This is a genomic window from Haemophilus sp. 27098_8_127 (genome assembly GCF_041433495.1).
GTDB lineage: Bacteria > Pseudomonadota > Gammaproteobacteria > Enterobacterales > Pasteurellaceae > Haemophilus_D.
On the sequence record NZ_JAPWBP010000009.1, the window covers coordinates 1 to 57,524 of the forward strand.

The window sequence follows — 57,524 nt, forward strand, 5'->3', positions numbered from 1 at the left end:
AATATTAATATTGAAGGCTCGGATATTTCTGGTAAAGAAGGCACGACTTTGATGGCAGATAATCAAGTAAACATCAAAGCAGTAGAACAAAACCATCAAGAACGAAGCACTAATAAATCGAGTGGTTTTAATGCAGGGGTAGCCATTAAAGTGAGTAATGGTGCGGCTGCTGGGGTTACTTTAGGCGGTAATTACGGAAAAGGCTATGGCAATGGTGATGAAACTACTTATGTTGCTAGCCATGTAGGTGATAGTCAAAGTAAAACCGTGATTAATGCAGGTGGTGATGTCACTCTTGCAGGCAGTCAAGTGAAGGGTAAACGTGTTGAATTGGATGCGGAAAACCTGAATATCGAGAGCTTGCAAGATAAATCTCGCTACCATGGTAAACAAATGAATGCAAGTGGTAGTGTGACAGTAGGCTATGGTTTTGCCGCAGGTGGTAGTTTCAATAAATCGAAAATCAATGCTGATCATGCAAGCGTGAATGAACAGGCAGGAATTTATGCCGGAGATGAAGGTTACGATATTAATGTTAATAAGCATACCGATCTTAAAGGTGCATTGATTACGTCTACCCAAAAGGCAGAAGCTGATGGTAAAAACCATTTTAGCACTGGTAGCATTACTCATTCAGATATTGAAAATCACTCAAATTATAGTGGCAGCAGTTTTGGTGTAAGTGGCAGTGTGTCAGCTAACTTTGAAACACCATTTGGCGAAAATGGTGCAGCTCAAAGTACAAAACAAGCCACGGATAAAGATGGTAATCTGCTTTATACCGATAAAAATGGCAACACAACTGTTAATTCTAAAGGAGTAGATGGACAAGAGAACACCAAGAAATTGGCTGAAGGCAAGGAGTCTCTCCAATTCTCTTATGGCATGGGCTATGGTAAAGATTCTGATAGTCAATCTAGCACAACAAAAAGTGGTATTAATACACAAAATATCATAATTAAAGATGAAGCAGAGCAATTAAAACGTACAGGCAAAACGGTACAAGAAGAAATTGCTGCGATAAAAACAGATATCACTACAGAGAGTGCACAAAGCCAAAGTGGCAAATTAGAGAACCGTTTTAATAAAGATGATGTTCAAAAAGAGCTCGATTTCCAACGTGAGGTGATAGAGAAATTTGGACCAAATGTCGTGGAAGCTGGAAGTTTGCTTGCTAATAAATTTGGTGAAGAAGCGAAAGCGAAGCGTAATGAAGCCGCAATTGCGTTAGAAGAAGCAGAAAAAGCCAAGGCAGAAAACAACAACGAAACTAACCGCGCTTTAGTAAAACAAGCACGAGATAATTTTGAGACAGCGAGTCGCGAAGCCAAAGAATGGGAAACGGGTGGAAGTCAACGTCTTATCATTGATTCAGCATTAAATGTTATTAGTACTGCTTTAGCCGGCAGACCGGCAGCGGAAGTGGTGGCTTCAGGATTATCGCCTGCGGTGAATAATCAAATTAAGAAAGCGACAACAGATGCAAAAGGTAATGTAAACACCGCTCTCAATTTGACTGCTCATGCACTTTGGGGCGCGGTAGAGGCTTATGCGGGCAATCGTAATGTTGCTGCGGGTGCGGCAGGTGCGGCAGGTGGTGAGGCTGCGGCTCATTTCCTCGCCTCGATACTTTATGATAAATCACCTGAAAAGCTCAGCGAAGAAGAAAAACGTACGGTATCTTCTTTAAGCCAAGTAGCAGCAGGTATTGCTGGTGGTAGTTTATCGGATAGCTCTGATGGGGCGATTATTGCGGCTAAGACGGCGAAAGATTCAGTGGAGAATAACAGCATGGCTGATAACGTTCATCCTAGTGATGAGCGTAAGCAAAACATTGAAATGTATGCCAAGGTTTTATTCAATGGAGATGAGGATAAAGCTAAAGAATATCAAGAAGGCCTAGAGATTGCAGAAGCTCAAGGGCAGATTGATAGTGTTAAGGAAACAGCGGATGCGGTTGTTAATTTAGATGATACCGTAGTGTCTTTATGGGAAGCAATCTCAAACCCAGGGAAGACCTATAATAATGTTGTGGTCTCGTTGAAAGATTGGGATGAGGCTTATGCGCTTGCCCTTCAAGAGAATCCAAAACTTGCGGGTGAAATGCAAGGTTACCGCCAAGGTAAAATGAAAGGCATTTCAACTGGAGGAGTGGTTCTAAGTGGTACGGGATTGGCGTTAGTTAAGCCAATGGGAGCACTGAAAAACGGTGTGGTTGATTTTACTAAAAATCAAGTAAATAGAGTAGTTAATCACACTGTTTTGAATCGAGTAATTAATGAAGTGGATAATATCGCTGTATCAACTGATAAAGGATTTATCAATGGCACTAAAGTTTGTGGAGCAAGTTGTGAAATAAAAGCGACTAGTAAAGCTGAGCAAGCTTTAATCGATGATATTGTCAAAAATGGTGATATTAAAGGTGGAAAAACAGAGTCGTTAATTCATGGTTTAGCAAAACGTTCAGGTTATGAACCATTACAAGGCGGAAAATATGGCTCAAATAATGGCTTTGATCATGTGTTAGTAGGCAAAGATGGTTCAGTAGTCATTATTGATAGTAAACAAATAAAAACTAATGGGGCAATTCAGGTGAGTTCTAAAGGGGCAGGGGATACTAATCAATTGTCTAGTAAATGGATAAATGTTGTTAGCGGAAAATTATCAAAAAATGATCCTGTGAGAATTGCGATAGAAAATGCAGAACTGCAAGAAAAGCCTATAAAAACTATTATAGCTGGAGTAGATAAATCAAATGGTAAAGTTGTGTTGTTGCCAGTAAAAGTTCCTAATAAACATTAATCGGAGAATATTAATATGGAAAAATATAATATCTTTTTAGGAAGTGATATTGCGAATACTTACGATGATGCAAAGAGATTTACTTTGGATAGGGTTGAAGAATATGTAGAATTTGACAATAAAAAATTGAAACTAGTATTGAGTCATATAGAAGAATTCAATGGAAATGTATTTTCATTGATATTTTGGCTGAAAGATTATCATGTAGCATTAGCCTCTAAGCATTTATTAGAAAATGATATTTCAGGATTTAAAGAAAATGCTTCTATTGCAGGTTTCTTAAGTATTTTATCTGAATATGATTTTCAATGGGCGTACAACGGAATTAATACAAATTTCTTTTTTATGAGTTTGCTTTCAGATAATCAAAAGTTAATTGATTATTTAATTAAACATCGTGATGAAATTGTGGATATTTCAGTCCCCTATAAACGTACTGATACCAGACCTTTTTTTAATGCGAACACTTTATTGGCGTTAAGTGGAGATTGGCAATTATTAAAAGAGCGCGCACTCACGTTCTTAAATGATGAGAAAAAAGCCCGTAGCGATTTAAAGCGTATTCCTGATCATGAATTTTATGTGGCGTTAGCAGATAAAAATATAAAAGGAATGCAAGAGGCTTTAGATAAATTACTCGAACTAAAGCTTGCTAAACGAGCAGCAAAAGACACACTTTTACATTTTGATTTTTACTTGCAACCACAAGTTTTAATGTATGCCAAAATCGCAGCAATCCACGGTTTTGATTTGGGTATTGATAGTCCTATAGCGCCAAAAGAATTGATTGATATAAATCCATTAGCAGAATATAAAATTCCTTATGATTTTATGAAATCATTTGATTTTGATGCACCCCATCAAGTTTGGGTAAATTATATCAAACAAAGAATGGAAGAAGCGAAGCAAAAGAAAGTTGAAAATAAAAAAGGATTTTGGGCTTCGCTGTTTGGTAGATAAGTCGGGAATAAGCATTAAAGTGCGGTCAAAAACATAAGCAATTTTGACCGCACTTTTGTATTTTCAGAACTACTTATATTTAAGCCAATCTTATAATTTCACATCCAACTTAGTGTAAGCAAGCTCTACTTTTTCTAATGCTTTTTCTACGGAAATATCACGGGCGAGTAAGACACCTAAACGGCGATGGCCATTGACTTCGCCTTTGCCGAAAATGCGAATATTGGTGTGGGGTTCTGCCAACACTTCAGCGATATTGCCAAATTGCACGTTTTTCGATTGACCTTCCACCACAATGGCTTTGGAAGCCGATGGGCTAATTAAGGTGATTTCTGGAATCGGTAGGCCTAAAATCGCACGGGCGTGTAAGGCGAACTCAGATAATTCTTGAGAAATTAGTGTGACCATTCCGGTATCATGTGGGCGAGGGGAGACTTCATTGAAGATCACCTCATCACCACACACAAACATTTCCACACCGAAAATACCACGACCACCTAATGCAGTGGTAATTTTCTCGGCAACATCTTGGGCTTTTTTCAACGCTACATCAGACATGGCTTGTGGCTGCCAAGATTCACGATAGTCGCCATCTTCTTGACGATGACCAATTGGCGCTAAGAAGCTGGTGCCATTAATGTGGCGAACGGTGAGCAAGGTGATTTCATAATCGAATTTAACAAACCCTTCTACAATCACGCGTCCCGCACCTGCTCGACCACCTTGTTGAGCGTAATCCCACGCTTTTTGTAAGTCGTCTTTGGATTTTAAAATACTTTGACCGTGGCCAGAAGAGGACATAATCGGTTTCACTACGCAAGGAATACCGATTTTTTCAACCGCACTTTGGAAGTCAGCAAAGTTATCGACAAATTGATAAGGTGAGGTTGGTAGGCCAAGCTCTTCAGCAGCTAAACGGCGAATACCTTCGCGATTCATCGTAAGCTTGGTGGCTTTGGCGGTAGGAACAACATTAAAACCCGCTTGTTCTAATTCAATCAGCGTATCAGTCGCGATGGCTTCTACTTCCGGCACGATGTAATCTGGGCGCTCTTTTTCCACTAAGGCTTTGAGTGCTGCACCATCTAGCATGGAAATCGTATAAGCACGATGTGCCACTTGTTGTGCTGGGGCGTTTTCATAACGATCGACGGCAATTACTTCCACGCCTAAACGTTGTAATTCAATCACCACCTCTTTGCCCAGTTCACCAGAGCCAAGCATCATCACTTTGATAGCGTTCGGGGTTAATGCTGTACCTAGGGTTGTCATGTTGTGTCCTTATTTTAAGAAAGATTCATCAAGCGCTAAATCGTCATTTTTATTAATCCCCACACCGCGAGCAATCACATTTTTAGCAATATCATGTGCTTCTTCTAAAGAATGCTCGGTGTAAGTCCCACATTGGTATTCGTTCAATTCTGGAATTTGGTTTTGATCTTGCACGGTTAAAATATCTTTCATGGAAGCTAACCATGCATCAGCCACATGCTGCTCGTTTGGTGTACCAATTAATGACATGTAAAAACCTGTACGGCAACCCATTGGGGAAATATCGATGATTTCTACATTGTCATTGTTTAAATGGTCGCGCATGAAGCCTGCAAATAAATGCTCAAGGGTGTGAATCCCTTTTGGTGGGAGAATTTCTTTGTTTGGAATGCAAAAACGAAGATCAAAAACAGTGATGTCATCGCCCTTTGGGGTGCGCATCGTTTTGGCTACACGCACGGCAGGTGCGTTCATACGGGTGTGATCCACTTTAAAACTGTCGAGTAATGGCATATTTATTTCCTTGAAAATCAGTGATTTGTAAATTGATTGCAAGTTTTTGTAAATTTTTTTACATTTTTTTACAATTTCTTTGAACTTTTCTTTTTAGTGTCGGTCTTATAGAACAAGCAACTTGCAGTTGTTTTAATAAAATTGGTTCCTTAGGTTATTTGCCCCTTATTCGATAAGGGGCGTTTTTTTATCTGTTGAATATTAATTCGTCTTTATTCTAGCCCACAACCACATTATGCACAAAGGCTATTCATGGTTATGACAGGAAAGGTAAACTGAAAAAGAGCAAGGCAATATAACGCAGTCCTTTTCCAATCGTCATAAAAATCAAACAACTTAGCCAATTCAATCGAAGCCAACCGGCTACCGCACAAAACACATCCCCGATAATAGGCAACCAGCTCAATAATAGAGTGATGGCGCCATAGCGTTGTATTTTGTTTATTGCCCATAAAGTGCGGTCATTTTTGCTGTCAATTTTCGGAAACCATCGCCCAATCCAATAAGTGGTGAGACTACCGAGCGTATTACCTGAGGTTGCCAGAAAAACAAGCCAGAAAATATCCGCACTTAATAAAGACCCGACCAATACTTTTGGCGCAGCCAGGGAGACAAACACAATTTCTGAATTGCCCGGCAAGATGGTGGCACTTAAGAAAGCGCTGAAAAACATTAGCCACAAGCCATGGGTTTGCCAGAAATCAGCCCAAAAGCTGAAAGAGAAAATGTCCCACATTAGGTTCTAATAATCTCGTGCGTTCTGACATCAAACACATCCATCCCTGCATTTAATCCCGCTTTTACGCCGAGATCGGCATCTTCAAACACGATACAACGAGATGGTTCGGCTTTTGCCAGTTCTGCACAGCGTAAAAAGGTTTCAGGATGCGGTTTATGTTCTTTTACATCATCAGCGCTGACAATAGCGTTAAAGTAATGTTTGATGTCTAATTTTTGCATCAACATATCAATAATTTGGCGGTTCGAACCTGAACCGAGCGCAATAGGTTTTTGTTGATAGTAATGACGCACCACTTCAAAGGTTGGGAGTAATTTTGATTCTGTTGGAATCAATTCATAAGAAAGTTTGCGTTTTGCTTGTATCACTTCATTTAAACGTTCTTGTGGCATACCGGCATCTTGCATAATGGCTGAGGCGATAGTGCTCACGGTTGCGCCACCTAAATCATACATAATTTGGCTGTTAAAACGATAACCAAATTGTTCTCCCACCATGTTCCACGCGCGGGCGTGTACTGGCATGGTGTCGATTAAGGTGCCATCCATATCAAAAATCAGGCCATCATATTTTTCAAAAAGTCTGTTATCTATCATTTATTGCTTTCCTAGTTAGTAAATTTTTTCACTTTGTTTCAATTTTGTGATCTGTGCACTGGTAATTTTGTGAAATAGCGGTAAAGTTATCCTATCTTAAAAAGGAATGTTATGTCGTTACTCAAACAATTAACCCGTTGGAAAATTCGCGGTCAGATTGATCAGGACGTTATTGATATTATTCTGACCTTGCAAAGTCGCCTAGAGCATCATTGGCGCATTGATGTGTCTATTCCGACAGTCATCACACTCTTATTGCATATTGCCAACAGCCTTGCCCGTTTAAAAAGAGGCGGTTGCGTTTCTCCGCTTCATCAAGCCTTTTATGATGAAATGCAAAGTGCGGCCATTTTCCCTGATGTTTTGGAAATTCACCACGATTTGCTTTCTTTTATTCCGCAAGATATTCCAGAAGCCGAGCAGAGCTATTATCTCGCCAATATTTATAGCTTGCTGTTGGAGCAAGATAAAAAATAAGGGCACGAAAGCCCCTATTTTATCAGTTAAAAATCAAACTGAGTTCTAAATCTTTGAGTAAATTGCTTTCTAAGCGCAAATCATTCCATACTAACGGATTATTATCCAAGTAATGTTTCTCAAAAGTCAGTTCCCAAGTTTGCAAAGAGCGGTCAACTCTGAGATTGATTTTATCGGTGCTATCTGTCGCCTGGCGAGATTTATTTAAAATCACTGCAATGCGTAAAAGAATAAGTAAAACAAGGACATCTTCATCCGCATAACGAGCAAAAATCGGTAAATCATTCTTTTTAAATGCACTCGTATGATAACGAACCAAATTCACCAATAAGCGTTGTTGCTCACGATCAAAACCCGGTAATTCCATATTTTGCAGAATGTAAGCAGAATGTTTTTGTACATTGCGATGATTGATCACAATGCCGACTTCCAATAAACGCGCTGCCCAAATCAACAGATTTTTCATTTCATCAGCAAGATGAGGTTTTTGCCAATGGGTGTATTGGTCAATTAAGGTTTTCGCACTATTTGCCACGCAATCGGCTTGCGCCAAATCTAAGTTAAATTGTTCGGCAAGTCCTAATGCAGTACGAGTACGGATGTCTGAAACCTGGAAGTTTTGTTCCAGGCTGTAAATCACCCCTTCACGCAAAGCACCGTCAGAATAGCGCATATTTTCTAAGCCAAAAACGTCAAAAACAGCACTTAAAATGGCTAAGCCTGGCACAAATACATCCACGCGATCAGGGTTTAGTCCTACGATATTAAGCTCTTCAAAATGAGAAGCTTGTAAGGTGCGTTCAATTAAATTTTGTAAGCGTTCAGCCGTGATGATGCCGTTCGGGTCAAGGGTTGCGGTAATCACTTGATAGACGGTTTTGATCGTGCCCGATGAACCGAGTACTGATTGCCAACCGAGCTTGCGATATTCCCAGCTTAAATCTTCAATTTTATTGACCGCACTTTGGCGAGCTTGCTCGAAGTTTTCTTTTGAAATTTCGCCATTCGGGAAGAATTTTTTGGCAAAGCTCACACAACCCATATGACGACTTTCTGCCACTAAGGGGGTGAAATCATCACCGATGATCATTTCGGTCGAGCCACCACCAATATCGATGACCAGTTTACGTCCGCTTTCAGGTTGAGTGTGGCAAACACCCGCATAAATGGTTTTGGCTTCTGTTTGACCGCTGATGATATTAATTGGATAAGGAAAGACAGCGGCAGCCTGACGTAAAAATTCGTCATTATTGACCGCTCTTCGTAAGGTATAAGTACCCACCACATTCACATCTTCTGGCGCAAAGCCTTGTAAGCGTTCAGCAAAAAGTGCAAGGCAATTTACACCGCGCTCAATGGCTTCTTGGCTTAATACATTGTGCTCGTCTAAGCCGTCGGCGAGCCTCACTTTTTGTTTTAAACGAGACAGCACCTGAATCGAGCCATTGATAATACGCGCCACAATCATGTGGAAGCTGTTTGAGCCTAAATCAATGGCGGCAATCTCCCGGGCCTCACCTCGGTGATGAGGTTCTGCGAGTTGAGTCAGTTGCTTGTCGTTATGCATGTCCTTTCCTAAAATTCAAATTGATACAATAAATCAAAAACTTGGTTTGTACTGGAAACCGATTGGAAATAAAGCTGTGGCATTAAGCGGTAACGCAAGGTCACTTCGGCTAAGCCATCAAACAATCCTACACCGTATTTCACTTGTAAGCGTTTACCAATGTTACCACTAACTTGTACTTTGGAGCTATCCCCAACACCGGCAGTGCCTAAGTTTAAATCTTGAATACCAAAGGCTTCGCCAATACCGCCGACCACTTTACCACTTTTCGCTAAACCTAAGCCAAGTAATGCCGCACCCACAGAACCACTAGAGCCTGCTTCACCGCTGTTTTCTAATGAGCGACCGGTTAATAAATAAGAAAGTGCCTGGTCTTGAGATTTGGCTGGATCAGAGAAAATCGTGACTTGTGGGCTAGACGCCATACCAATCACTTTTACCCCCGCGGTCACTTTACTGTCTTCCATAGCCTCAGGGTTACGAATCGCTTCAATATTCAACATCGGCTGTGAAGGTAAACCAGAGAAGCTGATTTGTCCTTTACGAATTAATAAATCCTGTCCAAAAGAGGCATAACGACCATTTTTTAGGTTAATTTGACCAAATAATCCTAGCTTACCTTTATCCTGTTTCACCGAAAGTAAACCATCCAAATTCGTTTTTAAACCATAGGCATCTAAATGCACATCATCACCGATTTTAATTTTTAAATCAGATTGAATTTGCATCCCAGATTTCGTTTCTGAAGCAAATTGGCGATTAATGAGTTCTTCTTTACTTTTTCTCGGGCCATTTAAAATGACTTCATCTTCACTCACTGGTTCAGCATTGTCCGGTAAGCTTTCAATAGCAATTCTTGCCCAAGGGATATCCACATTACCACTCAAATCTAAGAGTTTTGGCGAGGCTTTGACAACCACATTCGGGCTGACTTTTAATTTCGCCATGGATGGAATATCGACTTTGAAATTATCTGCTTGCGCTCTGACTTCTGCCGTCCAGTTATTCATGTTAGCCCAGTTAGCTTGTCCGTTTATGTTGAGTTTGCTATCTGGTGTTTGAACATGGCCATTTAAGGTTGAAGATGTACCATTAAAGCGGATTGCCACTTGACCATCAGTTACATCAAAAGGCAGGCTTTTCAGTTTTGTTTTCACATTGCGGATATCAAAATTACCGTTTAATAATGGTTTTTCTAAATTACCACCGAAACTTAAGCGTGAGACCACTTCACCATCTATGCTTTCACCGCTAGAGAAAAGTTGATTGGCTAAGGATAAGCGTAAACCTTCAATGGTAAAGGTACCGCCTAATTGACGACCTTTACTTAAATCATGAATTTTTAAGTCTGTGCCGATTCGACCTTGATTTTGAACGTTAATGTCAGATTTCAAGGTTAAATTGTTATTTTGAATATCGGCATTCACACTTAATTTAGGAATATCCAGCTTAAAGGTGCGGTAGTCTAATTTTTGTGCCACACCAATGTTATTACCTTCTACTGCTACATTTAGTTGTAACGGTTTATCACTGAACCATGCCACTTTTCCTCGGCTTTGTAATTGGCCTTTGAGCGTGTTTTGACCCATCAATCTATTCACTAAATCTAAATTAATGCGTTTAAGCTCAAAAGGAACTTCGCCGTTTTTCCCTGCCGTAAATTGTTGTGGAAAACACAAATCTAAATCTTGGTTAACCCAGCAGTGTGACCCAATGGTGGCTTGGATTTTTTTATTGTCATAAGTCACAGGAACGGTTTGATTAACTTTAAAATCACCGATGGGTGAGTTTAGGCTCACTTGGCTTAAATTACCCTTCCATTGCTGAGAAGTGCGGTCAAAATTGCCAGTGATTTGTAAATTAGCTGCAACAGGTTCACCTTTGGATTTTAAGTTGAGCGTATGATGTTTTTCATCACCCGATGCATTCAAATCAATATTATGCAATTTGATGCTATCGCCATAGCGGAAGTTTTCCGCTTTGACGGTAAGTTCACCTTTCACTTGCGGTTCACTCACAACATTACCTTTAATTAAGGCTTTGGATAAGTCTAATCCTTGGAAGTGCAAGCCTTGTGCCGTTAAATCGGTATTAATGCTTGGCGCAGTAAGCTTCCCTAAAATCTGTGCTTTACCAACGACTGAGCCCGCTAAATCTTGCCACAGACCACGTAAGCTTGGTGCGTTGATATCTAAATCTAGGTTTGATTTATCACCTAATGTACCTTTTGCTGCAATGCGGTTATCGCCATAGTTCAGCAATAGATCAGGAATGTTTAATAAGGTTTCATTACTTAAAAAGACACTACCTTTTAAGCTTAATGTGCGAGAGGAAAGACTACCGGTTAAATCCACGGTAGGCACATCCACTTTCCAATGATTGGAATCAGCGGAACCTTGTGAGCTCACTTTGCCTGATAATACGGCTGGCATGGCTGGCACATAAGGGCGAATGTTCATTTTGTTTAAATCAGCGGTCACATCCCATTGCGCGCCATCTTTCCAGTTTGATGAACCCGTTAAACGTGCCGTACCATCTAGGGCAGCAAGTTTTAATTCGTTGATGGTGACTTCGTAGAGTTTACCGTCTGCATTCAAATCAACATGGGTGTGAGGGATATGATCCATACCTTCCACGCCCCCAACAACCTCTGCGTGATAATTCAATAAATCGCCCGTGAGCTTAATATCAACATCATTAATTTTGAGTGGTGCAAGGCTATCTGCAAAAGCGTATTGACCTTTTTTCGCTTTTAACTGCAGATTTAATGGCATTTTATCTTCAGCCAGTTTCACATCACCGGTTAAGGTCGCATCAAGTACGCCTTGTGTGGTTAACGAAAGTGCAGTCGTTTTTTTCAATGAACCCGATAAATTGAGATCAACTTTGCTGGCAGGCAGAATGGTTTTGTCTTTTGATTTAAATGCTTGGAGATCCGATTTTAATGTGAGAGCCACCGGAAAATCTTCATTGAGCTGGAGTTGTCCTTGGCTAGAAAGTGTACCAAGAGAGCTGTCAATGTCGAGTTTTTGTAATTTCACTAAATGATCGGTGGCATCCGCTTGCAATTCCACTTTAGGCACAGTGATTTTTTGAGTTTCTTCGCCTTTTTCATTGAGCGATTGATATTGCCAGTTTGTACCCAAAATACTTGGAATGTGCATATCAAAAGGCAAGTTCACCGTATTTAAATTACCTAAAAAAGCGGGGGTGAGTGTTTGCTCAATTTGCGCCCAATCAACGGGTTTAGCAGGTTCTTTTTTCTCAGGCTGAGGGGGATTCGGTTGAGTTTGGGAGACCGTTGAGAAAAGTACATCTGAAAGCGTGGTGTGCTCAAGGGTAAGGCCTGATTCATTGTTTAAACTGACCGCACTTTGAAATGACGAAAAGGTAATATTGCTTTGATCGAGTTTCATATCAAAGTCAGTAATCGCCACATTTTTCACTTGTACAGAAACCGGTAAATGGATTTTTTCCATTGGACCACTTTCTATTTGTTTCTCTTCCGAAGGTGCCATAACACTGGTATCAATGGCAATTTTCGGCTGCGTTAAGCTGAGATCATCAACAATAATCTCACCTGAAAGTAAACGAGCTAAATTCAGTTGCAAGCGCGTTTTAGGAAGAGCTACATCTACGCCGGTTGTTTGAAAACGTAAATTTTCTAAGACTAAACCATCTTGTAAGCCACCGCTGACTTGCTCAATAGATAAGCTATCGAGCATTTTATCGGCGAGTTGAATAAGTGCACGTTGCCCACTATCAAAAGAAAGTGCTGTGACCAAGCCTAAAACAGGGACAAAAATGACCGCACTTCCGACACATAAAATTTTACGGCAGGTCTTTTTCTTTTTAACGGGTTGTGTCGTTTGGTTATCTGGTTGTTTTTCTTGTTCAGACATAGTCATACCCTAAATTTCAGCCCCTAAGCCAATGTAAAATTGAATGTTTTTGCTGTTATCTTTATCTCGAATTGGCGTTGCAATATCAAATTTGATAGCGCCAACTGGCGATGCCCAACGCACACCAAAACCTGCGCCGTAGCGTAACTCATTTGCTTTGTAAGCATCAGCGGCTAAACCTGTATCCGCAAATACAGCGCCCCACCAATTCGGATAAACTTGATATTGATATTCAAGGCTACCTGTTACTAAGCGAGAACCGCCGACTAATTTTCCATTTTTATTTTTCGGCGAAATTTTCTTATAACCATAACCTCGCACGCTACGATCACCCCCTGCAAAGAAACGTAATGCTGGTGGAATTTTACGAATATCTGCGGTATTTAAATAACCAATTTCTGCACGGGTAATAAAACGGTGATTTTCTGCATAAGTACGAATCCATGCGGTGGAAGCTTGAACTTTAAAGAAATTGGCTTCTGACATCCAAAGCTTATTCCCTAAATCGACCGTGATTTTTTGGGTATCTCCCCATGTCGGGAATTGTCCACCTTTTAAACGAGTACGACTAAAACCACCAGTAGGGTACACGAGAAGGGTTTTATCAGTGAAATCTGCTTGTGTGAAGCTGTCGTAACGGACACGAAGACCCGCAAAATATTGCCAACCTTCTTTATTATTCCAATAACGTAATGCTGCAAAAGTGAGCGCTTTGATGTCCGTGTCATTTTTATTTTCTTTTTCATAACCGGTTGAAAATTCATAATAATAATTTAATGGATTTTTCAACAATGGTATTTTATAAGTGGCTTCAAAGTTTTGCTTTGGTGCAGAGATGTAAAGATTTGTACGGAAACTATGGCCTCGGCTATTGATCCAAGGTTTTGTCCAACCAATTTGGACATGAGGGCCCGTATCGGTTGCAAAACCGACCCCAAGCTCCATTGAGTTTTTCTTACGTGGATAAAGTAACAGTTCGATATCCACTAATTTTTCTTCTTCGCGGACATGAGGCTGTAAAAGCACTGAGCTAAACCAGTTGGTAGAAGAAAAATCGTTAGTTAATTCAGATAAATCGCTGACTAAATAAGGATCGCCAGATTTAATGTTGAGCATATTTTGCAAATAGTCTTCGCGAATTTGGGAATGGTTGAATGTGATGTTGCCGTAATGATAACGCACGCCACTATCAAATAGCATACGCCACCATGCTTCATGAGTTTCAGGGCTGATTTCTAAGCGAGAAATTTGGAATTTTCCATCAAGATAACCGCGAGCAAGGGCAAGGTTTGAAATACTGGTTTTATAATCATCGTATTTTTGATGCTCAACTAACTCACCTTGTTTTGGCAAGTTTTTACGGAGTGCCGTGAAGTTTTCGTCTTCTGCCGCTTCGCCTGTAATTTCAACGTCTGTTCCTGCAATTTTACTTGGCTCACCCGGGGTGACATTCGCAATAAGTAAATCTCGTTGACCTTTACGTTTTTTCAATTCAAAGGTCACGGAAGAACCATAATAACCAAAGACTCGAAGGCCTTTATCGACAGCATCTGAAACTAATTGTTTATAACGATCTGAGCCGTCCATCTCACTTTTATCAATGAGTTTGACATTCATATCAGTATTGCGAATGGCACGTTCACCCTTGATCCCACGGATCTCAATATCCACGGTTTGTTCTGCAAGGGCTGAAAAACTCATCCATCCAAGCAAAAGAGCGGTTGTTTTTAACGAAATTTTTTTCATTTTATTACAAGCTAAACTTTAAGAAGATCCACATCAAACCGCCTTAGTTTACCTATAAAATAAGGGGATTACCAATGCAATTATGGATGGGATTTGAAATTGTTATATGCGTTTGAGCGTTAATACGACAATGCGATCAAAGAAAGAGTTTCCTTTGCTTTGAAAAAAATAGCGATTGTTCTCTTTATTCAGACATTTAACCAAAATGTAACCGGGCCATCATTGGTCAGCGTTACTTGCATATCTGCTGCAAATTTTCCGTTGGCAACAGTGACTTTTTCTGCACATTTTTGTGAAAAATACTCATACAATTCGTTAGCCAATGCTGGTGCGGCACCTTTTGAGAAACTTGGTCGTAAGCCTTTTTGCGTGTCTGCGGCTAGGGTGAATTGTGATACTACAAGCACTTCACCACCGATTTGTTGCACATTTAAATTCATTTTGTCATTTTCATCGCTGAAAATACGGTAATTTAAGACTTTCTCGGCAAGTTTATCCGCCTTGGATAGGTCATCTTCTTTTTCTACGCCTAATAAAACCAATAATCCCTTGCCGATTTGCCCCACAATTTGGCCTTCAACTTCTACTTTTGCTTGTGTCACACGCTGAATTAACGCAATCATTTTACTTCCTCTAAATTTGTTTGATTCGTTGACCGCACTTCTGCAAGCACTGCGGCTAATTGCGCACCCAATAACACTACTGTCCAGCTGATTTGAATCCACAATAACATGATTGGCAGCGTCGCCATGGCACCATAAATTAATTGATAAGATGGGAAGGTGGCGATGTACCAAGTAAAGGCTTGTTTTCCTAAGGTAAAGAAAATTGCCGCAATTAATGCGCCTGCTGCAGAGTGTTTGATGCTCACTTTCTTATTTGGCACGACCATATAAATGAGCGTGAAGATAAACCAAGTAGAAAGAAATGGCACAAAACTGAGGAGTTTTAAGCCAAAAGAGAGCGTTTCCGATTGCTCGAACATAGCTTTGACGTAGGAACTCGCCGCAATGCTAGTACCGATTAAAAGCGGACCGAGCGTTAAAATGAGCCAATAAATAGCAAATGACGTAAAAATTGGGCGATTACTGGTGTCTTTCCAAATGCCATTGAGTGTACGGTCAATGGAGTTAATCAGCATTAATGCCACTAAAATCAAACTCACAATCCCCACGGCGCTCATTTTCTTTGAATTATGGACGAATTCATCAATATATTGTCCTACAACATCACTCGCGGAAGGAGCGAAATTGGTGAAGATGAATTCTTTCAATGCACCGGTGACTTCGTTAAAAACGGGAAAGGCGGAGAAAATTGAAAACACCACCATAATTAATGGCACGATAGCGAGCATGGTGCTGTAAGTGAGTGAACCGGCGGCTTGCGTTAATTTATTTTCTTGAGAACGCTGCCAGAATAATGCGAGAAAAGACGTTAAGGTCATTAGAGCAAGCCTCCGCAACAATGTTTAAATTTCTTCCCAGAGCCACAAACACAAGGCTGTTTATTGCTTGGGAGCGGTACAGTGGGATCAACAAAATACCAATGGCCATCAATTTTTACAAAAAGAGAATATTCGTGATGCACTTGCGGCTGTTCTCCGCCTTGAAAATGTGCTTTAAATTCAACCGCACTTTGTGTTTTGGTTAAGGTTTCTGCTTTGACAATCTCTAAACCGAGCCATTGCGTTTCATTAGCCCAATCTTGCAGGGCTTTTTCATCTAATAAGGTTTGTTGGCTTGGCACAGTGGTTTGCACAATATAAGGAATATTTTTGAGCACAAACGCGGAATAGCGGGAACGCATAAGTTGTTCCGCTGTTTCTGGAAACAGATTACCTGAATGAAAACGTCCGCAACAATCTTCGTAAGAAAGCGAAGATTGGCACGGACAAAGTGCGGTCGTTTTAGCCGACATTTTAGCCCGCCTGCTGTAAATTACGTAATTGTGAGTTAACAGAACGTTTAAACGCTGGTGCTAATTCTTCAATGACTAAGGCTTCTTCTAATTCTGCGATACTTGAAGGAGCAGAAAGTAGCGTGTTTAAACGACGAATAGTCCATTCAGGATAAGGACGGTGTTGCAAGATGAGTTCATCGCCTTGATGAATTTCACCTTCTTCGATCACGCGAACATACCAACCTGTCCAGCCTGACTGACGAATTACCTCTCTTGTATTCTCATTCTTGGTATTATGAGATAAACGCTCGCAAGGTTTACGTGGTTGAGACACTTCTAAAAGCGTGGTGCCAATTTTGTAACGATCGCCTATGCAGACATTATCTTCATGTAAGCCGGATACCACAAAGTTTTCACCATAAATCGCGCTACCGTGAAAATCAAACTTTTCACCAAGTAGTGCGTTTAAAGCAGGGAAAGACACATCAGACATAAAAAACAAGGCTTTATCAACACCACCGTGATGGGCTTTTAAGCCTACATCGTTACCTTCTGCACCTAGCGTGTGCACTTTTACCATGGGTACCGGTTTTTTACGGATGGCACTTTCATATGAGCTGCCATCAGGGAATGTTAAGGTTTCGATCAATCCTGTTTTAATAATAAGAATTTTTGCGTTTGACATCTATTTTTCCTGCTTTGAGTTAGTTTTGAGAAATTATACCGTAAAATCACTTAAATTTTGACCGCACTTCGTTTTTTCCTTATTATTCGTTTAAATAAAACCAACAAAACAAAGGAATCTTTATGCAATATTCTCTCGCGCGTACCGAACAAGGTCAAACCCTTGGTATTACCGCAAAAATGGCAAACCGTCACGGTCTGATCGCCGGGGCGACAGGGACGGGTAAAACTGTCACACTACGTAAAATGGCAGAAGCATTCAGTGATGATGGCGTGCCGGTCTTTTTAGTGGATGTAAAAGGCGATTTGTCCGGTTTAGTCAAAGCGGGCACATTCAGTGGCAAAGTAGCGGAACGCATTGAGCAATTTGATTTAGGTGGCGAGAGTTATTTAAATGGCTATCCTGTGTCATTTTGGGATGTATTCGGTGAAACCGGTATTCCGCTTCGTACCACGATTTCTGAAATGGGACCATTATTACTTTCCCGTTTATTAAATTTAAACGCAACTCAAGAAGGCTTATTAAACCTCGTATTCCGTGTGGCAGATGACAAAGGCTTGTTACTCATCGACTTAAAAGATTTACGTGCCATGCTTAAATTTGTGGCAGAAAACGCCAAATTGTTCCAAGTAGAATACGGCAACGTATCAGCTGCGAGTGTGGGCGCGATTCAACGTGCCTTACTGACACTTGAAAATGAAGGAGCGACCAATCTTTTTGGTGAACCTGCATTAAATCTTGAAGATTGGTTACAAACCCGTGATGGTCGTGGTGTGATCAATGTTTTAAACTCTGAAAAATTAATTAATTCTCCAAGAATGTATAGTGCATTCTTGCTTTGGTTGATGTCTGAATTATTTGAGCAATTGCCGGAAGTAGGCGATCCAGATAAACCAAAATTTGTGATGTTCTTTGATGAAGCTCACTTACTCTTTGATGGCGCACCGAGTGTGTTGGTGGACAAAGTGGAACAAGTGGTTCGCTTGATTCGTTCTAAAGGTGTGGGGATTTATTTTGTAACCCAAAATCCATTAGATTTACCGGATACCGTGTTAGGGCAATTGGGTAACCGTGTCCAACATGCGTTACGTGCTTTTACGCCACGTGATCAAAAAGCAGTGAAATCTGCGGCGGAAACGTTCCGTTCAAATCCTGCTGTCAATGTGGTGGAAACCATTTCAACGTTAGGTGTGGGGCAAGCGTTAATTTCATTCTTAGATGAAAAAGGTATGCCAACACCAGTTGAAGTGGCTTATGTTTATCCGCCGAAAAGCCAACTTGCCCCGATTACTGAAGAAGAGCGAGCTGCTTGGGTGAAAGACGATGATCTTTATGCATTCTATAAAGATTACGTGGATAATGAATCCGCTTTCGAAGTGTTAAATGCGCAAGCAGATTTAGCAGCTGTACAACAAAAACAAGCCGAACAAGCGCAACAAGAGGAAGAAAACGGTTTATTTGGTAGCTTAAGCCGTATGATTTTTGGAACACAAAAACGTGGGGATAAACTTTCTCCGACAGAACAAATTGTGAATAGCGTGGCAAAATCAGTGGGTCGCAATATTCGTAATGAAGTGACCAAACAAATCATGCGTGGTATTTTAGGCGCATTGAAAAAATAATGAAAATTTGACCGCACTTTGCGGCAAGAATGATAAAAAGGAGATTGTTATGTCTGATGTATTTCACTTAAACCTGACTAAAGCACAACTGAAAGGTGCTACACTCGCTATCGTACCAGGGGATCCTGCACGTAGCGAACGTATTGCTAAAAAACTTGATAACCCTGAGTTTCTTGCAAGTACACGTGAGTTCACTTCTTGGTTAGGCTATTTAAATGATCAACCGGTGGTGGTGTGTTCAACTGGTATTGGTGGTCCTTCTACATCTATCTGTGTGGAAGAGCTGGCTCAGCTTGGCGTGCGTACATTCTTACGTATTGGTACAACAGGCGCAATTCAACCACACATTAATGTGGGTGATGTTCTTGTTACAACGGGTGCGGTTCGTCTTGATGGTGCAAGCCGTCATTTTGCCCCAATTGAATATCCCGCAGTGGCAAATTTTGAATGTACCACGGCACTTTTCAATGCAGCTAAAGAAAAAGGCATTGAGCCATTTGTAGGAATTACAGCGTCTTCAGATACCTTCTATCCAGGTCAAGAACGTTACGATACCTACAGTGGTAAAGTATATCGTGATTACCAAGGCTTGTTAAAACAATGGCAAGATCTCAATGTGATGAACTATGAGATGGAATCCGCGACGTTATTCACCATGTGTAACGCCCTTGGCTTACGAGCAGGTATGGTGGCAGGTGTGATTGTGAACCGTACGCAACAAGAAATTCCAAATGAAGCCACCATGAAAGATACAGAAGACAAAGCAGTATCAGTCGTAGTGGAAGCAGCAAGAAAATTGTTAGCGTAAAACTCAGATAAAAAGAACCGCACTTTTTAGAAGTGCGGTTTATTTTTTAACTGTTTTTTCGAGCAAAGGCAGCCGCTTCAGCGATTAATTGCTCATCAGGTCGAATGCCTGTGTAGAGCTCAAATTGTTCAACGGCTTGTAGCACAATCACTTCTGCACCAGAAATCGTTTGTTTACCTTGCAGTTGAGCAAATTGGATAAACGGTGTTTCAGCAGGAATCGCCACCACATCAAAAGCGGTTTGAACTTGTTGAATAAGATTTTCAGGAAAGGCGAGATCAAATTCTTCTTTTCCACCTTTCATCCCAATTGGCGTAACGTTGACTAAAATGTCTGCCGATTGATTATCCAAAGATGGGATATATTCATAGCCATAAAGTGCGGCTAAATTTTTACCTGTTTTTTCATTTCGAGCAAAAACTTTAAGATGCTCAAATCCACTGTTTTTGAAGGCTGCGACGACGGCTTTTGCCATGCCACCACTGCCTTGTACAATCACGCAACTCTTTTTATCTAATTGATATTCTTCGATAAGTTTAACAATGGCAATATAGTCGGTGTTGTAAGCACGAAGAAAACCTTGATCATTCACAATGGTATTCACAGACTGAATGGCTTGCGCAGAAGGTGAGATTTCATCTAAAAATGGCATGCAGCTTTCTTTAAAAGGCATCGAAACGGCACAACCTCGAATACCAAGTGCACGAATGCCTTTGACTGCACTTTCAATATCCGTAGTAGCAAAGGCTTTATAGATAAAATTAAGCCCGAGTTTTTGATACAGATAGTTATGGAATGTTGTGCCAAAATTGCCTGGTCTGCCAGAAAGGGACATGCAAAGTTGGGTGTCTTTGTTAATCATATCGATTCCTTAAATATTTAGATTTATATCATCATCGATAAAATATTGGTTCATTTCAAAGGCTGGTTTTGCCGCTTTGTCTTTGCCAACAATACGAGCAGGTACACCTGCTGCAGTGGCATATTCAGGCACAGCTTGAAGTACAACTGAGTTAGCCCCGATTTTGGCATATTTGCCCACTTCGATATTGCCGAGAATTTTTGCACCCGCTCCAATCATTACGCCTTCTCGTACTTTTGGATGGCGATCGCCGGATTCTTTACCTGTACCACCAAGGGTGACGCCTTGCAAGATAGACACATCATTTTCAATTACCGAAGTTTCGCCCACGACAATACCGGTAGCATGGTCAAACATAATGCCGTGCCCAATTTTGGCGGCAGGGTGAATATCCACATCGAAAGCCACTGAAATTTGATTTTGTAAATAAAGTGCGAGTGCTTTTCGGTTTTGGTTCCACAAATAATGGGTAATACGATAGCTTTGAATGGCGTGAAAACCTTTTAAATAAAGCAATGGTGTAGACCACAATTCCACAGCAGGATCGCGGTGGCGCACGGCTTTAATATCACAAGCGGCACAATCAATGATATTAGGCTCAGCTTGATAGGCTTCTTCAATAATTTCACGCAGCGAAATTGCGGGCATGATAGGGTTAGCCAGTTTATTCGCAAGCAAATAACTCAAGGCACTGCCAAGATTTTGATGTTTTAAAATAGTGGAATGGAAAAAGCTTGCGAGCATTGGTTCGCATTCTGCTAATTCTTTTGCTTCTTGGCGAATGTGTTGCCATACTTCTAACGTCATTTTTTCTCCTTATTCGCCTTTTCGTTCACGACCCAATAAGCTCAGTGCCACTTCTTGTGCACTTTTACCACAAAAGAGCATTTGGTAAATTTGTTCTGTAATCGGCATTTCCACGCCTTGTCGTTGTGCTAATAAATAAGTTTCTTTGGTGTTATAAAACCCTTCCACCACTTGACCAATTTCATTCATGGCTTGTTGGCTATCAGTGCCTTTACCAAGCATTAAACCAAATCGGCGGTTACGGGATTGGTTATCGGTACAAGTGAGCACTAAATCACCTAAACCAGACATGCCCATAAAGGTTTGCGTATTGGCGCCCATGGCTACGCCTAAGCGAGTAATTTCCGCAATCCCACGGGTAATCAATGCGGTTCTCGCATTGGCACCAAATCCCATACCATCCGAAATACCCGCACCAATCGCTATCACGTTTTTAATGGCACCACCTAATTGAACGCCAATCATATCTTGGTTTACATATACTCGGAAATGCTGACTGCAATGAATGCGAGCTTGAAATTCTAAGGCAAACTTTTCATTACGAGAGGCAAGGGTAATCGCCGTTGGCAAACCTTGAGCCAATTCTTTCGCAAAAGTAGGACCTGAAAGCACCGCCGTTGGGATTGCTTTACCTAAGGTTTCTTCTACCACTTCTTGCAATAATCGGCCGGTGTTACGTTCTAATCCTTTGGTTGCCCAAATTAAACGATGATCAGGTTTTAAGTGCGGTCGAATTTTTAATAGAATTTCACCAAAAGCATGGCTTGGCACCACAATTAAAATGTCTTTAGCTTGATCAAGCGCAGTTTTCAAATCTAATTCTAAATGCAAACTTTCTGGAAATTCAATATCAGGTAGAAAACGGCGATTTTGACGTTCTTGTTGCATTTGATTAATGTGATCGGGATTGTGCCCCCAAAGATAGGTTGGAGAGCCATTGCGAGAAAATGAGATAGCGAGTGCTGTTCCATAAGAACCGCAACCAAGAATGGTAATTGGAGATTGGGATGGGGTCATTTCAATCACCTTTAAAATAAAAGGGCAGACGGTATCGCCTGCCCTCATCACAATTAATGTTGGGTTTCCTGATTTTCTTCCGCTTCAGCTGCTGCTTGCTGCTTGTTCATGTAATCAATGAACAACGCATCGAAGTTTACCGGAGAAAGGTTTAATGCCGGGAATGTACCACGATTCACTAAGTTAGAAATCAATTCACGTGCATAAGGGAAAAGCATATTGGGGCATTGAGATGTTAAGCAGTGTGCCATTTGAACATCTTCTAAACCGCTGATTGTAAATACGCCAGCTTGTTTCACTTCACAAATAAATGCCACATCACCAGAATCTTCCATGGTGGTTTCTACGTTGATGTTTAAAGTGACTTCGTATAAATCTTCACCTACTTGAACCGCTTCAGTGCTTAAGTCGAAGCCGAGTTTTGGTTTCCATTCTTGGTGGAAAATATGAGGAAGATTTGGTGCTTCAAAAGAAACATCTTTTACATAAATACGTTGAATTTGAAGTACCGCTTCTTGTTGCTCTTCAGCTGCTACTTCAGGTTGTTGATTTTGTTCAGACATAGAGGATCCTTACTTATGTTTTTTTACTAATGGTAAATTTGCACCCGCCCAAGCCGCTAAACCGTCTTTTAACACATAAACTTTTTCAAAGCCTTGTTTGGTTAAAAGTTCTGCGGACGTAGCAGAAGAAACACCGTTAACATCCACAATGATAAGCGGTTTTTCTTTGTGATGTTCAATTTTGCCTACATTTTGATTTTTAATTTCAGTTGGAAGCAAGTTTACGCTACCAATGATATGGCCGCGTTGGAATTCATCAATAGGGCGTAAATCAATCACCACTGCTTCTTCGTCGTTCATTAAGCGAACCGCTTCAGGGTTGGTGATCACGCGATATTTTTGTGTCGCACTTTTAAAAAAGGTGAAAAGTGTCATAAAAAGGACAGCAAACCATGCGATCGTTAAAAAAGTGTGTTTTTGAGCAAATTCAATTGCTTGAGGCATAAATTCTTGCATGTTGTTCTCAACTTAATTTTGATAATGAATAAGAGATTATCTTCAGATGAAATAAGGCTTTAAGTATAACCGCACTTTAGTTATCTTTCAAAAAAATTATCAAGGAAACGCAATGTTGGCGAAAGCTTATACAATCGGATCGATAAAAATGTGATCGGGATCATAAATATACTATCTTTGTGTTTATTCTACGCCTAATTAAGTAGAGAATAGCCAAACTTAGATGATTAAACGTGAAAGGAGACGCGCATGAAATTAAAAAAATTAACGGCACTTATGATGCTCGGATTCGGTTTTTCGGTCGCACAAGCTGCGGAACTACCGAATATTACAATTTTAGCAACGGGCGGCACGATTGCCGGAAGCGGTGAAACCGCAGTTTCTTCTGCTTATAAAGCTGGGCAACTCAATGTTGACGCATTAATTGATGCAGTGCCTGAAATTAAGCAACTGGCAAATGTAAAAGGTGAGCAAATTGTGAAAATTGGTTCACAGGACATGAGCGATGATGTGTGGTTAAAATTAGCGAAAGCGATTAATGCACAATGTAAAGATACTGATGGTTTCGTGATTACTCATGGTACCGATACCATGGAAGAAACCGCTTATTTCTTAGATCTTACCGCGAAATGTGAAAAACCAATTGTATTAGTCGGTGCGATGCGCCCTGCAACAGAAAAAAGTGCGGATGGTCCGTTAAACCTTTATAACGCTGTCGTCGTGGCAACCGATAAAAAATCATCTGGTCGCGGTGTATTAGTGGCGATGAATGATGAAGTATTAGGTGCTCGTGATGTGACCAAAATGAGTACCACTGCGGTGCAAACGTTCCATTCTCCAAACTATGGTACCTTGGGTTATATCCATAACAGTAAAGTGGATTACGAACGCTCACCTGAAAGCAAACATACTGTAAACACACCATTTAACGTAGATAAATTAGACAGTTTACCGAAAGTAGGCATTGTTTATGCTTATTCTAATGCACCAATTGAGCCGTTAAATTCATTATTGGATGCGGGTTATCAAGGTATTGTTTCTGCAGGTGTGGGTAATGGTAACGTGAATGCAGCCCATTTAGAACGTTTAGAAAAAGCGGCGAAAGATGGTGTTGTGGTGGTACGTTCATCTCGTGTGCCAACCGGTTACACAACGCGTGATGCTGAAGTAGATGATTCTAAATATGGTTTTGTGGCTTCAGGTACATTGAATCCGCAAAAAGCACGTGTGTTATTGCAATTAGCCTTAACACAAACAAAAGATCCAAAAGTGATTCAACAATACTTTGAGGATTTCTAGGAAAGTCATTGAAAGTGCGGTCAGAATTTGAATCAAATTTCAACCGCACTTTCGGATAAAATAGACTAATTCAAGTAATAAATATAGATAATGCACTAGTTTGTTGTTAATATATGTTCCGGAATTATTTTTAAAATTAATATGGAGAAAATATTATGATTTGGGCTCAACTTTTAGTCGTCCTACTCTTTATTTACCTAGGGGCTAGATTAGGCGGTATTGGTATCGGTTTCATGGGTGGTATGGGTGTTGTGGCACTTTCACTGCTTGGCTTAAAACCGGGTGCCATTCCGTTTGATGTAATTTCAGTTATCATGTCTGTAATCATGGCAATTGCTGCAATGCAAGTTGCGGGTGGTATGGATTTCTTAGTAAAAGTAGCTGAAAAAATTCTACGTAAAAATCCAAAATACATTACCTTCCTTGCACCAACTGTAACTTACTTTATGACTGTACTTGCAGGTACTGGTCACACAGCATTCTCAACACTTCCAGTGATTGCTGAAGTAGCAAAAGAACAAGGTATCCGTCCTTCACGTCCACTTTCTATTGCGGTTATCGCTTCACAAATTGCGATTACAGCGTCTCCAATTTCTGCTGCGGTGGTATTCCTTTCTGCTGAATTAGAGAAAAACTTTGGTTTAAGTTACTTACAATTATTAGGTATTTGGATCCCAACTACTTACGCAGCATGTATGATTACTGCGGTGATTTGTAACTTCCTTGGTAAAGATTTGAAAGATGATGAAGTTTACCAAGATCGTCTAGCAAAAGGTTTAATTACTATGCGTGGTGAAATGCAAATTGAGATCAAACCTTATGCAAAACGTTCTGTTGCAATTTTCCTTATCGCGATTTTAGTGGTCATGCTTTATGCAACTGCAATCAGTAAAACAGTTGGTTTAATTCAAAACCCAATTCTTTCTCGTGATAACGCCATTATCTCTTTTATGCTTTCAACTGCAGCTATTATCACTATGGCATGTAAAGTGGATACCGCAAAAATTACCAATGCAGCAACCTTTAAATCAGGTATGTCAGCAGTAATTTGTGTGCTTGGCGTAGCATGGTTAGGTAATACTTTCGTTGAAGGTCATATCGATCAAATCAAAGCGGTATCAGCTGAGTTTTTACAACAATATCCTTGGAGTTTAGCGGTAATCTTGTTCTTTGCGAGTACCTTACTTTACTCACAAGCTGCAACTGCAAAAGCATTATATCCAACTGCAATTTTATTAGGTGTTTCTCCGGAAGCCGCGATTGCAGCATTTGCCGCAGTATCAGCATTATTTATCCTTCCTACTTACCCAACCTTAATTGCGGCAGTAGAAATGGATGACACTGGTTCAACTCGTATCGGTAAATATGTATTCAACCACCCATTCTTAGTGCCGGGTGTGATTGCAATCAGTTTATCTGTATTATTCGGTTTCTTAATGGCGGGTGCAGTTTTATAATCTCCCATTAAGCTAACATAAATGAAAACCATCTTGTCTGCGGATAAGATGGTTTTTTAATGGGGAACTTCTTCTCGCTGTGATACTCTAAAGGGCAACCTATTTTTATATATAAGGAAAACCAATGAAGTTATTTAAAATCCTTTTTGCTGCATTAATTGCTTATGTGCCAACAGCATAGTCTGCGGTGGATTATAATATTAAATACAGTTCCAATTATTTAATGCCGGCGTATGTGCATTTTAAAGCTGATGGTTCACAGTATTCAGTCAATGCGAAAATTAATATTCCGTTGTACAACATTGTGTTTACTTCTCGTGGTTCGCAAACTGCGAGCCAATTTAAAATGGTGAATTATCAAGATGTGCGTAATGGTAAGCCTTATGCTATTTCTAAAATTTCGCCAACAACAATTGAATACGGTAAAGTGAAAAATGGGTTAGAAACCGAACCGTTAACATTACCGACTTTTGACTTATTCACCATGGCATTTCAGTTGAGCTATTACGATAAATTGCCAACCAGTTTCCAAATTACAAACGGTAAAAAACTTTACCCAATGGAAAATGTGAATGTGAAGAAAGTGGAAAAACAGATCCAATATAACAAGCAAACTGTCACTGAAATCACTTATTCATTTAAAACAGGTAATAAGGATATTATGGTGAAGAAATTCTCAGGTGAACAATTTCCACGTTATATCAAATACACCAGAGATGGTGATGATTATGAGTTAGAGTTTGATGAGTTTGTCAAATAACATCAGATGATAAAAAGAAGCCACGCAAGATTGCGTGGCTTTTTATTTTAGTGTGCATACATAAATACTTGAACGAGAAGAAGTATCGATGAGATAACAAATTGACAGCCCACGATTGGCATGACAAATTTCAGCCATTTATTGAATGGAATACCAAGCATTTGTAGCGTGACAAGGACTAATCCTGTTGGCGCAAGGAATAACATAATATATTGTCCCCAGTTGTAAGCTGATACGACGATATCTCTTGGAATGCCAACAGTATCAGCCAGTGGTGCCATAATTGGCATAGCGAGTACGGCAAGGCCTGAAGACGAGGGTACAACTAACCCTAAGAAAATGAAGACCAAGAGCTGACCAATAATAAAGACGCCACCATTCATTCCACCGACAAGATGAGTCATATAATCGAGAATAGTGTCAGAAATCATTCCTTGCTCTAGAATGATATTAACTGCTCGAGCGAGTCCGATAATCAATGCGACGCCGACTAATTCAGAAGCACCATGAGTAAAGCCATTTACGACATCTTTTTCAGGCAATCCACTGATAAACATAATAATGATGGTAATGGCTAGGAAGGAAGCCGCCATTTGAGGGAACCACCAACCACCAAACATCACCCCCCATACCATGAGAGGAAAGGCGCCACTAAATAGAATCAGAATCAGTTTTCTTCTAAAGGTAAATTCAACGGTTGCATTCGGATCAATATCTTTCATATAGAGATCATAGAAGGCTTGGCGATCGTCATAGGTATAAGAAAATTCAGGATTGGTACGCAGTTTTTTACAGTACCAATACATATAGGCTATTACACAGGTTCCACCAAGAATAAGTCCCAGTGTGCGAAATCCCATCCCTTCAGTGAATGGAATCCCTGCAGCGTTTGAAGCAATAACAACAGAGAATGGATTGATTGTTGAGAAGGCTGTGCCCATTGATGCGGCAAGGAATATGGCACCAACACAGACAATAGAATCATAACCTAAGGCTAAAAAGACAGGAACAAGAATTGGGTAGAAGGCTACCGCTTCTTCTTCAATACCACAAGCCGTACCGCCTAACAGCATCAACACGCAGACAGCAAAGACAACAGAGAATTCATTTCCTTTTGTTTTTTTGGTGAGAGACATTAATCCGGCATTGAATGCTCCTGTTTTGTTTATCACCCCAATCATTCCACCGAGTATGAAGATAAAAATCATAATATCCGCGACTTCAATGGTGCCGTCCACCATGGCGTGAATCATATCAGTAATGCTTTTTTCGTGTTGTTCAATGCGTTGATAGGTATCGGGGATAGCAATCGGCTTTTTGATAATGCCGTTGGTGAAATTAGAAAGTTGAATTTTGATATTGAGTTGATTAAGGGTTTGTTCTGTTGCTGGATAGCTTTGATCGGGAATTCCGTGGGTTTTGACAATAAAATGATTTTCGGTGGTGTCGTAGGAAAGTTTAGAGTAGGACCCTGAGGGAATAAGCCAAGTAAGACCAATAGCAATAAGAAGAATAATAAAGAGAATGCTAAATGCGGAAGGGAATTTCATCTTTTTCTTTGATGCTTCCATTATGGAGAACTCCTTGTGTTCGGATTAATCAATAAGCCGAGCGCGTATTCTACACAAAATGAGCAAAAAAGCAAAGCGAGATTTTTGAAAGAATGCAATAATATCTGGGTGAGCAATCGTTTACCTAGGCCAGGCTTTATTTTGAGTAAGCCTGGCTTAAGTCTATTTTATTTAGGAAAATTGAGTAATTTTTTCACTCAAATCATCTAACATTTCATAACGTTTTCGGTACATGGAACGTTTTTTGCTAGCGATTTCTTCCAGCGGTTTGCGGGCGCTTTCAAGTGGTAATTGCCAATATTGACCTTTTAATTGCCCTTGATTTTCCTGCCAAAACTCATCGTAGTTGAATAGGATTTTACTGCGCGCAGATAAACGGTATTTACCTTGTGATGTGTGAGGGATACCGATTAATTCACATTGCCATTTTTCAGCTAACAAGCGGAAAACATTCATCAACATAAACATTGGACGAACACCGTGTAATTCTTTTGTGGCTTGTTTCACAGCTTCTTGAGCCTCTTCATAAGAAGGGCCTTGAATTGAGGCGATAAGTAATTTATTTGGTTTTAAGAAGGTGAAAGAAGCATCATAAATGCTACGCCCATCATTGTCTTTTAAGTTAATAGAAAAATAACCTTCAAAAGGGTCAATCTGGTTGATGTTGAAATAGATACCAAGCTGATCCGTTAATTGTGCTAATAAAAGGGATTTTTCTTGGAGTAGTTTTTTACAAAATTCTACGCCCATTTTTTCTTCAAGCATTAGCAGATTATTGGTAATGGCATTGAGTCGATCGGTTGCAGAAAAACGTTTGTCACAATAGGTCGCAAGCAATGCATTAAAACGATATGGATTTTGTTGAAAAAGCGGAATCCAGGTTTGATGAGTATTTAAGAAATCAACCAGAGCATCACATTGTTTTTTAAATAAAAATTTGCGTCCGTAATAACGGGCTTTATCCCTTAATTGTTTTTTTAATGGATGATTGCAAGAATCAGGCAGTAATTCTTGAAAGGTCGCGAAAGTAATAGTTTGTTTGGCTGTCATAATGGATAAAGTGCGGTTATTTTTTCAAACGTTTTTATTAGGTAAAATCATACTGATTTTTGACCGCATTTATTGTACCTGTATTCCATGGTTTTTCCAATTAACCATCAATAAAGGTGGTTCTTTACTTGCCTATTTTTCGATTTCTCCTTAATATGCCAAATCCTACCTTGAATTTATGCAACTCATCCCCATATTCAATGAAATTATAGAATTGATGTAAGAGAGATAACTATGAACGCCAAAAGAACTCAACAACGTACACTTCCTGTATTGCCATTACGGGATGTTGTCGTTTTCCCTTATATGGTGATGCCACTTTTTGTTGGGCGCGCAAAATCCATTAGTGCCCTTGATGAGGCCATGAATGAGGGCAAACAATTATTATTGGTGTCACAAAAGCAAGCGGATTTAGAAGAACCTACCGTTGATGATGTATTCGATGTCGGGACGATTGCGAATATTATTCAATTATTAAAATTGCCAGACGGCACGGTGAAAGTGTTGGTGGAAGGGCAGCAACGCGCGAAAATTAATCAATTAAATGATGGTGAAGACCATTTTTCTGCGGAAGTCACACCAATTGAAACCACATTTGGTGATGAAAAAGAATTAGATGTGGTGAAGGCTGCCGTTTTAAATGAATTTGAAAGCTATCTGCAACTTAATAAAAAAATCCCTGCTGATGTTTTAGGTGCACTTCAACGCATTGATGATGCCGATCGTTTAGCGGATACCATGGCTGCGCATATTCCAGTGACCGTTCGTCATAAACAAAGCGTATTAGAGCTTGCAGATGTGCAAGAGCGTTTAGAATACTTGCTCGGCATGATGGAATCTGAAGCGGATATTCTTCAAGTTGAAAAACGTATTCGTGGCCGTGTAAAAAAACAAATGGAGAAAAGCCAACGTAACTATTATCTTAGCGAACAAATTAAAGCAATTCGCAAAGAAATGGACGAAGGCGAAAGCGAAGATACCATTGATGAAGTTGAGCAACTTCGTCAAAAGGTTGAAGCGGCAGGTATGCCGGCAGATGTGCGCGAAAAAGTAGAGAGTGAGTTACAAAAACTCAAAATGATGTCAGCGATGTCTGCGGAAGCAACGGTGGTGCGTAGCTATGTTGAGTGGATGCTTCAAGTACCATGGCATAAACGTACTAAAGTGAAGAAAGATATCGCAAAAGCACAACAAGTCTTAGATGCGGATCACTACGGTTTAGAACGTGTGAAAGAACGCATTTTAGAATACCTTGCGGTACAAGCTCGCTTAAACAAAATCAAAGGCCCAATCCTTTGCTTAGTCGGGCCACCAGGGGTAGGTAAAACCTCACTAGGTCAATCTATTGCGAATGCAACAGGTCGTAAATATGTGCGTATGGCATTAGGTGGGGTACGCGATGAAGCAGAAATCCGTGGTCACCGTAAAACTTATATTGGTGCATTGCCGGGTAAATTGATTCAAAAAATGGCAAAAGTTGGCGTGAAAAACCCACTCTTCTTGCTTGATGAGATCGATAAAATGTCTTCGGATATGCGAGGTGATCCTGCGTCAGCCTTGTTAGAGGTGCTTGATCCAGAACAAAATACCACCTTCAACGATCATTATCTTGAAGTGGATTACGATTTGTCTGATGTGATGTTCGTGGCAACCTCAAACTCCATGAATATTCCAGGTCCATTGTTAGATCGTATGGAGGTGATTCGTCTTTCTGGTTATACCGAAGATGAAAAACTCAATATTGCGATGCGTCATTTGTTACAAAAACAAATTGAACGTAATGGATTGAAAAAAGGTGAATTAACCATCGAAGAAAACGCCATTTTAGATATTATCCGTTATTACACCCGTGAAGCCGGTGTGCGTGGGTTAGAGCGCGAAATCTCTAAAATCTGTCGTAAAGCGGTGAAGAATTTATTGGTCAATCCAAAAGTGAAATCCATTACCGTTAATTCAGATAACTTGCATGATTATCTTGGTGTGAAACGTTTTGAATTTGGCAAAGCGGATACGCAAAACCGTGTAGGCGAAGTAACAGGCCTTGCGTGGACAGAAGTGGGCGGTGACTTACTGACTATTGAAACTGCGTCAGTGGTGGGCAAAGGTAAATTAACCTTCACTGGTTCATTAGGCGATGTGATGAAAGAATCGATCCAAGCAGCGATGACCGTAGTCCGTGCACGTGCTGAAAAATTGGGTATCAATTCTGAATTCCATGAAAAACGTGATATTCACATTCACGTGCCAGATGGTGCCACACCAAAAGATGGTCCAAGTGCAGGTATCGCAATGTGTACTGCATTGGTTTCTTGCTTAACGGGTAACCCAGTGCGTGCTGATGTCGCGATGACGGGTGAAATCAGCCTACGCGGTAAAGTATTACCAATTGGCGGATTGAAAGAAAAATTACTTGCGGCACATCGTGGTGGTATTAAAACTGTATTGATTCCAAAAGATAACGTGAAAGATTTGGAAGAAATTCCAGATAACGTAAAAGAAAATCTTGCGATTCATGCGGTAGAAACCATTGATGAAGTGTTAGGCTTAGCGTTAGAAAATCCACCCGAAGGCATTGAGTTCGTAAAAGTGGAAACGAAAGCGAAAGCACCACGCCGTAAAGCTGCGACTAAAACAGCAAGAGCGGTCAATTAATGACTCATTTTTAGGGCTTGTGAAAACAAGCCCTTTTGACTTTTAATTATGCAAAAATTTCCCCCTCTTTCCCTTTATGTGCATATTCCATGGTGTGTGCAGAAATGCCCTTATTGTGATTTCAATTCGCATGCACAGAAAGGCGCAATTCCTGAACAAGAATATGTGCAACATCTGATCGCCGATCTTGAGGCAGACTTAGAGAAATATCAGGCTAGTATTCAAAATCGTCCACTCCATTCAATTTTTATTGGTGGGGGCACGCCAAGTTTATTTTCAGCGGAAAGTATCAAGTTGTTATTGGCAGAAATTCAACGTCGTATTCCTTTTTCAGAGAATATAGAAATTACCATGGAAGCCAATCCTGGCACCGTGGAAGCAGAGCGTTTTAAAGGTTATGTGGATGCTGGCGTAACACGTATTTCCATGGGCATTCAAAGTTTTAATGACGATAAATTACAACGTTTAGGGCGTATTCATAATGCGGCGGAAGCTAGAAGTGCGGTCAGTTTGGCGAAAGTTTCGGGCTTGAAAAGTTTCAATCTAGATTTAATGCACGGCTTGCCAAACCAAACATTTGAGGAAGCTCTAGATGATTTGCGACAAGCCATTGAGCTTGCTCCGCCGCACCTTTCTTGGTATCAACTCACCATTGAACCCAATACCATGTTTGCTTATCGTCCACCTAAGTTGCCGGATGATGATGAACTTTGGGATATTTTTGAGCAAGGCCACCAACTTTTAACCGAAGCCGGTTATCAACAATATGAAACATCTGCTTATGCAAAACCGGGTTTTCAATGTCAGCATAATTTGAATTATTGGCGATTCGGGGACTATTTGGCGATAGGTTGCGGTGCTCATGGAAAACTCACTTTCCCAGATGGAAAAATTTTACGTTTTTCTAAAATAAAGCATCCGAAAGGGTATTTACGTGGTGAATACCTTTATGAAGAAAAAAACGTGGAAAAAAATGACCGCGCTTTTGAGTTTTTCATGAATCGCTTTCGTTTATTGGAAGCCGTGCCAAAACAAGAGTTTGAAAATTACACGGGGCTTTCGCAAAGTGCGGTCAAAAATCAAATTGATTTTGCGATCCAGCAGAATTATATTGTGGAAACACCTGATTTTTGGCAAATCACCGAACATGGAAAATTGTTTTTAAACGAGCTATTAGCGATTTTCTTGGATGAATAAAATTTTTTTCATCATCACGAATAAATTTTTACACTTGTTTATTTAATAGGGTCGTATTAAAGTAAAGCAAACGTTTACGTTATTATTCAAAATTTAAAAGGGACAGAGAAATGGATCAACTAGAAATGAAAAAATTAGCTGCGCGCGCAGCGTTAAAATACGTTAAACCCGATACTATTGTTGGTGTAGGAAGTGGCTCAACAGTGAATTGTTTTATTGAAGCCTTAGGAGAATTAAAAGATCAAATTCAAGGCGCGGTAGCTGCATCTAAAGCCTCAGAAGAATTATTATGTAAACAGGGCATTGAAGTGTTTAGTGCTAACGATGTATCCAGTTTAGATATTTATGTGGATGGCGCAGATGAAATCAATCCACAAAAAATGATGATCAAAGGCGGCGGTGCGGCACTGACTCGCGAAAAAATTGTGGCTGCTTTAGCGAAAAAATTTATTTGTATTGTAGATACCAGTAAACAAGTGGATGTTTTAGGTACGACTTTCCCATTACCAGTAGAAGTCATTCCAATGGCTCGCTCACAAGTTGGTCGTAAATTAGTTTCTCTTGGTGGTGCGCCAGAATATCGTGAAGGCGTGGTGACTGATAATGGCAACGTGATTTTAGATGTACATAACTTCGCTATTTTAAATCCAGTGGAAATGGAAAAAGAATTGAATAATGTCGCGGGTGTAGTAACAAATGGTATTTTTGCCTTACGTGGGGCGGATATTGTGATTGTCGGTACACCAGACGGCGCAAAAATTATTGATTAATAAAAATAAGGAAGCAAACATGACAAACAAAGTCTCACTCGACAAATCAAAAATTAAATTTGTGTTATTAGAGGGCGTGCACCAAAGTGCATTAGATACCTTACATGCGGCGGGCTACACCAACATTGACTTTTACAAAAAAGCTTTAGATGGTGATGAGCTAAAAGAAGCCATTAAAGATGCGCATTTTATCGGCTTACGTTCGCGTACCCAATTAACTGCTGAAATGATTGAAGCTGCACCGAAGCTTATTGCTATTGGCTGTTTCTGTATCGGAACCAACCAAGTGGATCTTAATGCAGCCAAAATGCGTGGGATTCCAGTATTTAATGCACCGTTCTCTAATACCCGTTCTGTGGCTGAATTAGTGTTGGGTGAGATTTTGCTCTTAATGCGCAATATTCCTCAAGCGAATGCCGATGTGCATCGCGGTTTATGGAATAAATCGGCAGTGGGTTCTCATGAAGTGCGCGGCAAAAAACTCGGTATCGTGGGTTACGGCCATATCGGTTCGCAATTAAGTATTATTGCGGAATCTCTAGGGATGGAAGTATATTTCTACGATATTGAAAATAAATTACCATTAGGTAATGCAAAACAATTACACACACTTGAAGAGTTATTGGGTTCTTGTGATGTGATTTCGCTTCATGTACCAGATTTACCTTCAACCCGTAATTTAATGAGTGCTGAACGTATTGCACAGTTAAAACAAGATTCTATTTTAATCAATGCAGCACGTGGCACGGTGGTGGATATTGATGCTTTAGCAGCAGCGCTTGAACAAGGTAAAGTTCGTGGTGCGGCAGTTGACGTATTCCCTGTTGAACCAGCGTCAATCAATGAAGAGTTTGTTTCTCCACTACGTAAATTTGATAATGTGATTTTAACCCCGCATATCGGTGGTTCAACTGCAGAAGCCCAAGAAAACATTGGTTTTGAAGTCGCGGGTAAATTTGTGAAATATTCTGATAACGGTTCAACCCTTTCTTCCGTGAATTTCCCAGAAGTATCTTTACCAGAACACGTTGGTACAAAACGTTTACTTCATATTCACGAAAACCGTCCGGGTGTATTAAACAAATTGAACCAAATTTTCGTTGAAGCTAATCTCAATATTGCGGCGCAATTTTTACAAACCGATCCAAAAATTGGTTATGTCGTCGTTGATATCGAAACAGATGATGCGTCCCCGTTATTGGCTAAACTTCGTGAAATTGAAGGCACAATTAAAGCACGTATGTTGTATTAATTTGAAAAATTAAGTGAAAACTGACCGCACTTTGTGTGGGATAGGACACAAAATGGGCAAAGTAGGTTATCTTACTTTGCCCATTTTTATTAACTGTTTGCGGCCTACATTTATTTTATCATGGCTTTAAATAGATTGCGGCGATCAGAATTAAATGTCGGCTGTGCGGTTGGTATGGATAAAACCATACGCAAACAATCTTGTGTGAGTTGAATCGCTTGCTCGTTAGTCAGATTCGGGTCGAGTGGTGAATGTAAGGAGCAACTTAAATATTGCAGTACATTTTCAAGACTACTAACGGTGAAGGTTAGCGCTTTGTACGGCAGTTGAACGGTGAGTTTATCACCTAATTCACGCGGTTCCCATTGTTGTTGAGGACCTGGCAGAATCACCACACTCATCATCCACGGGGTTAATACTGTGCCGATCCATTGGTCTTCGAATAAAACAAATTTAGGGCAGAAACACTCGATGCCTTTATGAAAGAAAGGGAGATCTTGCATTTCTGGCACAATGTTTTGCATTTCGGTAAGGAAAATCTCCGTCGGATTTTCTTCAAAGCCAGTGACAGAGGTTAAAAGTGCGGTAGAATTTTCAGGTGTTTTTTCGTGTCGATACATGGTTTATTTTTCGCAGAAGACTTTATCAAATTAAAGCACGCATCAGAAAATGCGTGCTATGAGTGGTTGGCTATTAAATTCCTTGCGATTCTGTTCTAAATAGCAGGAGTTAAGCCGTATTCTTTAATGACTTGATTTAACGTTTCAAAAACCTTTGGCAATACGTTTTGTATTGTTTCCGTCAAGCCAATTCCAGATTCTAGCGATTCTGGTTGGATGCCGATGAGACAAAGGTGTTTTGGGAATTCGTCCGTTAATTTCATTGCAGAAAGTACATCACAAATACCGAGTTGGTGTGGTGAAATTTTGCGAGAGAAAAAGGTGGGCACCTGCTCGTCATGTAACACAATAATCTCGCCTGGCTGTTTGTTAGCAAGCACGGCATCGACAATAATCAAATGCTCGCGATTTGCCATCGCATCCAGTAATTCCATGCCACAAGTACCACCATCGATGACGTCAAAGTGCGGTTGAATTTCAGGGCGTTTTTCAAGCTCCTGCACAACGCGCACACCGACACCTTCATCGCTTAACAAAATATTGCCAACGCCAAGAATTAACGGCTTCATTACAACACCTTCACTTCAGTCACTTCGCCGTTTTCGGTATTAACTACGTGTACGGCACAGGACATACAAGGGTCGAAAGAGTGAATGGTTCTGACCACTTCTAATGGTTTAGTTGGATCTGCCACCGGTGTACCAATAATAGAAAGCTCATAAGGACCCATTTGGTCTTGTTCGTTACGCGGGCCAGCATTCCATGTAGATGGTACAACGGCTTGATAGTTTTCAATGCGGCCATCTTTGATGACAACCCAATGAGAAAGCATACCACGTGGTACTTCACCAAAGCCAACACCACGGAACTCACCGCTTGCAGGGATATCTGTTTTGATATACGCCGTCATATCACCTTTAGCGATATTATCAATGAGCATTTGCCATTGAGCGCTTAGAATGTCGTTGATCGCACAGCAATGCACGGTACGACCGATAATACGTCCAAGGGTAGAATGTAATTGATCGGTGGTTAACGTGTTACCAGTCAATTTTTCATAAATGCCTTTTAATTCATTGAAGTGGTTAACAGTTGGCGTGTCATTTGAAGCTAAACCACACATTAAATAGGCGAGAGGACCCACTTCGACAACTTTACCGTAGAAGGTTGGTGCTTTTACCCAAGAGTATTTACCATCATCTTGCCAGCCGGTATATTTCGGACGAGTTAAGCCCGCCCAAGGTTCTAATGGTTCATCATCTTCGTACCAAGCGTGTTTACCACTTTCTTTAATGCCTTTTACAACGAACTCATCTTTTTGTTGGTCTATTGCACGGAAAGTCGATAAATCGCCGTTTTCGATATAACCACCTTTCAACATGAATTTAGAGTTATCTGCATCAATTGGGTATTCTGGTACAGATAAGTAGTTGCCTGATGTTTTACCTAAGCTTAACCATTCAGGATAGTAAGCGGCAAATACTGCCGCATCTACTTTATACACTTGGTTAATGAAATCAGTTAAGCGGTCGATACAAGCTTTCACGAACATGAGACGTTCTTGGTTTAGTACTGCTTGAGAATCTAAGTTAATTGGGTTTGCTACGCCACCAATCGCCAAGTTTTGAATATGTGGTGTTTTACTACCAAGTAATGCCACCACGCGGTTAGCATCACGTTGACATTCAAGGGCTTGCAAATAGTGCGCGACTGCGATGAGGTTTACTTCTGGTGGAAGTTTCATTGCTGCATGACCGAAGTAACCGTTAGCGAAAATACCAAGTTGTCCGCTATCCACTAATGCTTGGATTTTTTTCTGTACGTTGCGGAATTCGTTAGCACTGTTTAATGACCATGTAGATACACCTTTTAGCATATCTGCCGCTTTTTCAGGATCTGCTTTTAGTGCAGCGGTGATATCCACCCAGTCCATCGCAGAGAGTTGATAGAAATGCACGATATGGTCATGAATACTGTGGGCAGCAAGAATCATGTTACGAATATACTGTGCATTGACTGGTACTTTAGCGCCGATAGCATCTTCTACAGCACGTACGCTGATAATCGCGTGTACAGTGGTACATACGCCACAAATACGTTGCATAATCATCCATGCATCACGTGGGTCGGCACCTTTTACGATATTTTCCATACCGCGCCACATGGTACCAGAAGACCATGCATTGGTGACGACACCGTTTTCAATTTCGCAATCAATACGTAAATGACCCTCAATACGGGTAATTGGGTCAATTGAGATACGTTTTTTTTCTGACATTATTCTGCTCCGCTAACTTTTTTGCTGAATGCCGCTTTTTCGGCAATAATTTTTTCTGAGTCTTCGGTATGTTTTTCTTTAAATACCGGTAATACAGGGAATAAACGAATGATTAAAATATAGGCACATACTTCAATAGATACGAAACCGATTGAAATAAGCAATTCTTCCGCAGATGGGAAATATTGATAGCCGTTGCCCGGATTATACATGATAAGCGAGTAGTTCATACGCCATAATGCTGCACCGAGTAACATGCTTAATGCCGAAATAAATAACCAACGGGAATCTGATTTTTTCTCCCCAAGGAAGAGGGTTAGTAATGGTAATACCATCAACCAGACTTCCATCCAGAACATCCATGCTTCAAATTTAGTTAATTTATCGAAACCTACAACCATTTTCAGTTTGTCGTGATAAATCAACTCACCAAAACGCACCGCTAAGAAACAGAAAATTAATCCTGCGGTAACACGTGCCAATTGAGTAAATAAATGACGTTCATCTGGTGTTTTTCCTGCAAGACCCGCTTTAACTAAAGAACCCTCAAAAATTACAATAGAGAAGCCCATAATGAAAGCTGTCAGCAAGGAGAGAATTGGTAGTGCTTCATAGCTTTGCCATACCGGATGGACTTTGTGACCAGCTACAATCATCAAGGAACCCATTGAAGATTGGTGCATCATTGGTAACAAGGCACCTAAGGCAATAATGAAAAACATGATTTTATTCAGTTTATTAAACCATTTTTTTAAGCCGAAGAAACCAAGCCATACAGGGGCGAATTCTAGGGTCACTACGATGATATACACCGTCATACAAAATGCTGTTTCAAATAGAACAGAGTTCGTGTTGAACTGCCCTGGAATGTAGAAATACGGTAAATGCCAATAACGTCCCATATCAATGGTGATAGATAAACCACCAAGGGAATAGCCGAATAAACTTGCAAGCAATGCTGGGCGAACAAGAGCGTGATATTTCCCTTTATTGAAAATATACACGGTCCAAGCGAGTGCCCAACCTCCACAGGCAAATCCTGTACCGACAAGTAAGTCAAAGGCAATCCATAAACCCCAAGGATAACCGCCATTAAGTGCGGTCACAGAACCAATACCGAAAACCAAACGTTTTAAAATTAATAAAACGCAAAGCACAGCAAGTGGTGCAAAAAAGAGAATTGCGGCAGAAACAAGGCGACCGCCTACCGGACGTGGATTACTCATGATGCTCATCCTCCGCTTCTTCGATTTCCTTGCGTGCCTGACGCATGGCTTCTTTTTGTGCTGCAATACGCTCAGCGATTTTATCGCCATGCATATTTTTGTAAGTCATAAAGGTTAAACCGGCAAGTGCGACTAATGGCAATGCTAAACCGCGATACAAGAAGTGTTGTAAATGCGCCGCACGAGAACCTGTCGCGACTTCATCTAAGTCTGGTAAACCAAGGTTAGTAAAAGGCACACCACTTAAGGCAAGTACCTGGGTACCACCACCTTCTTTTTCACCGTAGATATGATATTGATATGCCGGCACGGTAGCACGGTATTTATCTGTACTATTAACGTGTTGACGTGGGTAATCATATTCGGTACCACGTAATAAGCTTAAACGACGTTTAGCCTCAGCCAATAATTCTTCACGTGTACCAAAAATAATGGCACCAGTCGGACAAACATGACAGCAACCAGGTAATTCACCTTTGTCTAAGCGTTCAACGCCTTTTTGGTTACAGAGTTCACATTTGCTGATTTCACCGAATGGATTGTCGTAGTCATATTTTGGTACATCAAAAGGACAACCCACCATACAATAACGGCAACCGGTACAAATATCTGGATCGTATTTCACGATACCCGTTTTTGGATCTTTGGTGAGTGCTTGAACAGGACAAACGGCAACGCAGTTAGGGTCAACGCAATGCATACATTGTTTTTTCACATAAGCATAACCGTTTTCTGTTTTGTCTTTATTTGTGCCGTCGCCATCGCTCCATACTTGAATCACGTTACGAGTAAATGGCGTGAGTTTGTCGTTATTTGACCAAGTTTGATCACCTTTTGGATTCACGGGTGTGTGGTTCACGTTTTGACATTCAGCCACGCATGCTTGACAACCTACACAAAGGGTAGAGTCGTAAAGCATTCCTAGTGCGCCGGGAATAGGCTCAACCGCTTCCGATGCCTGCACATTTGACACAGGCAAAGTAGATGCGATTCCGCCAAGCATACCCGCTTTTAGAAATTTTCGTCTATCCATTGTTATTTACCTGTATGTTCTTCTTTCTCTGCAGCTTTAGCTTCAGAACGGGCTTTATGTTGAGCGCTTAATTCGCGTAAGGTCACAACACTCACACCGGCTAGGATTGCAGCTGCGCCACCTAATAAGCCAATGGCGGTCATGGTCGCACCTGAACCTTCTGTGTTATTAACATCAGGTTTTTCAACGCGTGGTGTAGGGTTTTCTACGCCCGCTAATTGGAAAATACCTTTGGTAAAGCCGACGCCTTTTTCGTTACAACCATAACAAGGGTGCCCGATACCAACCGGCCAGTTATTACCGCCGACATCGCAGAATTCTAAGGTAGAGCAGTTGCCGTAAGTTTCTGGCCCTTTACAACCAAGATGATATAAACACCAACCGTGGCGGTGACCATAATCACCGTATTCTTTAGCGAAGCGACCTGCATCGAAGTGCGGACGACGATAGCAGTTTTCGTGAATTAAGCGATCGTAAGCGAATAATGGACGATTTAATTTGTCCATTGCAGGTAGTTTCTTATAAGTCAGAATATAAGCGACAGTTGCAAGGAAGTTGTGTGGATTTGGTGGACAGCCAGGAATATTGATTACTGGCGTGCCTTTTGGTAAGACTTCAGATAAGCTGCTTGCGCCAGTTGGGTTACCACCGCTAGAAGGTACGCCCCCCCATGCCGCACAAGAACCGATCGCAATAATCGCGGCAGCCCCTTTAGCGGCCTCTTGGATGTGTTCTACAATCGGTTTGCCTGCTACCATACAATAGACGCCGCCGTCTTTTACCGGAATAGATCCATCTACGACTAAAACATATTTTCCATAATACTGTTTAATTGCATTGTGTTTATTATCTTCAGCTTGTTCCCCGAAGGCTGCAGAAAGGGTTTCGTGGTATTCTAAGGAAATCATTTCCAATACCAAGTTTTCTACTGTTGGGTGGGTCGCGCGTAGTAAGGATTCAGTACAACCCGTACATTCTTGCGCACCAATCCATAATACTGGTGGACGTTTAGGTTCGGTTAAAGCAGCGGTCATTTCTGCGCCTGCTTTTGAACTTAACCCCATAGTCGCCGCAAGTGCGGTACATAACTTCATAAAATCCCGACGGGAAACTTCTGCTAAAGCAGAAAATAATCCATCACTTCGTTGCATATAATCACTCCAATTGGCACGTTACTTGTATGGTTAATTTGACTATGATATGCCTTGATGCGGGAAATTTATTTGATCGTAATCAAAAATACCCTTATTTTCCTTACAAAATAAGTGGGTAAGTGATTGTTTTTACTTGGTTATTGAGAATGATTGTTATTTGTTGGAGAGGTATTCACTTGGAGTCCATTTTTTGTACACTAAATCATAATAATAAAGTAAGGATTTGGTCTCTGAAAAACTTCGTGAATATTGACCGCACTTCTGGGTGATATGAATGGGGGAAGTGGATAAAACTAAATTCTTGGTTTTATTGATTTTTATCAACAAAATATTGTCTAAGTGAATAGATTTTATTGTGCTTTTCCCTATACTGAGTAGGGAAAATTTTCTATGGAGAAATAATGATGAATATAGTTGTAGGTATTGTCCTTCTCGGTTTAGCTTTCACTATTTCAATGTATAACAAATTGATTAGAAAACGTAATCAGGTGAGTAGTGTTGAAGCCAGTGTGGATGTTCAGTTAAAGCGTCGTTATGATTTGTTGCCAAACCTTGTCGCCACCGCCAAGGAATATATGTCACATGAGAGTAGCCTGCTTGAGCGTATTGTGACGTTACGTGAAAGTGCTAAATCAGCCCATTCTACAAGTGAAAAATTCCAACTCAATAATGAGATTTCGGGTTTATTGCGTAATTTACAGGTTCGTCTAGAAAATTATCCGGATCTCAAAGCCAATCAAAATCTTTTGCAAATTCAGACCACACTTAGTGATTTGGAAGAGCAAATCTCTGCAGCAAGACGTACTTATAATTCAGCAGTTGAAGAGTATAACAATGCTGTGGAAATGTTCCCGTCAAATTTAATCGCAAACTTGTTTAATTTCCAGAAAGGAACATTTTTCGATATTCCTCAAAATGAAGCTGAAGTCCCTAATGTGGGTAATTTATTTAAACAATAAGTAGAAAAACCATGAATACACCAAAAGAGATTGAAGGGATTCGTTTTCTTGGATTGGAAAAGTTAGATGAGGAACGTTTAGCCATAAAATCGCTCATCAATAAATGGATTATTATGCTATGCGTTGGGTTATTTTTCCTCATTGGAACGATAGGGAATGGGTATCTATTAAGTACAGCATTGATCCTTGGTGTGCTCATTTATTCTTTTCGTCATTTATTTTTTAAATATAAGCGTTTTATCGCAGAATTTAAAACGCGCGTGATTAATACGATTGTCCAGGAATTTGGTTTCCACTTTAGCGCAGATAGAGGACTGAATATTAGTGATTTCCTCTCCGTTTATGATAGTGGTCCCGCAACGTTCCGTAGTGAGGATTTAATCTTTGGTGAGTTTAATCAAACTGAAGTTGAAATCTGTGATTTTTCAGCATTTAACATGTCGTTGAAAGAGAAATCCGTTAAGGCATTAGGTGCTCAGAATTTTCAAGGCATTTTATTTAAAGCCACTTTTCCTAAAGAACTGGCTCATTGGGTTTATGTTTGTGATAAGAAAGAAGCGGGTTTAAGAAAAGAAGGTGAAATTGCCTTGATGGATAATCCGTCTTTTAATCGCTATTTTGATGTGTTTACTGAAGATCAAATCTTAGCCAGATATGCCTTATCGCCTAAGTTAATGGAACGTTTTTGTGGACTGAAAGAGAAATTTAATTGCCCTGTTTCGATGGTGCTTCGTAACCGAGAAGTGATTATTGCGCTTAATTTAGGAAAGAATAGTTTTGAACCGTCCTTTGAAAAGTCATTGCTAGAAGACAATACGATTCGTGATTATATTTCGAGTATCAAAGGCTTTACAGATATGGTGAAAGAACTCGGGTTAAATAACCATATTTGGAAATAAACGTTAATGTAATAAAAGACGAGTTTAGATAAAAACTCGTCTTTTTGTTTTATATGCTATGTAATTTTATTTTTTTAACACCGAAAATTTTGACCGCACTTTTATTTCGCAAAATAGTCAGTTTTTTGCTATAATTCCGCACAATTTTCATTACAAAATAGAGAAAAACTATGTCAGAAACACCGGTTACAGAAAATGCTTATGGTGCATCAAGTATTAAAGTCTTAAAAGGGCTTGATGCGGTTCGGAAACGTCCGGGCATGTATATTGGGGATACCGATGATGGAACAGGCCTACACCATATGGTGTTTGAGGTAGTGGATAACGCGATCGATGAAGCACTTGCTGGCTATTGTTCCGATATTATCGTTACTATTCATGATGACAATTCTGTTTCCGTGCAAGATGACGGCCGTGGTATTCCAGTAGATATCCACCCAGAGGAAGGGGTTTCTGCGGCAGAAGTTATTATGACCGTGCTTCATGCGGGCGGTAAATTCGATGATAACTCTTATAAAGTATCAGGTGGCTTGCACGGAGTGGGTGTTTCGGTAGTAAATGCACTTTCTGATAAATTGCAATTAACTATTCGTCGCCAAGGTCATGTGTACGAGCAATTCTATCACTTGGGTGAGCCTCAAGGGCCTTTAACTATTATCGGTGAAACTCAAACGACGGGTACAACGGTGCGTTTCTGGCCAAGTCCAGAAATCTTTGCAATTACAACTTTCGATTACAAAATTTTAGCAAAACGCTTACGTGAGCTTTCATTCTTAAACTCTGGTGTATCAATTCGTTTAATCGATAAACGTGATGGCACAGAAGATCACTTCCATTACGAAGGTGGTATTCAAGCGTTCGTTGAATATTTAAATAAAAATAAAAATCCAATTCACCCAAAACCATTCTATTTTTCAGCTGAAAAAGACGGTATTGGTGTGGAAGTCGCATTGCAATGGAATGATGGCGTAAACGAAAACGTTTATTGCTTTACTAATAACATTCCACAACGTGATGGTGGTACTCACTTAGCCGGTTTCCGTGGCGCATTAACCCGTAGCTTAAATAACTATATGGAAAGCGAAGGGTTACTGAAAAAAGAGAAAGTGAGCACATCAGGTGACGACGCGCGTGAAGGTTTGGTAGCGATTATCTCAGTGAAAGTGCCCGATCCTAAATTCTCTTCACAAACAAAAGACAAATTAGTGTCTTCTGAAGTGAAAAGTGCGGTTGAATCTGCCATGAATGAGCGTATGCAGGAATATTTATTAGAAAATCCAGCGGATGCAAAAATCATTGTAAATCAAATTATTACAGCTGCACGTGCGCGTGAAGCGGCTCGTAAAGCCCGCGAAATGACCCGTCGTAAAGGTGCATTAGATATTGCGGGCCTTCCGGGTAAATTAGCGGACTGCCAAGAAAAAGATCCAGCACTTTCAGAACTTTACCTCGTGGAGGGGGATTCTGCGGGGGGGTCGGCAAAATCAGGTCGTGATCGTAAAACCCAAGCAATTCTGCCATTAAAAGGTAAAATTCTTAACGTTGAAAAAGCACGTTTTGACAAAATGCTTTCTTCTCAAGAAGTGGGCACATTAATTACAGCGCTAGGCTGTGGTATTGGCCGCGATGAATATAATCCAGATAAATTACGTTACCACCACATCATTATCATGACCGATGCGGACGTGGATGGTTCACACATTCGTACGTTATTGTTGACCTTCTTCTATCGTCAAATGCCGGAATTAATTGAGCGTGGTTACGTGTATATTGCTCAGCCGCCACTTTATAAAGTGAAAAAAGGTAAGCAAGAGCGTTACATCAAAGATAACGACGAAATGGTGCAATATGAATTAATGCTTGCACTTGATGGCGCAGCATTGCACATCAGTGCTAATGCGCCAGCAATGAATGATTTAGTGTTTGAGAAATTAGTGAGTGAATATAACAATGTTCAGAAATTAATTACTCGCTTAAGTCGTTATTATCCAGAGCCATTATTGCAAGGTTTGGTTTACCAACCACAATTAATCGTTGAGTTAATGCGTAGTGAAAGTGCGGTCGAAAATTGGGCGAATGCTTTTGTTGCCTACTTAACTGAAAAAGAAACAGAAGCACATTTATATTCAGCAAGAACGCAATTTAACAGCGAACGCCAAGTATATGAAGCCGTCATTACCGTTCGTAAACACGGTATTGATACCGATTACTTCATCAACTTTGATTTTGTAACGGGCAATGAGTTTGCGAAGATTACCGCCTTCGGTCAGCAAGTGAATGGCTTACTAGAAGAGGGCGCTTATGTTACTCGTGGTGAAAAAACGCAACCTGTTCAGTCATTTGAACAAGCTGTTGAATGGTTGATGAAAGAATCTCGCCGTGGTTTAGAAATCCAGCGTTACAAAGGGTTAGGTGAAATGAACGCTGAGCAACTTTGGGAAACCACTATGGATCCAAATGCTCGCCGTATGTTAAAAGTATCAATAAAAGATGCTGTCGCTGCAGATCAACTCTTCACCACATTGATGGGTGATGAAGTTGAGCCTCGTCGTGAATTCATTGAAATGAATGCGTTGAGAGCAAATCTAGACGTTTAGTCTAACACTCAAAAATATCACTAAAAATAACCGCACTTAGGGAAACCAAGTGCGGTATTTTTTTATCTGGAATATAAATAAAAATAATTTTCAATTAGATCTATTATTTGTTTATATTCTTGACTATAATTTTTACGACTTATATCGCTTAAAGACAATAATACGAAATAGACTCGTTTTTTGGTTGTTAGATTGGTAGCAAAGTACGCATAGTAATGTGCGTACTTCTTTTTTGTTTTTAGGAGCAATCATTATGATGATAGATAAACGCCTAATTAACACGGTAGCCGACAGTAAAAAATGGATTGGCATCACGGTGTTATGGAATTGGGTAGCGTTAATTGGTGGGATTATTAGTGCCGTCGTGTTCTCTTATATTTTACAGGCGGCTTATTTTAATGAATTGGGGCCAATAAGTGCGGTCATTTTGGGGATCGTTTTAATTGCTGCTTTGGCGTTGCGCGCCTTTGCAGGTAAAAAATCGGTGCAGGCCTCTTATTTTGCCAGTACGAAAGTCAAACATGAGCTGCGTAGCCTCATCTATCGCAAATTGGCTTCAATGCCGCTTAACCAAGTGAATCAACAATCTACTTCAAGCATTATTCAAGTGGCTTCAGAAGGTGTGGAGCAGCTTGAAATCTACTTTGGGCGTTATTTGCCTCAGCTTTTTTATAGCTTGCTTGCCCCGCTCACACTCTTCGCTTTTCTGATCTTTTTCAGCTTTAAAACAGCCGTAATTTTGTTGATTTGTGTTCCGCTGATCCCGATGTCGATCATTGCGGTGAATAAAATTGCGAAAAAACTCTTGGCAAAATATTGGTCCATTTATGTGGGATTAGGCAGCAGTTTCTTAGATAACCTACAAGGTTTAATCACGCTAAAAATCTATCAAGATGATGCTTATAAAGCGAAAGCAATGGATGAAGAAGCAGAACATTTCCGCAAAATCACTATGAAAGTACTTACCATGCAGCTTAACTCGGTATCACTGATGGATTTACTTGCTTACGGTGGTGCAGCAATCGGGATTTTAACGGCTTTATTGCAATTCCAAGCTAATCAATTAACCGTATTAGGTGTCATTTTATTTATTCTACTTTCTTCTGAATTCTTCATTCCGCTTCGCTTATTGGGTTCTTTCTTCCATGTGGCGATGAATGGTAAAGCGGCATCAGATAAGATTTTCACATTGTTAGATACGCCAGTGGAAACTCAAACTCAAGCGGTCGATTTTGCGGCGAAAAATGCCATTCAGGTGGATATTCAAGATCTGCATTTTTCTTATAGTGAAGAAAAACCAGCAATTACAGGCTTAGATTTAAGCATATTACCAAATCAGCTTACGGTATTTGTAGGTAAAAGTGGTTGTGGTAAATCCACTTTGGTTTCATTGCTAATGGGCTTTAATAAGGCGCAACAAGGCAAAATTCTATTCAATGGTCAAGAAATTCAATCCATTGATCGTCATTCGTTTTATGAAAAAGTCTCTTTGGTGAGCCATAGCAGTTATGTGTTTAAAGGTACGCTACGTGAAAACATGAAGATGGCGAAAGTTGATGCCACAAATGAGCAAATTTATGCGTGTTTAGAACAAGTCAATTTGGCGCAATTCGTTCGAGATAACGGTGGATTAGATATGCCGTTATTAAGCCGTGGCGCAAATTTATCTGGCGGTCAAATTCAACGTTTAGCTTTAGCGCGTGCTTTGTTACACAATGCCGAACTTTATATTTTTGACGAAGCGACCAGTAATATTGATGTAGAAAGCGAAGAAATTATTTTGCAGTTCATTCAGCAATTTAAACAACAAAAAACCATTGTGATGATTTCCCATCGCTTGGCCAATGCCGTGAATGCGGACTGCATTAATGTGCTTGAACAAGGCAAATTGATTGAGCAAGGCACGCATAAAGACCTCATGGCAAAACAAGGTGCGTATGCTGAAATGTTCCAACAACAAAAAGATTTAGAACAAATTAGAGAGGTGGTAAATGCGTAAAAATGGTTTTGTTGTAATGGGGCATTTGTTGAAATTAGTGACTCCATTGGCGCACATCATGGCGTTTACTATCACCATGGGAACGCTCGGTTTTCTGGCTGCCATCTTTATTATGGTACTTGGGGCGATGGGTTTAGTGAATTTATTAAACTTTGACACCCATTTAAGTTTTTCTGGAATTTTGACCGCACTTATCGTGTTAGCGGTGGCTCGTGGCGCATTGCGTTATTTAGAGCAAATGTCAGGACACTATATTGCTTTTAAATTATTGGCATTATTGCGTGATAAAGTGTTTTCCTCTTTGCGCCGTTTGGCTTTTGTAAAGTTGCAAGATAAACAAGCGGGGCAATTAGTGTCACTAGTAACCAATGATATCGAATTGCTCGAAGTGTTCTATGCGCATACCATCGCACCAATTATGATTGCGTTCTTTACTTCTGCGATTTTATTGTTGGTCTTCGCTCATCTTTCAGGTTGGTTTGTGCTTGTGGCATTAGCCGCTTATTTAACGGTGGGTGTGATATTACCAATTATCACCACTAAATTGGCCCGTGAAGATGGTCGACGCTATCGTGAGTTGGTTGGTGAAATGAATGATTTCTTCCTCGATAGTGTGCGTGGTATGAAAGAGATCCAACTTTTCGGCTATGCGAAACAGCGCTTAGATGAAATTCAACAACGCAGCCAAAAAATCGATACCGCTTTTGAGCGCATTAAAGACCAAGAAGCAAAAGTACGTGTTTACACTGAAGTGGCGGTATCCGTGTTTAACATCATTATGTTATTCACCGGCTTAATTTTGTTTAGTCTAGATAAGATTGATTTTTCTGCCTTTTTAATTGGCGTGATTTTATTGATGTCGAGCTATGGCCCCGTTATTGCATTAAGTAACCTTTCAAGCAACTTGTTACAAACCTTGGCTTCAGGTGAGCGTGTATTGAGCTTGCTAGCAGAAGAACCCGAATTAAAAGACGTAGAAAGTGCGGTTGATTTGAAGGATGTTTCTCGCATTGATGTTGAGAACGTAAGTTTTGCTTATGGTGAAGAACAAATTTTATCGGATGTTAGCTTGTCTGTGAAAAAGGGTGAAATCTTAGGGATTCATGGCAGAAGTGGTAGCGGTAAAAGCACCTTGTTAAAACTGCTGATGCGTTTTTACGATCCTAAATCGGGTAGCATTAAAATTAATGGCGAAAGCTTACCGAATATCAACACCTGTAGTTTGCGTAACAATATGGCGTACATTACTCAGCAAACCTATATTTTCAATGAAACGATTGAAGAAAATATTCGCCTTGCACGCCGTGATGAAACGTTAGAAGAAATTATGGAAGCTGCGAAGAAAGCGTCAATTCATGATTTCATTTTAAGCTTGCCAGAAGGTTATCAAACAAAAATGACGGAATTGGGCGGTAACCTTTCTGATGGTGAAAAACAGCGTATCGGTATTGCTCGTGCATTCTTGCATAATGCGCCGATTATTTTACTCGATGAACCGACCAGTAATCTGGATAGCTTAAACGAAGCGATGATTTTGAAATCATTGTTGAACGTGAAAGCAGAAAAATTGATTATTCTCGTGAGTCATCGCCAATCTACCATGGCGATTTGCGATCAGGTGATTGGCATTGAGAATGGAAGAATGTCGTAAGGCAGTGAGAAAAAGAGCGGTCAAATTGACCGCCTTTTTTATTTTCTTAATTTCACTAACTCAACTTCGTGATTTTCACCTTTTCTAAGAATGAGATTGGCGCGCTCACGAGTTGGCAGAATGTTTTGTTTTAAATTCAATCCATTAATGTTATCCCAAATGTTGCTAGCAGTTTCAATGGCTTCCTGCTTAGAGAGATTGGCATAATGTTTAAAATAGGAATCCGGATTAGTGAAAGCACTTTGACGGAATTTTAAGAATCGCTTGATGTACCATTCTTTAAGCAAATTCTCGTCAGCATCAACATAAATAGAAAAGTCCACAAAATCAGACACGAAGGTTTGATTGGCTTTGTTTGAACCTGTTTGGAGAACGTTTAGTCCTTCTAAAATTAAAATATCCGGTTGATCGACAATATCGAACTTATCAGGAACGATATCGTAAGTCAGATGAGAGTAAATAGGCGATTTTACCGATGGCTTGCCTGATTTGATATCAGCTAAAAAATGAATTAATTTGGGCGTATCATAAGAAATAGGGAAGCCTTTTTTCTGTAGCAAATCATCTTTTTTCAGTTTCTCTAATGGATAAAGAAAACCATCAGTAGTAATTAGATCAACTTTTCGTTCGGTAGGCCAGTGGGTTAGCAAAGATTGCAAAATACGTGCCGATGTGCTTTTCCCAACAGCAACACTACCTGCGATACTAATGATGTAAGGGACTTTAGGGCTTTGTCCGCCAAGGAAACGATTTAAAACCGCTTGGCGACGAAGGTTTTCATCAATATAGTAGTTGATGAGACGTGCAAGTGGCAGGTAAATGGTGCTCACTTCATCAAGAGAAAGCTCTTCATTAAAACCTAAAAGCGGTTTGAGATCTTGCTCCGTTAATTTTAGCGGAACAGATTTTCTTAATTCAGCCCATTGTTGACGACTAAAGTTCAGAAAGGGCGTTAGTTGTTCGGTAATTTCCACGGTGCTTTATATCTAGAGTGAAAAAAATTGGACAAAATATACCCTATAAATGAGTTGTGATCATCGTTTTTTATTAAAAGTGGTGAGTTTTAAAGCAAGAATGTGGCTTTTTGCTTGTAAATTAGACGAATAGTTAAAAAAAACGCATTTTTCATAAAAAAAACTTGTCAGGCATAAAATTTTCCATATAATACGCCTCACTTGCTTACAACACGCCGACTTAGCTCAGTAGGTAGAGCAACTGACTTGTAATCAGTAGGTCACCAGTTCGATTCCGGTAGTCGGCACCATCCTTTAGTAAACAAGTATTCATTTAGCGTGGAGGGGTTCCCGAGCGGCCAAAGGGGGCAGACTGTAAATCTGTTGGCTCAGCCTTCGAAGGTTCGAATCCTTCTCCCTCCACCATTTTCTAAATGAATTCTGATGGGACAGATGAATTTAGGACTGCGGGCATCGTATAATGGCTATTACCTTAGCCTTCCAAGCTAATGATGCGGGTTCGATTCCCGCTGCCCGCTCCAAACGCTGATATAGCTCAGTTGGTAGAGCGCACCCTTGGTAAGGGTGAGGTCGGCGGTTCAAATCCGCCTATCAGCACCAGCCTTCCAAATTCCTCTCTCCTTATTAAATAGTAATGATTTTATTGGTTAATGTGGTTTAATTTACCCATCGATAACCGTGTCTATTTAGAGGGACTCTTTAAATGTCTAAAGAAAAATTTGAACGTACAAAACCGCACGTAAACGTGGGTACAATCGGCCACGTTGACCACGGTAAAACAACTTTAACAGCAGCAATCACAACCGTATTAGCAAAACACTACGGTGGTGCAGCTCGTGCATTCGACCAAATCGATAACGCGCCAGAAGAAAAAGCGCGTGGTATCACCATCAACACCTCACACGTTGAATACGATACTCCAACTCGTCACTATGCACACGTTGACTGCCCAGGACACGCGGACTATGTTAAAAACATGATCACCGGTGCGGCACAAATGGATGGTGCAATCTTAGTAGTAGCAGCGACAGATGGTCCTATGCCACAAACTCGTGAGCACATCTTATTAGGTCGCCAAGTAGGTGTACCTTACATCATCGTATTCTTAAACAAATGCGACATGGTAGATGACGAAGAGTTATTAGAATTAGTAGAAATGGAAGTTCGTGAACTTCTTTCTCAATATGACTTCCCAGGTGACGATACTCCAATCGTACGTGGTTCTGCATTACAAGCATTAAACGGCGTTGCAGAATGGGAAGAAAAAATCCTTGAGTTAGCAAACCACTTAGATACTTACATTCCTGAACCAGAGCGTGCAATTGACCAACCGTTCCTTCTTCCAATCGAAGACGTGTTCTCAATTTCAGGTCGTGGTACAGTAGTAACAGGTCGTGTTGAGCGTGGTATCATCCGTACTGGTGATGAAGTTGAAATCGTTGGTATCAAACCAACATCGAAAACAACAGTAACTGGTGTTGAAATGTTCCGTAAATTACTTGACGAAGGTCGTGCAGGTGAGAACATTGGTGCATTATTACGTGGTACCAAACGTGAAGAAATCGAACGTGGTCAAGTATTAGCGAAACCAGGTTCAATCACTCCACACACAGACTTCGAATCAGAAGTTTACGTATTATCAAAAGATGAAGGTGGTCGTCACACTCCATTCTTCAAAGGTTACCGTCCACAATTCTATTTCCGTACAACTGACGTAACTGGTACAATTGAATTACCAGAAGGCGTGGAAATGGTAATGCCTGGTGATAACATCAAAATGACAGTAAGCTTAATCCACCCAATTGCGATGGACCAAGGTTTACGTTTCGCAATCCGTGAAGGTGGCCGTACAGTAGGTGCTGGTGTTGTTGCGAAAATCATCAAATAATTGATGTATTAACTGTAACAAGTTAGATAAAGAAGGCGTATCGAAAGATACGCCTTTTTGTTTTTTATCAATGAATGTCGTTTTTTTGATAGAAAGTGCGGTCAAAAATCGTGTTGTTTTGGTATGATACAGATTCATTTTTTATACGGGTGTTTTTATGCAACAACTTCCATTTAAAGCCGTTGTTTCTGATCTTGACGGTACATTACTCAATGCTAATCATGTAATTGGTGATTTTACAATTGAGATATTAAATAAATTAGAACAAAAAGGTGTTGATATTATTTTAGCGACAGGCCGTAATCACACGGATGTTTCTTCTATTTTAGGTAAGATAGGTGCTGAGCATGCTGTAATGATCACTTCCAATGGTGCGAGAGTACGCGACCTAAAAGGTAACCTTATTTATAGCAATAGTCTTCCAGAAGAAATCGTGCTTGAGTTATATAAAATTCCTTTTGATCGTACCAAGATTTGTATCAATACTTATCAAGATGATGGTTGGTTTATCAATATAGATGTGCCTGAATTAGCAAAATATCACAAGGATTCAGGTTTCATGTATGAGGTGGTTGATTTCACAAAACATCACGGAAGAGGAACTGAAAAAGTATTTTTTATTGCTCGTGATCCAAAAGATCTTGTGGAGCTGGAAGATTATCTTAGAACGCATTTTGGTGATAAAACGACGATTGTTTATTCTGCTGTGACTTGCTTAGAGGTCATGAACAAAAATGTATCTAAAGGTGATGCACTAGCTCATCTATTAGAAAATAGAAATTATGGATTAAAAGATTGTATTGCTTTTGGCGATGGTCAGAATGATGTTGAAATGCTTTCTTTGGCTGGTAAAGGTTATGTGATGGCAAATGCTGATCCTCGTTTAAAAGAAGCTTGCCCTGAATTGGAAGAGATTGGGTTCAATAAAGACGAAGCGGTAGCCAAACATTTGGCGGAGCTTTTTGGTATCAAATAAATGTTTCAGTCGCTTATTCTTGTTAGCACAGGCGCAGCCATCGGAGCATCCTTACGATGGGGATTGGGTCTTTGGTTGAATTCACTATTTAGCACACTTGCATTTGGTACACTTGTGGCGAACTTTATTGGCTGTTTTTTGATGGGGATTTTAGTGGCCGCCTTTTGGTTATTTCCTCAATTTAGCCCTGAATGGCGATTATTCTTAGTGACTGGATTTCTTGGTGCTCTCACCACCTTTTCTTCTTTTTCAGGCGAAGTAATAGAACTCTTTTTTAAAGAAGAGTGGGTAAATGGATTGTTCGTTTTAGTTAGCCATTTAGTTGGTTGTTTAATTTTTACAGTATTAGGGATTTATTTCTTTAGGTTCATCAGTCTTCTATTCCATTTCCGATAAAATCGCTAAATTCTTCAGAATAAAATCCATGAGAGAGCATATACTGCCAAATTTTTTGTTTGCTTTTGATTGGTTGAGGTTCTGCATAATTAGGAAACTTTTTGTGTAGAACCTTTTCTGCTATTTCAATCCAATTAATTTCACTTTCTGCGAGGACTTCATTGATTACGTCTGAAGGGACGCCTTTTAGTTGACGTAATTCTTGTTTGATACGATTTGCACCATACCCACGCTGCGAACGTGCGTGTAAATAATTTTCAGCAAATCGTTTATCATTTTGCCAGTTTTTTTTCTGACAGTAAGCAATCGTTTCATCGATCTCATCTTCTGTAAATGCTTTTTCCTGCATTTTATTGCGTAGTTCAAATTCGCTATATTCACGTCGAGCAAGTAAATTAACGACATAGCTTAAAGCAAGAGAAGACATAGAAATTCCTTTTAGGTGAAATACGGTTGAAATGAAAAGTGCGGTCAATTTTGACCGCACTTTTAGTGATTAGAAATCACTTTCTGCGTCATCGGTAGATTGTTCAATATCAGCCATTAATGCTTGTTCTGGGTTAGCGACTAATTCAGCACGAAGCTTCGCTTCAAGTTCGTCTGATTTCGCAAGGTTTTCATGTAACCATTTCATTGCATTAGCTTTACCTTGACCAATTTTTTCACCGTTATATGCATACCACGCACCAGATTTCTCAACAAGTTTGTGTTTAACACCGAGTTCAATTAATTCTCCAGCTTTGGAAATCCCTTCTCCGTAAAGAATTTGGAAATCAACTTGGCGGAAAGGTGCTGCTAATTTATTTTTTACGACTTTAACACGAGTTTCATTACCAATGACTTCATCTCCATCTTTAACTGAACCAGTGCGACGGATATCTAAACGCACAGAAGAGTAGAATTTCAGTGCGTTACCACCGGTTGTGGTTTCTGGGTTACCAAACATGACACCAATTTTCATACGAATTTGGTTAATGAAGATAACGAGACAGTTTGCATTTTTGATTTGGCCGGTTAATTTACGTAGCGCTTGAGACATTAAACGCGCTTGTAAACCCATGTGTGAATCACCCATTTCACCTTCAATTTCAGCTTTCGGGGTGAGTGCAGCGACCGAGTCTACGATGACGACATCTACAGCACCAGAACGTACTAATGCATCACAAATTTCAAGTGCTTGTTCACCGTTGTCTGGCTGGGAGACTAAGAGCTCTTTCACATCAACACCAAGTTTTGCTGCATAAATAGGATCAAGAGCATGCTCCGCATCGATAAACGCGCAGGTTTTACCGACTTTTTGTGCTTGAGCGATAACAGATAAAGTTAAAGTTGTTTTACCAGAAGATTCAGGTCCAAAAATTTCAACAATACGACCCATTGGTAAACCACCAATACCAAGGGCAACATCAAGACCTAAAGAACCAGTTGAAACAGATTCTACATCAAGGGCTTGAGTATCGCCCAATTTCATAATTGAGCCTTTACCGAATTGCTTTTCAATTTGACCAAGTGCTGCGGCGAGCGCTTTTTGCTTTTCTTCTTGAGTTGCCATATAAAACCTTCTTAAACAGAGTTATCTAAATTTGGCTAGATTATATCTGTATTGATGTACAGTATCAAGAGAAAATTTTTTCCTTGACGAAAAAATGTGAAGCAGATTCCAAACTTGATAAATAGTTTATTTAAAATCAACTTCTTAAGTATTTTTTTAGATCTTGAATTTGTGCTGAGAGAATTTTTTCACCCAGTTCATATACAGTTCTTATTTTGGTTTCATCTCGTTCTAATCGACCTATATTGAGCGGTACATTTGGACGGATCACAAAGATTTTATTTTGTTTTTCTAAACGAATGATTTCTTCTACTTGTTCATTATAAGTGCGGTAGCGATTTTCTAAGGTTTTAACTAAGTGTGGATATTTGCGATAAAAAAGCTTGAATAAAAAAGAAGAAGATTTTGTTTTACGGTAGTCGATAGGTTGGGTTAAAACAACGATGATTTTATCACAACCGAGCTCTTGTGCTTTTTTAAATGGAATACTATCAGCAATTCCACCGTCTAGATATTTTTGCCCATTGATTTCCACAAATTGTGAGACAAAAGGCATGGCCGAGGTTGCTCTGAAGTATTCCATTTCTTTGAAAACATTTTCGATTTTGAAATATTCAGCTTCACCATTCTCGATGTTTGTGGCAGCTAAATAGAAATCAATGTGAGATTTTTCAAATTCATTTTGATCAAAAGGGTCGAGATTAAAGGGGAGATCATAGAAAGCGAAGTCTTTATTGACAATGTTGCCTGTTGTAAAAAGGCTATGAAATCCCATGTACCGTTTATCTTTAAGATATTTTAGGTTATATCTCAACGCTCTTTCTTTTTGATTGGATGCATAATTTATGCCAAATAATGCCCCCGCAGAAACGCCAATAATTTTATCTATTTGAATGTTTTGTTCCATGAGTGCATCAAGAACGCCTGCTGTAAACATTCCTCTCATGCCGCCGCCTTCAAGAACGAGTCCTACTGTCATTTTTACTCCTGAATTCTAAAAAAATTCTAATGGTTAAATATTAAACTATAAGCTAGTTTTTTCTTATCTAGTTGTTTATCAATAAATAAATTTTGCATTTGCGATCTTTCTCACAAATTTGAAATTTTATATTCGTCACCTTTAACTGGTTATGATATAACCATTTTTGAGAAGTACTTCTTGGTATAGTCGTATGTGATTAACCTTAAGTAAGGAGGAGTTTTAAAATGAAAACTCTCATAATCCCAAATGATCATATCAGTAAAGTATGTGATTTGTTAAATCAACTTATCGGAGATGTAACAAGTAAAAATCTATTTACGGGATATGGCTTGTTTCATAAAGAAAAAGATATGTTTGCTGTTTGGGCCAACAATAAGGTTTACTTGCGCGCTAAGGATGAGCTTTCCATAAAGCTAAAAGGACTTGGATGTAAACCCTTTACAACAAATGAACTCAATAAGCGCTTTGTATTATCTGATTATTATGCTTTAACTGAAAGTATCTTGAAAGATAATGTCTTAATGAGAACCTTGATCATTCTTTCAATTACTCAAATAAGGAAGGAAAAACTCGATTCCGCGCTCTCTAAGATTGGACGGATTCGTGATTTACCGAATTTATCGGTTAAGTATGAACGAGCATTAAAGAAAGTTGGTATTGATAATGTCGATATTTTACGACAAATAGGTGCTGAAAATGCAATTGTTCGTTTGAAGAAAGCGGATATTGGTGCAACTGAAGCTTTTTATTGGCGACTTCGTGGCGCTTTAGAAAATCGTAATTGCGAGTTTTATACTGAAAAAGAGAAGGAAAGAGGCCTTAGTAAACTTAATGAAATACTTTCTGCAAATGGGTTTAGACGTTGTAAGCGGACCTTAAAAAAGGCTGAATAGCATTCATATAAAGGACTTAACGTTTAAAAAATCATCTATCGAAGAAATTTCTTAAAAAAGTGCTTGCGTGGATTTCAAAAATCCCTATAATGCACTCCACACAACGACGCGCTGTTGTGACTCTTAAGAAAAACCAGTGCGTCGTT

General features: G+C 40.0%; 49 protein-coding genes and 4 tRNA genes. 25 read left to right on the top strand and 28 right to left on the bottom strand.

Annotation, left to right across the window (positions count from 1 at the left end; all coding sequences use genetic code 11):
• Positions 1-2,802 (top strand): hemagglutinin repeat-containing protein (locus O3746_RS09115; RefSeq protein ID WP_371448754.1); only part of this gene is annotated, 2,802 nt, incomplete at its 5' end.
• Between the two features lie 15 nt (positions 2,803-2,817).
• On the top strand, positions 2,818-3,762 hold the full coding sequence (locus O3746_RS09120; RefSeq protein WP_371448756.1) for an Imm49 family immunity protein: 945 nt from the start codon (positions 2,818-2,820) through the stop codon (positions 3,760-3,762).
• Positions 3,763-3,852: 90 nt separating this feature from the next.
• Here the strand turns inward: O3746_RS09120 and purT are convergent, their stop codons facing one another.
• The 4 genes from purT to O3746_RS09140 all read right to left on the bottom strand — a co-directional run bounded on the left by purT (position 3,853) and on the right by O3746_RS09140 (position 6,882).
• A complete protein-coding gene (gene purT, locus O3746_RS09125) occupies positions 3,853-5,034 on the bottom strand; it encodes a formate-dependent phosphoribosylglycinamide formyltransferase (RefSeq protein WP_371448759.1) in 1,182 nt (393 codons plus the stop codon).
• Between the two features lie 9 nt (positions 5,035-5,043).
• The gene (gene luxS / locus O3746_RS09130; protein WP_371448761.1) at positions 5,044-5,547 is read right to left on the bottom strand and encodes an S-ribosylhomocysteine lyase; all 504 of its coding nucleotides are present in this window, start codon (positions 5,545-5,547) and stop codon (positions 5,044-5,046) included.
• A gap of 256 nt (positions 5,548-5,803) precedes the next feature.
• Positions 5,804-6,283, bottom strand: a complete 480-nt coding sequence (locus O3746_RS09135; protein WP_371448763.1) for a YqaA family protein — start codon at positions 6,281-6,283, stop codon at positions 5,804-5,806.
• Positions 6,283-6,882, bottom strand: coding sequence for a beta-phosphoglucomutase family hydrolase (locus O3746_RS09140; RefSeq protein ID WP_049375172.1), 600 nt, complete (start codon positions 6,880-6,882; stop codon positions 6,283-6,285). The genes O3746_RS09135 and O3746_RS09140 overlap by 1 nt, the downstream gene beginning before the upstream one ends.
• Before the next feature lie 111 nt (positions 6,883-6,993).
• Between O3746_RS09140 and O3746_RS09145 the strand changes: the two genes are divergently transcribed.
• Complete coding sequence (locus O3746_RS09145; RefSeq protein WP_371448765.1) at positions 6,994-7,359, top strand: hypothetical protein; 366 nt, start codon at positions 6,994-6,996, stop codon at positions 7,357-7,359.
• Positions 7,360-7,381: 22 nt separating this feature from the next.
• On the opposite strand, the gene ppx is transcribed toward O3746_RS09145, so the two are convergent.
• From ppx to O3746_RS09180, 7 genes are all read right to left on the bottom strand, one after another.
• Positions 7,382-8,926, bottom strand: a complete 1,545-nt coding sequence (gene ppx / locus O3746_RS09150; RefSeq protein ID WP_371448767.1) for an exopolyphosphatase — start codon at positions 8,924-8,926, stop codon at positions 7,382-7,384.
• Between the two features lie 8 nt (positions 8,927-8,934).
• Entirely contained in the window at positions 8,935-12,834 is a 3,900-nt protein-coding gene (locus tag O3746_RS09155; protein ID WP_371448770.1) for a translocation/assembly module TamB domain-containing protein, read from the bottom strand.
• A gap of 3 nt (positions 12,835-12,837) precedes the next feature.
• The gene (locus O3746_RS09160) at positions 12,838-14,574 is read right to left on the bottom strand and encodes an autotransporter assembly complex family protein (RefSeq protein ID WP_371448772.1); all 1,737 of its coding nucleotides are present in this window, start codon (positions 14,572-14,574) and stop codon (positions 12,838-12,840) included.
• Positions 14,575-14,762: 188 nt separating this feature from the next.
• Positions 14,763-15,197, bottom strand: a complete 435-nt coding sequence (dtd, locus tag O3746_RS09165; protein ID WP_070775129.1) for a D-aminoacyl-tRNA deacylase — start codon at positions 15,195-15,197, stop codon at positions 14,763-14,765.
• The gene (locus O3746_RS09170) at positions 15,194-16,018 is read right to left on the bottom strand and encodes a virulence factor BrkB family protein (protein ID WP_070589924.1); all 825 of its coding nucleotides are present in this window, start codon (positions 16,016-16,018) and stop codon (positions 15,194-15,196) included. Before O3746_RS09170 ends, dtd begins: the two co-directional genes overlap by 4 nt.
• Complete coding sequence (locus O3746_RS09175; protein ID WP_070775128.1) at positions 16,018-16,491, bottom strand: YchJ family protein; 474 nt, start codon at positions 16,489-16,491, stop codon at positions 16,018-16,020. The genes O3746_RS09170 and O3746_RS09175 overlap by 1 nt, the downstream gene beginning before the upstream one ends.
• A gap of 1 nt (position 16,492) precedes the next feature.
• Entirely contained in the window at positions 16,493-17,158 is a 666-nt protein-coding gene (locus tag O3746_RS09180; protein ID WP_070775127.1) for an MOSC domain-containing protein, read from the bottom strand.
• A gap of 122 nt (positions 17,159-17,280) precedes the next feature.
• Between O3746_RS09180 and O3746_RS09185 the strand changes: the two genes are divergently transcribed.
• The gene (locus O3746_RS09185) at positions 17,281-18,780 is read left to right on the top strand and encodes a helicase HerA-like C-terminal domain-containing protein (protein WP_371448776.1); all 1,500 of its coding nucleotides are present in this window, start codon (positions 17,281-17,283) and stop codon (positions 18,778-18,780) included.
• Between the two features lie 49 nt (positions 18,781-18,829).
• Positions 18,830-19,588 (top strand): uridine phosphorylase, encoded by a 759-nt coding sequence (gene udp / locus O3746_RS09190; protein WP_371448778.1) that lies wholly within the window; start codon positions 18,830-18,832, stop codon positions 19,586-19,588.
• A 46-nt stretch (positions 19,589-19,634) separates the two neighbouring features.
• Here udp and O3746_RS09195 read toward each other — a convergent pair whose 3' ends face one another.
• Genes O3746_RS09195 through O3746_RS09215 form a run of 5 tightly spaced genes read right to left on the bottom strand, consistent with a single transcriptional unit; the run spans position 19,635 to position 23,293 of the window.
• Positions 19,635-20,450, bottom strand: coding sequence for a shikimate 5-dehydrogenase (locus O3746_RS09195; RefSeq protein WP_371448781.1), 816 nt, complete (start codon positions 20,448-20,450; stop codon positions 19,635-19,637).
• Between the two features lie 9 nt (positions 20,451-20,459).
• Positions 20,460-21,257, bottom strand: coding sequence for a serine O-acetyltransferase (cysE, locus tag O3746_RS09200; protein ID WP_302481747.1), 798 nt, complete (start codon positions 21,255-21,257; stop codon positions 20,460-20,462).
• Between the two features lie 9 nt (positions 21,258-21,266).
• A complete protein-coding gene (gene gpsA, locus O3746_RS09205) occupies positions 21,267-22,274 on the bottom strand; it encodes an NAD(P)H-dependent glycerol-3-phosphate dehydrogenase (RefSeq protein WP_070775123.1) in 1,008 nt (335 codons plus the stop codon).
• A gap of 53 nt (positions 22,275-22,327) precedes the next feature.
• Positions 22,328-22,837 carry a protein-export chaperone SecB gene (secB, locus tag O3746_RS09210; RefSeq protein ID WP_005695013.1) on the bottom strand — a complete coding sequence of 170 codons (510 nt, stop codon included), beginning with the start codon at positions 22,835-22,837 and terminating at the stop codon, positions 22,328-22,330.
• A 9-nt stretch (positions 22,838-22,846) separates the two neighbouring features.
• Complete coding sequence (locus O3746_RS09215; protein WP_014064512.1) at positions 22,847-23,293, bottom strand: rhodanese-like domain-containing protein; 447 nt, start codon at positions 23,291-23,293, stop codon at positions 22,847-22,849.
• A gap of 249 nt (positions 23,294-23,542) precedes the next feature.
• On the opposite strand from O3746_RS09215, the gene ansB reads away from it, so the two are divergent.
• The 3 genes from ansB to O3746_RS09230 all read left to right on the top strand — a co-directional run bounded on the left by ansB (position 23,543) and on the right by O3746_RS09230 (position 26,809).
• Entirely contained in the window at positions 23,543-24,592 is a 1,050-nt protein-coding gene (gene ansB, locus O3746_RS09220) for an L-asparaginase 2 (RefSeq protein ID WP_193451873.1), read from the top strand.
• A gap of 155 nt (positions 24,593-24,747) precedes the next feature.
• Entirely contained in the window at positions 24,748-26,049 is a 1,302-nt protein-coding gene (locus tag O3746_RS09225) for an anaerobic C4-dicarboxylate transporter (protein WP_070775122.1), read from the top strand.
• Between the two features lie 187 nt (positions 26,050-26,236).
• Positions 26,237-26,809, top strand: coding sequence for a hypothetical protein (locus O3746_RS09230; RefSeq protein ID WP_371448785.1), 573 nt, complete (start codon positions 26,237-26,239; stop codon positions 26,807-26,809).
• A 47-nt stretch (positions 26,810-26,856) separates the two neighbouring features.
• Here the strand turns inward: O3746_RS09230 and O3746_RS09235 are convergent, their stop codons facing one another.
• Together O3746_RS09235 and O3746_RS09240 are read right to left on the bottom strand one after the other, a co-directional pair.
• Complete coding sequence (locus O3746_RS09235; RefSeq protein ID WP_178162359.1) at positions 26,857-28,380, bottom strand: YfcC family protein; 1,524 nt, start codon at positions 28,378-28,380, stop codon at positions 26,857-26,859.
• A 171-nt stretch (positions 28,381-28,551) separates the two neighbouring features.
• The gene (locus O3746_RS09240; protein ID WP_178162356.1) at positions 28,552-29,430 is read right to left on the bottom strand and encodes a DUF535 family protein; all 879 of its coding nucleotides are present in this window, start codon (positions 29,428-29,430) and stop codon (positions 28,552-28,554) included.
• 234 nt (positions 29,431-29,664) lie between these two features.
• Between O3746_RS09240 and lon the strand changes: the two genes are divergently transcribed.
• The 4 genes from lon (at position 29,665) to serA (ending at position 35,301) form a co-directional block, all read left to right on the top strand.
• Positions 29,665-32,082, top strand: a complete 2,418-nt coding sequence (gene lon, locus O3746_RS09245) for an endopeptidase La (protein ID WP_049369718.1) — start codon at positions 29,665-29,667, stop codon at positions 32,080-32,082.
• Between the two features lie 48 nt (positions 32,083-32,130).
• The gene (hemW, locus tag O3746_RS09250; protein ID WP_371448789.1) at positions 32,131-33,279 is read left to right on the top strand and encodes a radical SAM family heme chaperone HemW; all 1,149 of its coding nucleotides are present in this window, start codon (positions 32,131-32,133) and stop codon (positions 33,277-33,279) included.
• 110 nt (positions 33,280-33,389) lie between these two features.
• A complete protein-coding gene (gene rpiA / locus O3746_RS09255; RefSeq protein ID WP_371448791.1) occupies positions 33,390-34,049 on the top strand; it encodes a ribose-5-phosphate isomerase RpiA in 660 nt (219 codons plus the stop codon).
• Positions 34,050-34,068: 19 nt separating this feature from the next.
• Positions 34,069-35,301 carry a phosphoglycerate dehydrogenase gene (gene serA, locus O3746_RS09260; RefSeq protein WP_371448793.1) on the top strand — a complete coding sequence of 411 codons (1,233 nt, stop codon included), beginning with the start codon at positions 34,069-34,071 and terminating at the stop codon, positions 35,299-35,301.
• A gap of 110 nt (positions 35,302-35,411) precedes the next feature.
• Here serA and hybE read toward each other — a convergent pair whose 3' ends face one another.
• The 6 genes from hybE to hybO all read right to left on the bottom strand — a co-directional run bounded on the left by hybE (position 35,412) and on the right by hybO (position 41,609).
• Positions 35,412-35,921 (bottom strand): hydrogenase-2 assembly chaperone, encoded by a 510-nt coding sequence (hybE, locus tag O3746_RS09265; RefSeq protein WP_371448795.1) that lies wholly within the window; start codon positions 35,919-35,921, stop codon positions 35,412-35,414.
• Positions 35,922-36,016: 95 nt separating this feature from the next.
• Positions 36,017-36,490, bottom strand: coding sequence for a HyaD/HybD family hydrogenase maturation endopeptidase (locus O3746_RS09270; RefSeq protein WP_371448797.1), 474 nt, complete (start codon positions 36,488-36,490; stop codon positions 36,017-36,019).
• Positions 36,490-38,199, bottom strand: coding sequence for a hydrogenase 2 large subunit (gene hybC, locus O3746_RS09275; RefSeq protein WP_070582108.1), 1,710 nt, complete (start codon positions 38,197-38,199; stop codon positions 36,490-36,492). Before hybC ends, O3746_RS09270 begins: the two co-directional genes overlap by 1 nt.
• Positions 38,199-39,425, bottom strand: coding sequence for a Ni/Fe-hydrogenase cytochrome b subunit (gene hybB, locus O3746_RS09280; protein ID WP_302481753.1), 1,227 nt, complete (start codon positions 39,423-39,425; stop codon positions 38,199-38,201). The genes hybC and hybB overlap by 1 nt, the downstream gene beginning before the upstream one ends.
• Positions 39,418-40,458, bottom strand: coding sequence for a hydrogenase 2 operon protein HybA (gene hybA, locus O3746_RS09285; RefSeq protein WP_290915292.1), 1,041 nt, complete (start codon positions 40,456-40,458; stop codon positions 39,418-39,420). The genes hybB and hybA overlap by 8 nt, the downstream gene beginning before the upstream one ends.
• 2 nt (positions 40,459-40,460) lie before the next feature.
• A complete protein-coding gene (gene hybO, locus O3746_RS09290; RefSeq protein ID WP_065243663.1) occupies positions 40,461-41,609 on the bottom strand; it encodes a hydrogenase 2 small subunit in 1,149 nt (382 codons plus the stop codon).
• 404 nt (positions 41,610-42,013) lie between these two features.
• Here hybO and O3746_RS09295 point away from each other — a divergent pair, with 404 nt between their 5' ends.
• From O3746_RS09295 to cydC, 5 genes are all read left to right on the top strand, one after another.
• Positions 42,014-42,571, top strand: a complete 558-nt coding sequence (locus O3746_RS09295) for a LemA family protein (protein ID WP_371448800.1) — start codon at positions 42,014-42,016, stop codon at positions 42,569-42,571.
• Between the two features lie 11 nt (positions 42,572-42,582).
• Positions 42,583-43,470 (top strand): DUF3137 domain-containing protein, encoded by an 888-nt coding sequence (locus O3746_RS09300; protein ID WP_197563144.1) that lies wholly within the window; start codon positions 42,583-42,585, stop codon positions 43,468-43,470.
• Positions 43,471-43,640: 170 nt separating this feature from the next.
• Positions 43,641-46,067, top strand: coding sequence for a DNA topoisomerase (ATP-hydrolyzing) subunit B (gyrB, locus tag O3746_RS09305; protein WP_070775113.1), 2,427 nt, complete (start codon positions 43,641-43,643; stop codon positions 46,065-46,067).
• Positions 46,068-46,320: 253 nt separating this feature from the next.
• Positions 46,321-48,066, top strand: coding sequence for an ABC transporter ATP-binding protein/permease (locus O3746_RS09310; protein WP_371448803.1), 1,746 nt, complete (start codon positions 46,321-46,323; stop codon positions 48,064-48,066).
• Positions 48,059-49,717, top strand: a complete 1,659-nt coding sequence (gene cydC / locus O3746_RS09315; RefSeq protein ID WP_371448805.1) for a thiol reductant ABC exporter subunit CydC — start codon at positions 48,059-48,061, stop codon at positions 49,715-49,717. The genes O3746_RS09310 and cydC overlap by 8 nt, the downstream gene beginning before the upstream one ends.
• 38 nt (positions 49,718-49,755) lie before the next feature.
• Here the strand turns inward: cydC and coaA are convergent, their stop codons facing one another.
• Positions 49,756-50,691, bottom strand: coding sequence for a type I pantothenate kinase (gene coaA / locus O3746_RS09320; protein ID WP_371448807.1), 936 nt, complete (start codon positions 50,689-50,691; stop codon positions 49,756-49,758).
• A gap of 214 nt (positions 50,692-50,905) precedes the next feature.
• Between coaA and O3746_RS09325 the strand changes: the two genes are divergently transcribed.
• The 7 genes from O3746_RS09325 to crcB all read left to right on the top strand — a co-directional run bounded on the left by O3746_RS09325 (position 50,906) and on the right by crcB (position 53,951).
• Positions 50,906-50,981: transfer RNA gene (locus O3746_RS09325), tRNA-Thr, on the top strand.
• A 30-nt stretch (positions 50,982-51,011) separates the two neighbouring features.
• Positions 51,012-51,096, top strand: a tRNA-Tyr gene (locus O3746_RS09330).
• Between the two features lie 41 nt (positions 51,097-51,137).
• Positions 51,138-51,212 (top strand) — tRNA-Gly (locus O3746_RS09335).
• 3 nt (positions 51,213-51,215) lie between these two features.
• Positions 51,216-51,291: transfer RNA gene (locus O3746_RS09340), tRNA-Thr, on the top strand.
• Between the two features lie 103 nt (positions 51,292-51,394).
• A complete protein-coding gene (tuf, locus tag O3746_RS09345; protein WP_049365036.1) occupies positions 51,395-52,579 on the top strand; it encodes an elongation factor Tu in 1,185 nt (394 codons plus the stop codon).
• A gap of 157 nt (positions 52,580-52,736) precedes the next feature.
• Positions 52,737-53,555, top strand: a complete 819-nt coding sequence (locus O3746_RS09350; RefSeq protein WP_005695047.1) for a Cof-type HAD-IIB family hydrolase — start codon at positions 52,737-52,739, stop codon at positions 53,553-53,555.
• Complete coding sequence (crcB, locus tag O3746_RS09355) at positions 53,556-53,951, top strand: fluoride efflux transporter CrcB (RefSeq protein ID WP_005699075.1); 396 nt, start codon at positions 53,556-53,558, stop codon at positions 53,949-53,951.
• Here crcB and recX read toward each other — a convergent pair.
• The 3 genes from recX to O3746_RS09370 all read right to left on the bottom strand — a co-directional run bounded on the left by recX (position 53,926) and on the right by O3746_RS09370 (position 56,482).
• Complete coding sequence (recX, locus tag O3746_RS09360) at positions 53,926-54,378, bottom strand: recombination regulator RecX (protein WP_032827499.1); 453 nt, start codon at positions 54,376-54,378, stop codon at positions 53,926-53,928. The genes crcB and recX overlap by 26 nt on opposite strands.
• 69 nt (positions 54,379-54,447) lie before the next feature.
• The gene (recA, locus tag O3746_RS09365; RefSeq protein ID WP_049371683.1) at positions 54,448-55,503 is read right to left on the bottom strand and encodes a recombinase RecA; all 1,056 of its coding nucleotides are present in this window, start codon (positions 55,501-55,503) and stop codon (positions 54,448-54,450) included.
• A 136-nt stretch (positions 55,504-55,639) separates the two neighbouring features.
• Positions 55,640-56,482 carry a patatin family protein gene (locus O3746_RS09370; RefSeq protein WP_049373658.1) on the bottom strand — a complete coding sequence of 281 codons (843 nt, stop codon included), beginning with the start codon at positions 56,480-56,482 and terminating at the stop codon, positions 55,640-55,642.
• A 227-nt stretch (positions 56,483-56,709) separates the two neighbouring features.
• On the opposite strand from O3746_RS09370, the gene O3746_RS09375 reads away from it, so the two are divergent.
• On the top strand, positions 56,710-57,378 hold the full coding sequence (locus O3746_RS09375; protein ID WP_080971327.1) for a TfoX/Sxy family DNA transformation protein: 669 nt from the start codon (positions 56,710-56,712) through the stop codon (positions 57,376-57,378).
• Positions 57,379-57,524 lie beyond the last annotated feature (146 nt).

Coding starts and splice junctions, on each gene's coding strand:
- hybE (WP_371448795.1), bottom strand. CDS start 35,921: ATGTATCGACACGAAAAAACACCTGAAAATTCTACCGCACTTTTAACC.
- ppx (WP_371448767.1), bottom strand. CDS start 8,926: ATGCATAACGACAAGCAACTGACTCAACTCGCAGAACCTCATCACCGA.
- O3746_RS09145 (WP_371448765.1), top strand. CDS start 6,994: ATGTCGTTACTCAAACAATTAACCCGTTGGAAAATTCGCGGTCAGATT.
- tuf (WP_049365036.1), top strand. CDS start 51,395: ATGTCTAAAGAAAAATTTGAACGTACAAAACCGCACGTAAACGTGGGT.
- purT (WP_371448759.1), bottom strand. CDS start 5,034: ATGACAACCCTAGGTACAGCATTAACCCCGAACGCTATCAAAGTGATG.
- O3746_RS09170 (WP_070589924.1), bottom strand. CDS start 16,018: ATGACCTTAACGTCTTTTCTCGCATTATTCTGGCAGCGTTCTCAAGAA.
- O3746_RS09140 (WP_049375172.1), bottom strand. CDS start 6,882: ATGATAGATAACAGACTTTTTGAAAAATATGATGGCCTGATTTTTGAT.
- hybO (WP_065243663.1), bottom strand. CDS start 41,609: ATGCAACGAAGTGATGGATTATTTTCTGCTTTAGCAGAAGTTTCCCGT.
- O3746_RS09160 (WP_371448772.1), bottom strand. CDS start 14,574: ATGAAAAAAATTTCGTTAAAAACAACCGCTCTTTTGCTTGGATGGATG.
- O3746_RS09375 (WP_080971327.1), top strand. CDS start 56,710: ATGAAAACTCTCATAATCCCAAATGATCATATCAGTAAAGTATGTGAT.
- lon (WP_049369718.1), top strand. CDS start 29,665: ATGAACGCCAAAAGAACTCAACAACGTACACTTCCTGTATTGCCATTA.
- O3746_RS09235 (WP_178162359.1), bottom strand. CDS start 28,380: ATGGAAGCATCAAAGAAAAAGATGAAATTCCCTTCCGCATTTAGCATT.
- O3746_RS09155 (WP_371448770.1), bottom strand. CDS start 12,834: ATGACTATGTCTGAACAAGAAAAACAACCAGATAACCAAACGACACAA.
- udp (WP_371448778.1), top strand. CDS start 18,830: ATGTCTGATGTATTTCACTTAAACCTGACTAAAGCACAACTGAAAGGT.
- cydC (WP_371448805.1), top strand. CDS start 48,059: ATGCGTAAAAATGGTTTTGTTGTAATGGGGCATTTGTTGAAATTAGTG.
- O3746_RS09295 (WP_371448800.1), top strand. CDS start 42,014: ATGATGAATATAGTTGTAGGTATTGTCCTTCTCGGTTTAGCTTTCACT.
- ansB (WP_193451873.1), top strand. CDS start 23,543: ATGAAATTAAAAAAATTAACGGCACTTATGATGCTCGGATTCGGTTTT.
- O3746_RS09240 (WP_178162356.1), bottom strand. CDS start 29,430: ATGACAGCCAAACAAACTATTACTTTCGCGACCTTTCAAGAATTACTG.
- O3746_RS09370 (WP_049373658.1), bottom strand. CDS start 56,482: ATGACAGTAGGACTCGTTCTTGAAGGCGGCGGCATGAGAGGAATGTTT.
- luxS (WP_371448761.1), bottom strand. CDS start 5,547: ATGCCATTACTCGACAGTTTTAAAGTGGATCACACCCGTATGAACGCA.
- O3746_RS09310 (WP_371448803.1), top strand. CDS start 46,321: ATGATGATAGATAAACGCCTAATTAACACGGTAGCCGACAGTAAAAAA.
- dtd (WP_070775129.1), bottom strand. CDS start 15,197: ATGATTGCGTTAATTCAGCGTGTGACACAAGCAAAAGTAGAAGTTGAA.
- recX (WP_032827499.1), bottom strand. CDS start 54,378: ATGTCTTCTCTTGCTTTAAGCTATGTCGTTAATTTACTTGCTCGACGT.
- hybB (WP_302481753.1), bottom strand. CDS start 39,425: ATGAGTAATCCACGTCCGGTAGGCGGTCGCCTTGTTTCTGCCGCAATT.
- hybA (WP_290915292.1), bottom strand. CDS start 40,458: ATGGATAGACGAAAATTTCTAAAAGCGGGTATGCTTGGCGGAATCGCA.
- O3746_RS09180 (WP_070775127.1), bottom strand. CDS start 17,158: ATGTCAAACGCAAAAATTCTTATTATTAAAACAGGATTGATCGAAACC.
- O3746_RS09300 (WP_197563144.1), top strand. CDS start 42,583: ATGAATACACCAAAAGAGATTGAAGGGATTCGTTTTCTTGGATTGGAA.
- crcB (WP_005699075.1), top strand. CDS start 53,556: ATGTTTCAGTCGCTTATTCTTGTTAGCACAGGCGCAGCCATCGGAGCA.
- O3746_RS09175 (WP_070775128.1), bottom strand. CDS start 16,491: ATGTCGGCTAAAACGACCGCACTTTGTCCGTGCCAATCTTCGCTTTCT.
- hybC (WP_070582108.1), bottom strand. CDS start 38,199: ATGTCAGAAAAAAAACGTATCTCAATTGACCCAATTACCCGTATTGAG.
- hemW (WP_371448789.1), top strand. CDS start 32,131: ATGCAAAAATTTCCCCCTCTTTCCCTTTATGTGCATATTCCATGGTGT.
- secB (WP_005695013.1), bottom strand. CDS start 22,837: ATGTCTGAACAAAATCAACAACCTGAAGTAGCAGCTGAAGAGCAACAA.
- O3746_RS09350 (WP_005695047.1), top strand. CDS start 52,737: ATGCAACAACTTCCATTTAAAGCCGTTGTTTCTGATCTTGACGGTACA.
- O3746_RS09270 (WP_371448797.1), bottom strand. CDS start 36,490: ATGAAGCCGTTAATTCTTGGCGTTGGCAATATTTTGTTAAGCGATGAA.
- gyrB (WP_070775113.1), top strand. CDS start 43,641: ATGTCAGAAACACCGGTTACAGAAAATGCTTATGGTGCATCAAGTATT.
- O3746_RS09195 (WP_371448781.1), bottom strand. CDS start 20,450: ATGATTAACAAAGACACCCAACTTTGCATGTCCCTTTCTGGCAGACCA.
- O3746_RS09185 (WP_371448776.1), top strand. CDS start 17,281: ATGCAATATTCTCTCGCGCGTACCGAACAAGGTCAAACCCTTGGTATT.
- O3746_RS09135 (WP_371448763.1), bottom strand. CDS start 6,283: ATGTGGGACATTTTCTCTTTCAGCTTTTGGGCTGATTTCTGGCAAACC.
- cysE (WP_302481747.1), bottom strand. CDS start 21,257: ATGACGTTAGAAGTATGGCAACACATTCGCCAAGAAGCAAAAGAATTA.
- O3746_RS09215 (WP_014064512.1), bottom strand. CDS start 23,293: ATGCAAGAATTTATGCCTCAAGCAATTGAATTTGCTCAAAAACACACT.
- recA (WP_049371683.1), bottom strand. CDS start 55,503: ATGGCAACTCAAGAAGAAAAGCAAAAAGCGCTCGCCGCAGCACTTGGT.
- O3746_RS09120 (WP_371448756.1), top strand. CDS start 2,818: ATGGAAAAATATAATATCTTTTTAGGAAGTGATATTGCGAATACTTAC.
- gpsA (WP_070775123.1), bottom strand. CDS start 22,274: ATGACCCCATCCCAATCTCCAATTACCATTCTTGGTTGCGGTTCTTAT.
- serA (WP_371448793.1), top strand. CDS start 34,069: ATGACAAACAAAGTCTCACTCGACAAATCAAAAATTAAATTTGTGTTA.
- O3746_RS09225 (WP_070775122.1), top strand. CDS start 24,748: ATGATTTGGGCTCAACTTTTAGTCGTCCTACTCTTTATTTACCTAGGG.
- rpiA (WP_371448791.1), top strand. CDS start 33,390: ATGGATCAACTAGAAATGAAAAAATTAGCTGCGCGCGCAGCGTTAAAA.